Genomic DNA, 57671 nt, shown 5'->3' on the forward strand with positions numbered 1-57671 from the left:
GGCGCCGACTCGACCGGAGCCGTCAGCGTTTCCGCGCCGGCCGCGCTGTAGATCTCAAGGCGCGTCCCGTCCGGGTCGTGGAAGAAGATGCCGCCGGACGCCGCGCCCTCGCCGTGCGGCACGACACCGTCGTACGCGAACTCCACGCCGTACGCCCGCAGCGCGCTCTCGTACTCCTTGACCCGCTCGATCGAGTCGACCTCGATCGCGAGGTGGTGCAGCCCCGCGTTCCCCTCGGAGTACGCGGCGTCGGCCTGCTGCCAGAGCGTGAGCACGGGGCGGCCGCCCTCCCCGAGGAAGGCGAAGCGGCGGCCCTCCTCCTTGCTCTCCTCCTTGCCCTCGCCGATCACGCCGTACCCGATGACGTCCCGATAGAAGGCGAGTGAGCGCTCCAGGTCGGTGACGTTCAGGCCGATGTGGCCGGTGCGCGGAGCGGTGGTGGTGGTCATGGCTCTCCCCTGGGTCTGCTGGTGGGCCGAGTCTGCCGACCCATCTTTGACTAACCGTTGAAAGTGATGTTAGGGGTTAGAGATTGATGCCGTCAACCAGTCACGTAACCTTGAGTGGTTAGCCTCGAAGGGAGCCCGCCATGCCGCACGACCCCCGCCCCCTCACCGGCGAACCGCTCTCCCTCGACCTGCTCAACACCCGCTGGATGCACGACGGCGTACGCCAGGACCTGCTGACCGGCACCGAAGGGCTCGCGGTCTGGCTCGCGGCGAACGGGCTCGACGGGCGCTTCGCCGCCGACGCGCCGACCCTGGACCACGTGCTGCGCGCCCGCGACGCGCTCGCCGCCGTCGTGGACACCCCCGGCGACCCGGTCGGCATCGCCCGCGTCGACAAGGTCCTGCGGCACGGCCGCATCCGCGCGACACTGACCGCCGAAGGGCCCGGCGAGGAAGCCGAGTTCAAGGACCCCGCCCGGGGCCCCGCCTGGCTCGCGGCCCGCGACTACCTGCACCTCCTGGCCGGCGCGCCCGACCGCATCCGCGGCTGCGCCCACGAGGCGTGCATCCTGCACTTCTTCGACACCTCGCGGAACGGCACGCGCCGCTGGTGCTCCATGGCGGCCTGCGGCAACCGCGCGAAGGCGTCCCGGCACTACGCCCGCTCGCGCGAGACCTGACAGGGCAGGGCCGGAAAAGTTCCCGGGGCACGCCTCGACAAGTCCCTCTATACGCCGCCTTGTCCGCCATGGCGCATGGCGGAATTGCGTCACGCCCTCATCACGGCTCGGACAACTCTCCCCAAACAGCTGTCACTTGCGTAAGGCTGAGCGGTCATCCGGCCCCGCATTCCGGAACTGTCCGAAAACACGGGGCCGGATCGACCCTCCTTCCCGACCTTCACGCACAGGGATGCCGATGCCCAGATCCAGTTCCAGCGCGAGACCCAAGGCCTCAAGAGACTCGGTGCGCCTCGCGATAGCCGTCGGTCTCACCGCCGCGCTCTGCGCGACCGGGGCCGCGCCCCTCGCCTTCGCGGCGGACGAGACCCCCGTCCCCGCCCCCAAGTCCGCGGGCGGCAAGCTCGGTCCGGCCGACGCCGACCTGCTCGCCGACGCCAAGGCGGAGGGCGAGAAGACCGTCACGATGATGGTGGCCACCGCGCCCGGCGCCACCGAGCAGGTCGCCGACCAGCTCGACGCCGTCAAGGGCGGCTCGGTCGGCCGCACCTACGACAAGCTCGGCTACGTCCGCGCGACCGTGCCGACCGGCAAGGCCGACGCGGCGATCAAGTCGGCCGCGAAGCTGTCGTCGGTGCACGCCATCGACCTGCGCCACGAGATCGAGCTGGACGACCCGACCCCCGCCGCGGACCGCGCCAAGGGCGCGAAGACCGCCGCCCGGGGCACGTACCCGGGCCCGGACAAGAACACCCCGGCGAAGAACCCGTACAACCCGTCCGCCGAGACGGGCGCCGTCGACTTCGTGAAGAAGCACCCGAAGGCCGACGGCCGCGGCACCACCATCGGCATCCTCGACTCCGGCGTCGACCTCGGCCACCCGGCGCTGAAGAAGACCACGACCGGCGAGCGCAAGATCACCGACTGGGTGACCGCGACCGACCCGATCGTGGACGCGGACGGCACCTGGCGCCGCATGACCAACCCGGTCAACGGCCCCGTCTTCACCTGGGACAGCGAGACGTGGAAGGCCCCGGCGGGCTCCTTCCAGGTCAACCGCTTCCGCGAGTCGGCCACCACCGGCGGCGACGCCAAGGGCGACATCAACCGCGACGGCGACACCACCGACAGCTGGGGCATGCTCTACGACCCGGCGGCCGGCACGGTCCGCGTCGACCTGAACAACAACAAGGACTTCACCGACGACGAGGTGATGAAGCCGTACAAGGACGGCCACCAGGTCGCCTACTTCGGCAAGGACGACCCGGCGACCGACGTCGTCGAGCGCGTCCCGTTCGTCGTCGAGATCCGCAAGGACGTGCCGACCGACCCGTACGGCGGCGACTGGGTCGGCAAGAAGGCCGACTTCGTCAACATCGGCGTCATCGAGTCCGAGCACGGCACGCACGTCGCGGGCATCACCGCGGCCAACGGCCTGTTCGGCGGCAAGATGAACGGCGCGGCGCCCGGCGCCAAGCTGGTCTCCTCGCGCGCCTGCACCTGGACCGGCGGCTGCACCAACGTCGCGCTGACCGAGGGCATGATCGACCTCGTCACGAAGCGCGGTGTCGACATCGTCAACATGTCGATCGGCGGGCTCCCGGCCCTCAATGACGGCAACAACGCGCGCGCCGAGCTCTACACGCGCCTCATCGACACCTACGGCGTGCAGCTGGTGATCTCCGCGGGCAACTCGGGCCCCGGCGCCAACACCATCGGCGACCCCAGCCTGGCCGACAAGGTCATCTCCGTCGGCGCCGCCATCTCCAAGGAGACCTGGGCCGCCAACTACGGCTCCCAGGTGGAGCGTCCGTACGCCATGATGCCGTTCTCCTCGCGCGGCCCGCGTGAGGACGGCGGCTTCGCGCCGATCATCTCGGCGCCCGGCTCGGCCATCAACACCACCCAGACCTGGCTGCCCGGCTCCCCGGTCGCCGAGGCGGGCTACAAGCTCCCCGCCGGCTACTCGATGCTGCAGGGCACCTCGATGGCGTCCCCGCAGGCCGCGGGCGCCTCGGCGCTGCTCCTCTCCGCCGCGAAGCGGGAGAAGGTCGACCTCACCCCGGCGAAACTGCGCACCGCGCTCACCTCGACCGCGGACCGCATCCGCGGTGAGCAGGCGTACGCCCAGGGCACCGGCCTGATCAACGTCGTCGACGCCTGGAACGCCGTCGAGGACGAGGCGAAGGCCCACACGTACACGGTGAAGGCCCCCGTCGACACCGCCCTGGAGCAGGAGCTGAAGAAGCCCGGCACCGGCATCTACGACCGCGAGGGCGGCCTGAGGACCGGCCAGAAGCGGACGTACGACGTCACGATCACCCGCACCTCGGGCCCGGACCGCGGCATCCGCCACGAACTGGACCTGGTCAACAACCACGAGCGCACCTTCAAGCTGCTCGGCGACGGTGACGTGACGCTGCCGCTGAACAAGCCGGTCACCGTCAAGGTCCAGGCGAAGGCCAAGTCGGCCGGTCTGCACAGCGCGATCCTGACCGTCGACGACGAGCGCTCCGAGGGCATCGACCAGCAGATCATGTCGACGGTCGTCGTCTCGGCGCCGCTCGCCAAGCCGTCGTTCACCTTCTCCGCTGAGGGCTCGGTGCAGCGCAGCGCCCCGAAGTCCTACTTCGTGACGGTCCCCAAGGGCGCCAAGTCCCTGGAGGTCTCCCTCAGCGGCCTCAAGGACAAGAGCCAGACCCGCTTCATAGCGATCCACCCGTACGGCGTCCCGGTCGACTCCACGTCGTCGATCGTCTGCTACCCGAACTACGAGAACCCGGCCAACACCTGCCGCCCGGACCTGCGTTCGTACGCGGAGCCGCAGGCCGGTGTCTGGGAGATCGAGGTCGAGTCGCGCCGTACGTCGCCGCTGCTCGACAACGCGTACAAGGTGAACGTCGCCGCGCTCGGTGTCGACTTCGACCCGGCCGTGCAGACGCTGCCGGAGGCGAAGGTCGGCACGCCCGCGCCCGTCTCCTGGAAGGCGACGAACAACTTCGCGGCCGTCGACGGCAAGCTGAAGGGCGGCTCGCTCGGCTCGTCCAAGTCGGCGCGGCCCGCCATCAAGCAGGGCGAGACGCAGACCACCGAGGTCGTCGTGCCCGCGGGCGCCGAGCGTCTCGACGTCGCCATCGGCTCCCCCGCGGACATCGCCGCCGACCTCGACCTCGCCGTGAAGAAGGACGGCCAGGTCGTCGGTTCGTCGGCGGAGGGCGACTCGGAGGAGACCGTGAGCCTGAAGAAGCCGGCCGCCGGTACGTACACGATCGAGGTGACGGGCTACTCGGTGCCGTCCGGCTCGACCGCGTACGACTACCGGGACGTGTTCTTCTCGGACGCGCTCGGCCAGGTGACCGTCGACGAGTCGAAGACGGTCGAGCTCGCCAACGGCGCCTCGGCGCAGGTCGACGCGAAGGTCGAGGCCAAGGCCCCGGCCGCCGCGGGCCGTGAGCTGTTCGGCGAGGTGTCCCTGCTGAACGCGGGCGGCACGGTCGCGGGCAGCGGCAGCGTGAAGGTCGAGAAGGTCACGCCGTAACGGTGTGCGCTTGAAGTGCTGCCGGTCGGGCTCATGCCGAGCCCGACCGGCTCTTTTCATTCCCCACACCGGGTCTTCGCCGCACCCGGCAGGGCCTTGAGGACCGTACGGCGCAGGCTGTCGCGGTCCTTGCCCACGGCCCAGCTGTCGGGCTGGGCCCCGCCCCGGGGGATGGCGATCAGGACGCGGTCGCCGGCCTTCAGGCGCGGGTTGGCGTCGTCGTCCATGGGGAAGGTGACCGTCCCGTCCCCGGACTTCGGCTTGTAGTAGCGGGTCACGTCGAGCGTGACGCGGTCCCGGGCGGCGCCGGGCACCGCGTCGACCGTCGTGACCGTGCCCTCCACGATGAGCCGCGTGCACGCCACGAAGCCCTCCGGGGTGAGCTTTCCCTCCGCCCCCTCGCCTCCGTCCTGCCGGCTCTTCCCATCCGGCGCCGCCTCCTGGGCGCTGCCCGCTCCCGCGTCGTAGTCGGCGGCGCCGGGACCGGCGTCCACCGCGAGCCACGCGAGCCCGCCGACCATGACGGCGGCCACCGTGGCGGCCACCGCGCCGAGCGTGACGGTGACACGGCGGCGGCCCGCGCGCGGCCTCAGCGGAACGACTGGCTCCGCGGGCTCGGCGGAAGCCGCGAGCGCCTCGCCCACGTTCCCCAGCCGCTCCCTCAGCAAGGCGATGTCCGCGACGGCCGCCGCGTGCTCGGCGGCGAAGGCGGGGTCGCGCAGCGCCTCCTCGGACACGGGCTCGCCCGTGATCGCCGACATCAGCGCGTCGAATTCCTTCTCCGGCACCGTCACACCACCTCCCCTTCGTGCAGCCGCGCCCGCAGGAGCCGTACCGCCGTGTGCAGTCTGCTCTTGACCGTGCCCTCCGGGATGCCGAGCTCGTGGGCGATAGCCCGGACCGGGAGATCCGCGTAGAAGCGCAGGACGAGGACCTGCCGCTGGGCGTCCGGCAGCTCGCCGAGGCCCTGCGCGACGGCCAGTGAGGTGGCCCGCGCCTCCGCGCCGTCCTCGTCGGTGGCCTCCCGCCACAGAACGGCGAGCCGCTCCCCGAGCCGCTCCTGTCTGCGCCGGGCCCGGTGCCAGTCCATCGCCAGGTTGGAGGCGACGACGGCCGCCCACGCCGACACGTCACGCGGTGCCTCGCGCCCGTCCGCCGCCCGCTCCAGGAGCTTCAGCCGGACCTGCTGCACCCCGTCCGGCAGATCGGCGTGCGGCACCCCGCCGAGCGCGAGCACGGCCCGGACCCGGTCCTCCTGGGCCGCGTCCAGCGGGTCAGCTCCCCCGGTCCCCGTCCGCGCGCGGCGCGTCTTCCTGCGCAGCAATGTGCCCCTCCCCTCCCCGCGTTTCCCCTACGACGCCGTGGGCGCCGGAAACGTTCACGGCGAATGTGGCGTCCCGCACCTCGGACAATGGATTGGACAAGGCCGCCCTGGACAGACGCATCATGGAGCCACCCCCCACAGACCGGCCGAGGTCACGAGGCCGCACGCACATACGGAGGAAGTCCCTGTGAAGGTCGGAATCGTCGGAGCCACCGGTCAGGTCGGCAAGGTCATGCGCAAGATCCTCGTCGAGCGGAAGTTCCCCGTCGACGAGCTGCGCCTGTTCGCCTCGGCCCGCAGCGCCGGGACGGTCATCGACGGCGTGACCGTCGAGGACGCCTCCACGGCCGACTTCACGGGCCTGGACATCGTGCTGTTCTCGGCCGGCGGCGCCACCTCCAAGGCCCTCGCCGAGAAGGTCGCCTCGCAGGGCGCCGTCGTGATCGACAACTCCTCGGCCTGGCGCCGGCACCCCGAGGTCCCCCTCGTCGTGTCCGAGGTGAACCCGCACGCGATCAAGGACCGCCCCAAGGGCATCATCGCCAACCCGAACTGCACGACGATGGCCGCCATGCCGGTCCTCAAGCCGCTGCACGCCGAGGCGGGCCTCGAAGCGCTGGTCGTCGCCACCTACCAGGCGGTGTCCGGCTCCGGTCTCGCCGGCGTGGACGAGCTCTTCGAGCAGGTCAAGAAGGTCGGCGAGGACGCCCCGAAGCTGACCCACGGCGACCCCTCGGTCGAGTTCCCCGAGCCGGACAAGTACGTCGCGCCGATCGCGTACAACGTCCTGCCGATGGCGGGCTCGGTCGTCGACGACGGCCTGAACGAGACGGACGAGGAGCAGAAGCTCCGCCACGAGTCCCGCAAGATCCTGGAGATCCCTGAGCTGAAGGTGTCGGGCACGTGCGTGCGCGTCCCCGTCTTCACCGGTCACTCCCTCCAGGTCAACGCCCGCTTCGCGCGTCCGCTGAGCCCCGCGCGCGCCACCGAGATCCTGGAGCAGGCCGAGGGCGTCGTCGTCACCGAGGTGCCGACGCCGCTGGTCGCCGCGGGCAAGGACGACTCGTTCGTGGGCCGCATCCGGAACGACGAGACCGTCGAGAACGGCCTCGCGTTCTTCATCTCCGACGACAACCTCCGCAAGGGCGCGGCGCTGAACGCCGTCCAGATCGCGGAGCTGGTCGCCGCGGAGCTCAAGGGCTGAATCGCGGAGCTCAAGGGCTGACCCCTTCGCTCCGTACGTCGACAGGGGCGGCCACCTTTCGCCGGTGGCCGCCCCTCGCGCATGCCACGGCCGCCAGCGCGAGCCCGGCGAGCCCGCCGCCCAGCCACAGCACGGCACCGGACCCGTGGGTGTCCGCGACCCGTCCGCCGGCGAAGGCGCCCAGCGCGATCGCCACGTTGAAGATCCCCGCGAAGAGCGCCGACGCCGCCTCGCGGGCGTCCGGGGCCGCGGCCATCACCCAGTTCTGGGCGGAGACGGAAGCACCGCCGTACGCCAGGCCCCACGCCACGAGCAGCGCCACCGACGCGGCGAGCGAGCCGCCCGCGGGCACCATGAGCAGCACGACGGTGCCGAGCCCGGCACTGATCGTGAGCAGCGCCCTGCGCGGGTCGCGGGCCGCGACGGCGCCGCCCACGAAGTTGCCGACGATGCCCGCCGTCCCGTAGGCGAGGAGCAACCCGCTGACCAGGCCCGCGCCGATGCCGGGCACCCGCTCAAGGACGGGGCGGATGTAGGTGTACGCGGCGAAGTGGCCGGTGACGAGGAGGGTGACGGCGAGGAGTCCGGCGCGCAGCCGGCCGTTGCGCAGGAGGCCGGGGAACGCGCCGAGTCTGATCCCCTCCTGGGCGGGGAGCCGGGGCAGCACCGAGGCGAGCAGCCCGGCGACGCCGAGGGCGAGCACGGCGAGGGCCGCGAAGCCCGTGCGCCAGCCCGCCAGTTCGCCCAGGAGGGTGCCCGCGGGCACGCCGAGCACGGACGCCACGGCGATCCCGCTGAAGATCACCGCGGTGGCCCGGCCCGCACCCTCCTCGCGGACCAGCCGCACGCCGAGCCCGGCCGCGATCGCCCAGACGCCGCCGATGCAGACGCCCACCAGGACGCGGGCGGCGAGCAGGACGCCGAAGGCGGGCGCGAGCGCGGAGCCCACGTTGGCGGCGGCGAGCAGCGCCATCAGCACGGCGAGGACCGTGCGCCGGTCCGCGCGGCGCACCGCGACGGGCAGCAGCACGGCGGCGAGCGCGGCGACAAGGCCGGGCAGGGTGACGGCGAGGCCCGCGGTGCCGTCCGTGACGTGCAGACCTGAGCCGATGGCGGTGAGGAGCCCGACGGGGAGCATCTCCGTGGTGACGACGGAGAAGGTGGCGGCGGCTACGGCGAGGACGGCCGTCCTGCCCTCCGCTGGCGGCAACGTGACGTGTGGTGCGGTGCGTTGGGTGCTCTGTGACATGGCATCCACCCTGTGGGGACGCCCGCCGGGGAACAACGCGGAAGATCTCATCCCTGTATGAGCCGGGTTCATCGATCAGGGATGATCGACATTCGGGACGATCAAGGAAGAGGGGCCGCGCGTCATGGGCGGGAACGGGCTGGAGATCCGGGAACTGGAGTGTTTCCTGGTGCTTGCGGAAGAGCTGCACTTCGGACGGGCCGGTGAGCGGCTGTACGTCTCGCAGAGCCGCGTCAGCCAACTGCTCGCCGCCCTGGAGCGGCGGATCGGCGCGCGACTGGTGGAGCGTACGAGCCGCCGGGTCGCCCTGACCACACTAGGGGAACGTTTCTTGGCCGAACTCCGGCCGTCGTACGACGAGTTGGCATCGGTCGTCGGGCGGGCCAGGGCGGCGGCGCGGGGCGTCGAGGCCACGCTGCGGATCGGCTTCCAGGGGACGGCGGACGACCGTCTGATGCGGGCCATCGCGGCCTTCCAGGAGCGGCACCCCGCCTGTGCCACGGAGATCGTGGAGATTCCCTTCTCGGACCCGTTCGGGGCGGTGCGGCAGGGGGCCGTGGACGCGGCGATCGTGCTGCTGCCGGTCTCCGAGGCCGATCTGGTCCTCGGTCCCGTCTTCTCCAGCGAACGGCAGACCGTCGCCTTGTCGGTGCGGCACGCCCTCGCGGGCCGGGGCTCCCTCGCGGCGGCGGAGCTCGCCGGGATACCGCTGATCGCGGCGGCCGAGCCGGCGCCCGCGTACTGGCGTGCGGCACACGCCCCGTCGGGCGCCCCGGCCCCGGCGGTCCGCACGCTCCAGGAGGGGCTGACGCTGGTCGCGGCGGACCGCGGGGCGATGCTGCTGTGCGGGCCGACGGCGGAGTACCACGGGCGCAAGGACGTGGTGTTCGTGCCGGTCGACGGGCTGCCGGACTCGGCGCTCGGGATGGTGTGGCACCGGGACGGGGAGACGGAGCGGGTACGGGAGTTCGCGCGGGCGGTGGGCGGGGACGGTGACGGTGACGGTGACGGGGCCTGAGCGTCAGGCCGCGTCCCTGCCCGGGCGGCGCACCTCGTAGAGGAAGCAGCCGTACTCCACGGCGCGGACGTGCACGAGGGCGACCCGCGGGTCGGCGAAGGCCTCGGCGAACGCGGCGTCGAAGCCCCGCTCGGCGGCCTCGGGGTTCTCGGGGATCTCCATGAGGCGGCCCCCGAGGATGCGTCCCTCGGCGCTGTAGCGGCGAACGGTCCGCAGCGCCCCGGCCCGCGAGAACGGATACCCGGCACGCTCCCGCGCCGGCCCCTCACAGGGGTCGGCGTGGATGAAGACGGGCCCCTGCTCGTCGTAGGCGCCGGGGTTGGCGCCGGTCTCGGCGGCCCAGCGGCGCAGCGGCGCGTACGAGACGAGGGCGATGCGCTCGCCGGGGGCGACGGGCCGCAGACAGCAACGGAGCGGACTACCACCCTCCGCTGCGACGTACGGGACGCACGGCCGCCCGGCGTCATCGGTGTCGCGCAGCCGAGCGAGGGCCTCGGGGGCGATGGGCAGCGGGGTGGGGGCGGTGGGCGCCGGGGAGGCCGGGCCGGTGGGGGTGGAGCCAGCCTGCGCGGGGCCGGTCTGCGCGGGGCCGGTCTGCGCGGGGCCGGTCTGTGCGGAGCCAGCCTGCGCGGGGCCAGTGGGTGTGGGGCCGGTGGGTGTGGTGGTCATGGGGGGAGCCTCGCGCGTGGGGGCGGGTGGGGGCTGGCGGATTTCGGACGTTGCGCTGCGGGCCCTGGCCCGTCACCCCGCGCCCCACTCCACGCCCCAGGACCCGCGCCCGTTCAGCTCCGCCACGTCCACGCCCGTCGTCCTGCGGTACGCCGCGTCCAGCTCGCCCAGCTCCTCCCGTGTCAGGACGTCCTCGACGCGGTCGAAGCCTTCCGGGGCGCGCTCGGCGACGGTGTGGAGGACGCGGTCGGCCGGCATGTCGCGGTTGGCGAGGACGATCGCGTTGACGTGCTCCCGCCGCACCTCCTCGTACGCCCGCAGCCCCGCCTCCCGGTCCGGCGCGGTGTGGGCGAGGCAGCGCGCGAGGACACGTGCGTCGAGGATCGCCTGGGAGCCGCCGTTCGAGCCCACCGGATACATCGGGTGCGCCGCGTCGCCGAGCAGGGTGACCGGGCCGCGGCCCCACTGGGCGAGCGGGTCGCGGTCGACCATCGGGTACTCCAGGATGTGCCGGGTGGCGGCGAGCAGCGCGGGCACGTCCAGGTCGCCGATGCGCCATCCCGCGTAGTGCGGCAGGACGTCGGAGAGCCGCCCCGAGCGGTTCCAGTCGGCGGGCCCCGCCATCCCGTGGTGGTGCGTGGGCGGAAACCGCACCTCCGCCACCCAGTTGAGCAGCGTCCTGCCCCGCTCCAGGGCCCGCCGCGAGATCGGGTAGACGACGAGTTTCGCGGTGGCGTTGCTGCCCGCCACCGCGACGGTCCGCCCGCCGAGCACGGGGTGCCACTCGGCGATGCCGCGCCACATGCGGATGCCGTTCCACAGCGGCGGCCCCTCGCCGGGATGCAGCACGGCCCGTACCGCCGAGTGCAGCCCGTCGGCCCCGATCAGGGCCCGGACCCGTACCGCGTACTCCCTGGCGCGCGCCATGTCCCGCAGGATCACGCGGAGCGCGCCGCGCTCGTGCTCGGCGAGGCGCACGAAGGCGGTGCCGGTGTGGACCGCGTGGTCGCCGATGCGGTCGCGGACCGCGTCGAGGAGGAGCAGCTGGAGGGTGCCGCGGTGGACGGAGTACTGCGGCCAGCGGTAGCCGAGGGCGAGGCCGCGCGGCTCGGCCCAGATGCGGTTGCCGTGCCGGTCGAAGTGGACCATCACGTCCGGTGCGACGGCGGTCTCGGCGAGCTGGTCGCCGAGTCCCAGCTCGGTCAACTCCCGTACCGCGTGCGGCAGGAGGTTGATCCCCACGCCGACGGGCCGCAGCTGGTCGGTGGCGTCCACCACGCGGACGTCGATGCCCGCCGCGTGCAGGCTGAGCGCGGTGGTGAGCCCGCCGATGCCCGCGCCCGCCACGAGTACGTCGATCATGGCCGTCGTGCGGCCTGGCCGGTGGCGGCCGGCCTCTCGGTCCCCAGCATCTCCGGTGTCCCCCTGTGGTTCCTGACCGCCCGCGAGGCCGTGGTCTGCGGCCTGCCCGGAGCGGTGCGAACGCGCGGAGCGTAACCGCACGGCAGCGGGAGAACAATGGTCCGGGCGGCCATCCGGAGGGGCATGGAAGGATGGCCGGAAACACCACAAGTCGCACCTGAGGAGATGACCGCGTGCCCGGCACCAATCTGACCCGCGAAGAGGCGCAGCAGCGGGCGAAGCTGCTCACCATTGACTCGTACGAAGTCGAACTCGACCTCTCCGGCGCGCAGGAGGGCGGCACCTACCGTTCCGTGACCACGGTGCGTTTCGACTCCGCGGAGGCGGGCGCCGAGACCTTCATCGACCTGGTGGCCCCCGCGGTCCACGAGGTCGTCCTGAACGGTCACGCCCTCGAGGTCGCCGCCGTGTTCCGCGACTCGCGCATCGCGCTGCGGCATCTGCACGCCGGCCCCAACGAGCTGCGGGTCGTCGCCGACTGCGACTACACCAACACCGGTGAGGGCCTGCACCGGTTCGTCGATCCGGTCGACCAGCAGGCGTATCTGTACACGCAGTTCGAGGTGCCGGACGCGCGCCGCGTCTTCGCGTCCTTCGAGCAGCCGGACCTGAAGGCCACGTTCCAGTTCACGGTGAAGGCGCCGAGCGGCTGGACGGTGATCTCCAACTCGCCGACGCCGGAGCCGAAGGACGACATCTGGCACTTCGAGCCGACGCCGCGCATGTCGACGTACGTGACGGCGCTGATCGTCGGCCCGTACCACTCGGTGCACTCGTCGTACGAGGGTCCCGGCGGCCAGTCGGTGCCGCTCGGCATCTACTGCCGTCCCTCGCTCGCCGAGTTCCTCGACTCGGACGCGATCTTCGAAGTGACACGGCAGGGCTTCGACTGGTTCCAGGAGAAGTTCGACTACGCGTACCCCTTCGCGAAGTACGACCAGCTCTTCGTGCCGGAGTTCAACGCGGGCGCGATGGAGAACGCGGGCGCGGTGACCATCCGTGACCAGTACGTGTTCCGTTCGAAGGTGACGGACGCCGCGTACGAGGTGCGGGCCGCCACGATCCTGCACGAGCTCGCCCACATGTGGTTCGGCGACCTGGTCACCATGGAGTGGTGGAACGACCTGTGGCTGAACGAGTCGTTCGCCACGTACGCCGAGGCCGCCTGCCAGGCGTACGCGCCGGGCTCGAAGTGGCCGCACTCCTGGACCACGTTCGCCAACTCCATGAAGACGTGGGCGTACCGCCAGGACCAGCTGCCCTCCACGCACCCGATCATGGCGGACATCCGTGACCTGGACGACGTCCTGGTCAACTTCGACGGCATCACGTACGCGAAGGGGGCGAGCGTCCTGAAGCAGCTCGTCGCGTACGTCGGCGAGGACGAGTTCTTCCGTGGCGTGCAGGCGTACTTCAAGCGGCACGCGTTCGGCAACACGCGCCTGTCCGACCTGCTCGGCGCGCTGGAGGAGACCAGCGGCCGCGACCTGAAGACCTGGTCGAAGAAGTGGCTGGAGACGGCGGGCATCAACGTCCTGCGCCCGGTGGTCGACGTCGACACTTCCGGGGTCATCACCTCCTTCGCCGTCAAGCAGGAGGCCCCGGCGCTCCCCGAGGGCGCGAAGGGCGAGCCCACCCTGCGCCCGCACCGCATCGCGATCGGCCTCTACGACTTGGACGACGCGTCCGGCAAACTGGTCCGCACGGACCGCGTGGAACTGGACGTCGACGGTGAACTGACGGCGGTGGACGCCCTGGTGGGCAAGGCCCGCCCCGCGGTCATCCTCCTGAACGACGACGACCTCTCCTACGCGAAGGTCCGCCTGGACAGCGAGTCCCTCGCCTTCGTCACCGACCACATCGGCGACTTCGAGGCGTCCCTGCCGCGGGCGCTGTGCTGGGCGTCGGCGTGGGACACGACGCGGGACGCGGAGCTCCCGACCCGCGAGTACCTCGCCCTGGTCCTCTCCGGCATCGGCAAGGAGTCCGACATCGGCGTCGTGCAGTCGCTGCACCGCCAGGTGAAGCTGGCCCTCGACCTGTACGCGGCCCCCGCGGGCCGGGACGCGGCGCTGGCCCGCTGGACCGCGGCCACGCTGGAGCACCTGCGGGCGGCCGAGCCGGGCAGCGACCACCAGCTGGCGTGGGCCCGCGCCTTCGCCGCGACGGCCCGCACGGACGCGGACCTGTCGCTCCTGGAGCGCCTGCTCGACGGCTCGGAGTCGGTGGACGGCCTCGCCGTCGACACGGAGCTCCGGTGGGCGTTCGTGGCGCGGCTCGCGGCGACCGGGCGGCTCGACGAGGCGGGCATCGCGGCGGAGCTGGAGCGGGACAGGACGGCGGCGGGTGAGCGGCACGCGGCGTACGCGCGGGCGGCGCTGCCGACCGCCGAGGCGAAGGCGGCGGCGTGGGCCTCCGTCGTCGAGTCCGACTCCCTCCCCAACGCCATCCAGGAGGCGGTGATCGGCGGCTTCGTCCAGACCGACCAGCGTGAACTCCTCGCTCCCTACGCGGAGAAGTTCTTCGCGGCGGTCAAGGGGGCGTGGGACTCGCGCTCCCACGAGATGGCCCAGCAGATCGCGACGGGGCTGTACCCGTCGCTGCAGATCTCCCAGGAGACGCTGGACGCGACGGACGCGTGGCTCGCTTCGGCGGAGCCGGGGGCGGCGTTGCGGCGGCTGGTGACGGAGTCGCGGGCGGGTGTCGAGCGTGCCCTGCGGGCGCGGTCTGCGGACGTCTAGCCTCCCGGGGCCGTGCGGGGGCTTGCGCCCCCTGCACGGCCCCGCTCGGCCCTTGCCCTGACCGGGCGGGCCCCTCCCCTCTGCGGACCGCGTCTCCCCGCAGGCCGCAGGGGGCTGACCGCGCAGTTCCCCGCGCCCCTGACTGCCTACCGGCAGCAGGGGACGCACTCCAGAAGACGGCAGGGGCGTGTTTCAGGGGCGCGGGGAACGGCGCGACCAGCCACACACAACCCGCACCACAGGACGGCAGGGGACGCACTCCCCAGGGGCGCGAGGAACTGCGCGACCAGCCACACACAACCCGCAGCCACAGGACGCCAGGGAACGCACTCCCCAGGGGCGCGAGGAACTGCGCGAGCAACCACACACGACCCGCAGCCACAGGACGGCAGGGGCGTGTTTCAGGGGCGCGGGGAACTGCGCGAGCAACCACACACAACCCGCAGCCAGAAGACGTCAGGGAACGCACTCCAGGGGCGCGGGGAACTGCGCGGGCAGCCACGCGCGGTCGGCAGGCGGAGGGTGGTGGGGGCCGGGTCACGGCTGCCGTGTGGGGACCGCCTCCCGTAGGGAGGTGAGTACGCGGGAGAGCGCCGTGCCGGTCACCGCGCCCCGACGTACCGCGGCGACGACATGACGCGTCGGATGATCCTCGGAGAGCTCCCGCATGACGACCCCGTCACGCCGCACCGCCGCCATACGGGGAACCAGCGCCACCCCCATCCCCGCCTCCACCATCGCGAGGATCGCCGTCCAGCCGGAGGCCGAGTGGGCCTGTTCCGGAGTGAAGCCTGCCCCCTCGCACGCCGCCCGGGTGATCTCGGACCAGGGACCGCTGCCGCCGAAGATCCAGGGTTCGGCGGCCAGGTCGGCCAGGCGCAGCCCCTCCGCCGATGCCAGCCGGTGATCCCCGGGCAGCGCCACGTCCAGTGGGTCGGCGAGCAGCGACTCCCTGGTGAACCGCGTGTCCGCGTCGGTCTCGGCGGGCGCCTGGACGGCCAGGGACAGGGCGATGTCGACCTCGCCGGCCGCGAGGAGTTCGTACGCCTGGGCCGCCTCGGTCTCCCGTACCCGTACGGAGATGCCGGGCGCCGCCTCCCGCAGCGCCCGCACGGCCGGCACGACGAGCGCGGGCACCGCGGTCGAGAAGGCCCCGACCCGCACCTCCCCCGCCTCCCCCTGCGCGTAAGCCGTCAACTCCGCGTCCGCCTTCTCCAGTTGGGCGAAGACCGCCTCCGCGTGCCTCAGCACCAGATGCGCGGCGTCGGTGAGCCGGACCCGCCGCCCGTGCGCCTCCAGGAGCGGTACGCCCAGCTGCTTGGCGAGGTTGGACAGCTGCTGCGAGACGGCCGACGGCGTCATCCGCAGCGCCTGCGCCGCCGCCGTGACGGTGCCCCGTTCGCTCAACGTGCGCAGGATCTGCAGCTTCTTGATGTCCCACTCGCTCATGAGCCCAACGTACCGACTGGTCAGAAGCATTACTTCGTGCGGGCCGCGCCGAGCACGACCCCGCCCAGGATCAGGCCCATGCACAGCACCTGCAGCCATCCCATCGCCTCGCCGAGGACCGCGAAGGAGAGCAGGGCGACGCAGACCGGCTGGAGGTAGTAGACGACCCCGGCGCGGGCGGCGCCGATGACCGAGATCGCCTTGTTCCAGGCGAAGAAGGCGACCGCGGACGACACCACGCCGACGTAGAGGAGCGGGGAGACCGTGCCGGCCGTGGGCTCGAAACCGCCCTGGACGGCGTAGCTGGCCACGAACACCGGGAGCAGCATCAGCGCGCCGAGCACGAACGTCGAGAAGAGGAACGGAAGTCCGCCGATCTCCGCGGGCTTGCGCTTGAGCAGCGCGCTGTACGAGCCGAAGGAGAGCGCGGCCGCGATGATCCAGAGATCGCCGACCGCGAAGTCCATGGCGAGCGATCCCTCGCTGACCAGGAGCAGGACTCCGGCGCAGGCGACGAGCATGCCGGTGACACGGCGCGCGCCGAGCCGGGTGCCGCCGAGGCGTTCGTAGACGGCCATCAGGACGGGCGACGCGGCCATGATCATGCCCATGTTGCCCGCGGTGGTCGTCATGCCCGCCTGGTTCACCAGGGTGTTGTAGACGGTGACGCCCAGCAGGGAGGCGAGGAGCAGGAACTTGAGGTGCTCGCGGAGCAGTTTCCGCTGCCGCCACGTCTGGCGTGCCGCGAACGGCGCGACCGCGGCGATGGCGATGATCCAGCGCCAGAACGCGTGCTGGATGGGCGGCACGGTGTCGTGCAGGGCGCGGGAGGTGACGAAGCTGCCCGACCAGACGACCGTGGCGAGGGCCGCGAGGGCGAGGCCGATACCGATGGGGCGGGCGGCCGCTTTCGTGGCCGCCGCTGCGTGGGTGGGGGTCCGGTCGAGGACTGCCACGGTGTATCCCTTGCCTCCCTCCCCGCCTCGGCGGGGATGTCTCGGTGCGTTGTGGGACCACCGTGACACCCCCAGACTCATCAGGTCCATCGAATCTTTTAGCCAGTTCTTTGAAGCAGGAGTGAACAATTCATCCTTCAGGCGAGGCCCTGCCCCTTCAGCGCCGCGGTCACCGCCCCCGCGTCCGCGTCCTCGGCAGCCCACGCCACGTACCCGTCGGGTCTGACCAGGAGCGTCGTGCGGCGGGCGCTACGCCACTGGGCCGGGACCGCGCGACCCGCCGCGTGCCCCGCGCCCTCCGGGGAGACGAGCACGAACTCACCCGCGCGCAGGGCTTCGTAGAGCCGCCCCTCCTTGAGTGCGAGGTCGGGAACCCGGCGCCCGACGAGACGGTGGGCACCTCTCGGGGCCGGGTACGCGAGGCCGACGCCGGTGACCTGGCCGACGAGCTTGGCACGCATGGGGCGCACGTGCTTGACGGCGGCGGCGAACGCGGCACGGGCGGCGAGCGTCCAGAGGCGCTTGGCCATCGCGAGCCTGATGACCCTGCCGCTGCTGCGCATGGCCGCCCTGCCGACCGGGTGCCGCTCGGTCTGATAGGAGTCCAACAGGCCTTGTGGAGCACGGCCGTTGATGGCGGCGGCCAGCTTCCAGCTCAGGTTCGCGGCGTCCTGCAGGCCGGTGTTCATGCCCTGGCCGCCGGCCGGGGAGTGGACGTGTGCGGCATCCCCGGCGAGGAAGACCCGGCCCACGCGATAGTCGGGCACCTGCCGCTCGTCGCTGTGGAAGCGGGACACCCAGCGGGCGCCGTGCATCCCGAAGTCGCGGCCGAACACCTGCCGGACGATGTCCTTGAGCTCGCCGAGGTCGATCGGCGTGCTGTCGGGAACGTCGCGGGAACGGTTCCATCCCGCGACGCGGTACCAGCCGCCGGAGAAGGGCACGATGACGGCGAAGGCATCGCCGGAGGACTTGAGGGCGAGCAGACCCTCGGGCTCCTCGGTGAATCTGACGTCGGCGAGGACGAGTGAGCGAATGACGGACTTGCCCGGGAAGGGCATCCCGACCGCCTTGCGCACGCCGCTGCGCAGACCGTCGGCACCGACCGCGTAGGCGGCCCGGACCGCGCTCAACTCGCCGCTGGAACCGCGGACTTCGAGGGTCACACCGTGCGCATCCTGGGTGAGACCCACCACCTCGGCCCCGTACACGAAACGCACCCCGGCCGCCACAGCGCGCCGCTCCAGGGCCCGCTCCACCTCGTACTGCGGCAGGGACAGGGCGTAGTTGAAGCGGGAGCGCAGGTCCGCCATGTCGAGTGAGACGCTGTCGAACAGGCGCAGCCTGCCGAACGGCCCTCCCATGGCGTCCAGCTCGTCGGCGAGGCCCCGCGCATCGAGCAGCTCCAAGGTGCGGGCGTGCACGATGATCGCGCGGGAGAGGTTGCTGATGGCGCGCGGCCGCTTCTCCACGAGGGTGACGGGCACGCCCGCGGCGGCGAGGTCCCCGGCGAGGAGAAGCCCGGTGGGGCCCGCACCCACGACCGCGACGACACAGTGCGCGGAGCCCGCACCCTCAGCCGTGACCGCACTCCCGGCGGCGTGAGTGTCTTCGGTGGTGTGCGTGTTCTCGGTGGTGTGCGTGTTCTCGGTGGTGCCTATGTATCCGGTCGTGCCGTTCATGGCTGCCTCCTGATGCCAACACCTGTTGGTCAACGCTTGTTGGCCAACGTAGAACCGCGACTATGGACTGTCAACAGTTGTTGGCCTACGTTTGTTGGCATGACCGAGAGACTTGCCGGCGCCCCCGACGCCGACCCGCCGCCCCGGCGCTCCGACGCCACCCGCGCCGGCATCCTCGCGGCGGCCCGCGAGCGCTTCGCCGCGGACGGGTACGAGCGCGCGACGATCCGCGCCATCGCCAAGGACGCCCGTATCGACCCCTCGATGGTGATGCGCTACTACGGCAACAAGGAGCGGCTCTTCGCCGCCGCCACCTCGGTGGACCTGCGCCTCCCGGACTTCACCCGGGTACCGAGGGAGGAGGTGGGCAGGGTGCTCGTGACGCACTTCCTCAGCATGTGGGAAGGCGACGAGGTGCTCATCGCGCTGCTCCGGGTGGGCATCACCAATGAGGCGGGGGCGGAGCGCATGCGGGCCGTCTTCGGCGAACAGCTGCTGCCGGTGGCGCGCGAGACCTGCCCCGACCCGGCCGAGGCGCCGACGCGGGCGGCGCTCTGTGCCGCGCAGGTCCTGGGTCTCGCCCTGACGCGGTACGTACTGCGGTTCCCGCCGTCGGCGGCGCTGACGCGGGAGGAGATCACGGACTGGCTGGCGCCGACGCTCCAGCGCTATCTGACGGCCGAACGGCCCTGAGGCCCTGATCAGGAAGCACGGCATCAGGAAGCACGGCATCAAGAAGCACGGCATCAGGAAGCACGTCGAGGGCGCCCTCAGTGAGAGGCGCCCTCGACGTGCATACCGAAGCTTCGGTCAGCCCTGCTTCTGCTGCTTGCGGGACTTGTCGCCGACCATCACGAGGCCCGCGATCACCAGGAACAGCACGATGGGCGCGACCACGTAGAGGCCGAGCGTGTCGATGACGCTCAGGCCGGGGCCCGGGTCGTCACCGTCGTCACGCACGACCGCGAGGGCGGGGGACGACATGAGCAGCATCATCAGCGTCGTGCCGGAGGCCAGGGCGCCGGCGCGCAGTGCGTTCTTCTTGTCCACGGTGCCAACGTAGCGAACTCCTCAACCCGGTGCGCGCCCGGGGGTGCCGTACGGGGGCTTTCGCCCCGTCCGCTCCTTTCACACCCCGTCTCACACCCCCTCGCGCTCCCCTTTGCCTTCCCCTTGGCCCTCCCCTTTGCCCTCCGCGTCGCGGAACACCGCCATGAGTGCGTGCAGCCGCGGGGACGCGGCGAGTTCCTCCAGGGTGACGGGCTGTCCGGTGGCGTCGGCGACGGGCAGACGCCAGTTGGGGTACTGGTCCCAGGTGCCGGGGAGGTTCTGCGGGCGGCGGTCCCCGACCGCGTCCGGGAGCCAGACGCCGATCATGCGGGCCGGGGTGGCCAGCAGGAAGCGGTGCACGGCGCGGATCTCGTCCTCCTCGCAGCCGGCGCCGCCGGGCAGCATGCCGAGCCGGGAGAGCAGCCCGAGCCACTCACGCACGTCCGCCGCGGCCTCGGCCCGCTCCAGGGCCAGCGGCCGGGTCAACAGGCCCAGGTCGTGGCGGAGTCGGACGTGCCCGCCGGAGAGACGGGCGGCGGTCGGAGGCAGATCGTGCGTGGTGGCGGTGGCCACGCAGTCGGCCCGCCAGGCGTCGGCGGGCAGCGGGCGGCCGGTGTCCTCCCAGTCCCGCTCGAACCAGAGCACGGAGGTGCCGAGCACACCGTGCTCCCGCAGGGACTCGCGGACGCCGGGCTCGACCGTGCCGAGGTCCTCGCCGATGACGAGGGCGTCCGCGCGGTCCGCCTCCAGGACGAGGACGGCGAGCATCGCCTCCGCGTCGTAGTGGACGTACGTCCCCCCGGTGGGCTCGCGGCCCTCGGGGACCCACCACAGGCGGAACAGACCCATGACGTGGTCGATCCGGAGCGCACCGGCGTTCCGGAGGAGGCCGCGCAGGAGGGCGCGGTACGGGGCGTAGCCGGACTCGGCGAGGCGGTCGGGGCGCCAGGGCGGCAGGCCCCAGTCCTGGCCGCGCGCGTTGAAGGCGTCCGGCGGGGCGCCGACGGACATGCGCGGGGCGAAGTGCCGCTGCTGCGCCCACGCGTCGGCGCCACCGGGGTGCACGCCGACGGCGAGGTCGTGCACGAGGCCGATATCCATGCCCGCCTCGCGCGCGGCGCGCTGGGCGGCGGCCAGCTGGGCGTCGGTGAGCCAGGCGAGGCGGCAGTGGAAGTCGACGCGGTCCATCGCCTCGCGGCGGGCGCGGGCCGTACCGGGCGAGTCCGGGTCGCGCAGTCCGGCCGGCCAGGAGTGCCAGTCGGGGCCGTGGGTCTCGGCGAGGGCCGACCAGGTGGCGTGGTCCTCCAGGGCGGGGCCCTGCTCGGCGAGGAAGGCGTTGTAGGCGGCGCGGCGGCCGGGGCCGAGGGGGACGTCGTGGAGCAGTTCGAGGGCTTCCCGCTTGAGGGTCCACACCGCGTCGCGGTCGATCAACTCGTCCTGGTCGAGGACGCCTTCGCGCAGCCGGGCGGCCCGGCGGCACAGCTCTTCGGCCCGCTCGCGCGCCTCGCCCCGCAGGTACGCGAACTCCGGGACCGCCTCGACGCGCAGGTGCACCGGGTCGGGGAAGCGGCGGGAGGAGGGGCGGTACGGGGAGGGGTCGCCGCCCGGGCCCTGCGGAGGGCTGGGCACGGCGGCGTGGAGCGGATTGACCTGGACGAATCCTGTGCCGAGGGTCCGGCCGGACCAGGCGGCCAGCTCGGCGAGGTCGCCGAGGTCGCCCATGCCCCAGGAGTGACGGGACAGGAGGGAGTAGAGCTGGACCAGCAGGCCGTGCGTGCGGCGCCCCGGGGTCCTGACGCGGCGGGGGGCGCTGATGAGGTGCGCCTGCGCCTCGGCCCCGTCGGGGGTCCGTACGTGGAGCCGGTGCACTCCGGGCGGCAGGGGCTCGGGGAGCCGCGCCTCACCTACGGGGCCGTCACTTCGGGGGCCGTCACTTCGGGGGCCGCCGTCCGGTCCGGCCGCGGCGGACGCGGCCACGGCGAATCCGGCGACGGCGGAACCTGCGACCGCGGACGAGGCGAGGGGGGACCCGGCGGCGGCTGCTCCGGCGGCAGCTGCGGCTGCGGCTCCAGCTGATGCTCCGGCTCCGGTTCCGGCTCCGGCTCCGGCGGGACCGGTGAGGGCGGGCACGTCCCACTCGGCCGTGCCGCCGCCCTCCTCCAGTTCCACCCGTACCCGTGACCCCGGCGGCAGTCCCGCGAGGGACGGAGGCAGCGGGCCGTCCGCCCACACCACCACCGTCGGCGGCAGCAGGCGTGCGGACAGCTCCGCCTCGCGCGCGGCCAGTGCGGCCCCGGCCGCTTCCGGAGTGCTCGCGTCCACACCCAGGGCGGCCAGGGCGGCGATCACCGCGGCGTCCTCGGCGGGGACGGTTCGCCCCGGGGACGGGGAGTAGGAGGTGGCCACGCCGTACGAGGCGGCCAACCGGAAAAGGGCCATCAGACCCCCGCGGAGTCCAGGCCCGAAGCCGTACCGGTGGCGGTGGGTTCGCTGGTCAGTGGGGCCGCGTCGGCGAGGGGCGGCTCGCTGGTGAGCGGCGCGGCGTCGGCGAGCGGGGGTTCGCTGGTGAGGGGCGGCTCGATGCAGCCGCAGGAGAACGAGCCGTCGAGGCCCGAGTCGGGGTGGGAGACCTGTTTGGAGAGCGCGGACAGCAGAAGATTGGCGGAAGCGGCCACGTGGGAGCTCCTTCTCAGGGGGCAGGTCTCGGCAGCCCTACCCAGTGCGCGGACTCGCAGACGTATACGGTGCCACAACGTGACCCTGGTCACACCCACTTCGCACACGGAAGTTGTCCCTCCGGGGCCCGGGAGCTCCCGGAAGAACCTCCTCCGGCCCGCCTGCTGCCGGGAAGATTGCCGGGAGAACCACCGCGAGGATGTCCGCCGCCGCGCGCCGCCTCACCGGGACCGCCCCGGGTCGCGCCGAGACCCTTTTAACCTCCCGGCCCGGTGATTGGCGCAGGTTCCGCGAAGAATCCCCCGCCCGGTACCCGTCCCCGTTGACACCTCCGCCGCCTCAGTGGTGGGCTCACTGCCACATGTGGCACAGGGGACCTCGGGGGCCCCAGGAACGAGGACAGGGGCGAGGGCCGTGCAGTTGCGGCGCAGGAAGGGCGCGGCCGCCGTCGCGGTCGCCGTGATCGCGGGCACGCTCGGCGGCGCCCCCGGCGTCCTCGCGGCCCCGGGAGCGCCCGGCCGGCCCGGCGTTCCCGCGACGACGCCCGACGGCGGCAAGGGCGACCGCGAGGGCGACTCCGGCCCGCCGTCCGTCTGGCCGCGCCCCCAGTCGATGAAGGCGGCGGGCAGCGCCGTCACCGTCGGCGACGACGTCGTGCTCGTCACGGCCGACGGCGGGACGCGCGGAACCCACGGAGACCACGGAACCCACGGAGACCACGGAAACACGCAGAGCCGGGCGGACGGCGCCGATTCCGACCCGTACGCCCTGGAAGCCCTCCGCGCCCTCCTCCGCGACGCCGGCGCCCGGCGGATCACCGAGGTGCGCGACGGTGACCCGCTGCCCGCGGACGGCACCCTCGTCGTCCGCGCCGGTGGGGCCGGTGCCGACCGGGCGCTGCGGGCCCTCGGCGCCCGTGAGCGCGGTGACCTGCCGTCCGGCGGGTACCGCCTCGCGGTCGGCCGTGTCGGCGGACGGGACACCGTCGCCCTCGCGGGAGCCGGCGAGGACGGTCTCTTCCACGGCGTGCAGACCCTGCGGCAGATCACCGGCGGCGCGCGCGGCACCCGCCTCGTCCCCGGCGTCGAGATCAGGGACTGGCCGGGCACCGCCGTGCGCGGCCTGACCGAGGGGTTCTACGGCACGCCCTGGACGCGCGAGCAGCGCCTCGCCCAGCTCGACTTCATGGGGCGCACCAAGCAGAACCGGTACCTCTACGCCCCCGGCGACGACCTCTACCGCCAGGCGCGCTGGCGCGAGCCCTACCCCGCGGACCAGCGCGCCGACTTCCGCGCCCTGGCACGGCGCGCCAGGGCCAACCACGTCACGCTCGCCTGGGCGGTCTCGCCCGGTCAGGCCATGTGCCTGTCGTCCGAACGGGACGTCAGGGATCTCACGCGCAAGATCGACGCCATGTGGGCGCTCGGGGTGCGCGCCTTCCAGTTGCAGTTCCAGAACGTCAGCTACAGCGAGTGGCACTGCGAGCAGGACGCCGAGACCTTCGGTTCCGGGCCGGATGCCGCCGCGAAGGCGCAGGCCCGCGTCGCCAACGCGGTCGCCGCGCACCTGGCCGCGCGCCACCGGGGCGCGAAACCGCTCTCCCTGATGCCGACGGAGTACTTCCAGGACGGCACGACCGAGTACCGCGCGGCCCTCTCGCGCGCGCTGGACCAGCGTGTCGAGGTGGCCTGGACGGGCGTCGGCGTGGTCCCCCGGACCATCACCGGGCGCGAGCTCGCGGGCGCACGCGAGGCGTTCGGCCCGCACCCGCTGGTCACGATGGACAACTACCCGGTCAACGACTTCGCGCAGGACCGTATCTTCCTCGGCCCCTACACCGGCCGCGAGCCCGCCGTCGCCACCGGCTCGGCCGCTCTTCTCGGCAACGCCATGGAGCAGCCGTCCGCCTCCCGCATCCCCCTCTTCACGGCCGCCGACTACGCCTGGAACCCGCGCGCCTACCGCCCCCACGAGTCCTGGCTCGCCGCCATCGACGACCTCGCGGGCGGCGACGCGAAGGCGCGGGGCGCGCTGCGGGCCCTCGCGGGCAACGACGCCTCGTCCGTGCTCGGCGCCGACGAGTCGGCGTACCTGCGGCCGCTCATGAGCGACTTCTGGCGCGCCCGTACGACGACGGACCGGGCGCGGAACGACCGTGCCGCGAAGAGCCTGCGTGCCGCCTTCACCGTGATGCGGGAGGCGCCCGAGCGTCTCGCCGACAGCGAGCTCGACGACGAAGTACGCCCCTGGATCGAGCAGTTGGCGCGCTACGGCGAGGCGGGCGAGACCGCGGTCGACCTGCTGACCGCCCAGTCCGCCGGCGACGGCGCGGCCGCCTGGCGCGGCTCGCGCGCCCTGACGAAGCTCCGCAAGGACCTGAAGAGGAGCGGCGTCACCGTCGGCGAAGGCGTGCTCGACCCGTTCCTGGCGCGCGCGCAGAAGGCGTACGAGATGTGGGCGGGGACCAGGGGGAAGCGGGCCTCGGACGGTGCGACGGCCCGGTTCGGGCGCGACCGGACGCTCGCCGCGGTGACGGCGCTGACCGACCCCGGTACGAAGGGCACCGTCGAGGCGCACGTCCCGGGGAGGGGCTGGCAGCGGCTCGGCGCCCTCTCCGGCACCGGCTTCACCGAACTCGACCTCACGAAGAACAACGCCTCGAAGGGCAGGGGCGGCGGACCCGGCGCGGGCGTGCGCGCCGACGCGGTGCGGGCCGTCTCGGCCGACGGCACCGTCCGCCACCTCGTGCCCTGGTTCGCCGACACCCCCGCCGCCCGCCTGTCGCTGTCCCGCGCCGAGGCGGACGCGGAGATCGGCGGCGGCCCGCTGCGGGTCTCCGCGAAGCTGCTCTCGCTGCGCCCCGGCGACGTCAGGGGGCGGCTGCGGGTGAAGGCTCCGAAGGGCGTCGAGGTGCGGGTTCCCGAGGGGTCCACGCTGCCGCGCGGCACGGAGGTCGGCGTACCGGTCGACATCACGGTCCCCGCGGGCTCGCGCGCGGGGACGTACGAGATCGCGCTGGCTTTCGGTGACGAGACCCGTACGGTCTCGGTCCGTGCCTTCCCCCGTACCGCCGGGCCCGACCTGGCGCGCGGCGCCAAGGCGACGTCGTCGGGCGATGAGACGAAGGACTTCCCCGCGTCGGGAGCCGTCGACGGCGACCCGAAGACCCGCTGGTCGTCCCCGGCCGAGGACGGCGCGTGGTGGCAGGCGGAGCTCGCGGAGCCGGTCAGGCTCGGCCAGGTGGTGCTGCGCTGGCAGGACGCGTACGCGGCGGGCTATCGCGTACAGACCTCCGCCGACGGCCGGACCTGGCGCACGGCGGCGACCGTGCGGGACGGCAGGGGCGGCCGCGAGGCGGTCCGCATGGACGCGCCGGGCACTCGCTACATCCGCGTGCAGGGCGACGAGCGGGGCACGCGTTTCGGCTACTCGCTCTGGTCCGTGGAGGCGTACGCGGTGGCCGGGGATCACCGACAACCGCGTACGCCCTGAGCACGCTCAGACTTTTCTACGCAGGTACAACAAAGGCCCGGATCGATTGCTAGGCAGAAATGCCGTCGATCCGAGCCATCGCGTCGTCCGCGCCGAACGGCTGCAAGTACGGCAGCCAGCGCGGATCCCTATGTCCGGTCCCGATGATGCGCCACGCGAGGCCCGAGGGCGGCGCGGGCTTGTGCCTCAGCCGCCAGCCGAGCTCCATGAGGTGCCGGTCGGCCTTGACGTGGTTGCAGCGGCGGCAGGAAGCCACCACGTTGTCCCAGGCGTGCCGGCCGCCCCGGCTCTTGGGAATGACGTGGTCGACGCTGGTTGCGACGCCACCGCAGTACATGCACCGACCGCCGTCGCGGGCGAACAGCGCCCGCCTGGTCAGAGGAACGGGCCCCCTGTAAGGGACCCGGACGAACCGCTTGAGGCGGACCACGCTGGGTGCGGGGACGGTGCGAGTTGCGCTGTGCATGAAGGCGCCGGATTCCTCGAGGCAGAGAGCCTTGTTCTCCAGGACGAGGACGAGCGCGCGGCGGAGCGGTACGACGCCGAGGGGCTCGTACGACGCGTTGAGGACCAAGACATGCGGCACGGATGCCTCCCTGTACGCCGGCGGCGCGTGGCTCGCGCCGGGACGATCTGACGCCAGTCTCCCCTCATGCCTGGTCGTAACGCCAGCATGTCCCCGTAACGGCCTTGAAGTGTTTTCGACCACAGTGGGCATGACAGGGACAGCACCGGATTGCCTTTCTCCTTCTCCCCTGGGTTCTTCCCGAGTGAGCACTGTCTCTCCCTCGAACATGACAACGATCCACACACGATGCCCCGTTAGTGTGGTGTGTCTGCCCGGTTCCCCCGGTTCCGCTTCGATGGCGGTTCTTCGTTCGCCGGGCAGGCCGCGATACCTGGAGGTACCCGCCGTGTTCTTGTCCGTCCTGTCGGCAGCCGGAACGGACCCGGACGACACGCCAACGACCAAGCCGCCCACGCTCGAGGACGCCCAGGAGAGCGCCACGAACGCGGCCAGCTGGGTCGAGCAGAACTGGTCCACGTGGCTCGGTATCGGCCTGCGCATCGTGCTCATCGTCACGATCGCCGTCGTCCTGCGCGTCCTGGTGCGCCGCGCCATCACCAAGCTGATAGACCGCATGAACCGCACGGCGCAGGCCGTGGACGGCACGGCGCTCGGCGGGCTCCTGGTGAACGTGGAGCGCCGCCGCCAGCGCTCGCAGGCGATCGGCTCGGTCCTGCGCTCGGTCGCCTCGTTCCTGATCCTCGGCACGGCCGGACTGATGGTCCTCAGCGCGTTCGAGATCAACCTGGCCCCGCTGCTCGCGTCGGCGGGTGTGGCGGGTGTCGCGATCGGTTTCGGCGCGCGCAACCTCGTCACGGACTTCCTCTCCGGCGTCTTCATGATCCTCGAGGACCAGTACGGCGTGGGTGACTCGATCGACGCGGGTGTGGCCTCCGGCGAGGTCATAGAGGTCGGCCTGCGCGTCACGAAGCTGCGCGGCGACAACGGCGAGATCTGGTACGTCCGCAACGGCGAGGTCAAGCGCATCGGCAACCTCTCCCAGGGCTGGTCCACGGCCGGCGTCGACGTGACGGTCCGTCCTGACGAGGACCTGGACAAGGTGAAGGCGACGCTGGCCGAGGTCGGCGAGACCATGGCGAAGGACGAGCCGTGGAACGAGAAGCTGTGGGGCCCGGTGGAGGTCCTCGGCCTGGACAGCGTCCTCCTCGACTCGATGGTCGTCCGCGTCTCGGCGAAGACGATGCCGGGGCAGTCCCTGGGGGTCGAACGGGAGCTGCGCTGGCGCATCAAGCAGGCGTTCGACGAGGCGGGCATCCGCATCGTGGGCGGCCTGCCGCTGGCGGCCCAGGAGGACGCCCCCGACCCGTCCGCCGCCGTCGCGGCGCCCTCCGCGTACGCCTCCGCCACGTCTCCCCAGTCCCTGGCGGCTTCCCCCATACCTCCGCCGCCGCCCGCGCCGAACCTGTCTAAGTAGCGTGACGTCGGGGGGCCTGCGTCTTTGCTGGTGCCCCCCTTTACTGCTGGCTCAGAGGCGCCACAATCCGCTGAAAACCGGGCGGCCCCGGTAACCATCGAAGACGCGGGCCCACCAAAGCCGACCGCGCCCACTATTGACGCCCTGTTCACGCCACCCGTACCGTCCTCACCAACTGGAAAGTTTCCTAACAGTTACGGCGGCCGTTACCGTACGGGCAGCCGAGAGGCAGGTGTCGTGATGGCAGCAGGCAGCTCCCCGGTGACTCCGGGTACCCCGGGCACGCCGCGCGTCCTGCGCGCCATGAACGACCGCGCCGTGCTGGACCTCCTGGTCGCGCACGGCCCCCTCACCCGCACCCGCATCGGCGAGCTGACCGGGCTGTCGAAGCCCACCACCTCCCAGCTCCTGGGCCGGCTCGAAGCCGCCGGCCTCGTGCACACCACGGGCAGCCTCAGCGGCCGCCCCGGCCCCAACGCCCTGCTGTACGAGGTCGACCCGCGCGCCGGTCACGTCGCCGCGCTGTCCGCCGACCCGACCGGCATCACCGCGCTCGTCGCCGACATCACCGGCACCGTGCTCGGCCAGGCCCGCGTGGAGGCCGACGCCGTCGCCGAAGACGTGCGCCACCGCACCGCACAGCTGGTCGCCGAGGCCGTCGACGGCGCCCTGGGCCAGGCGGGGCTCGGCCACGCGGACCTGCGGGCCGCCGTCATCGGCACCCCCGGCGCCATCGACCCGCACACCGGCCAGCTGCGCTACGCCCCGCACCTGCCGGGCTGGCACTCGCGGACACTGCGCGACGACCTCGCCGCCGTCCTCGGCACGCCCGTCGACATCGAGAACGACGTGAATCTGGCGGCGGTCGCCGAGCAGTACGAGGGCGCCGCCCAGGACTACGACAACTACGTGCTGACCTGGCTCGACGAGGGCGTCGGCGCCGCCATCGTGCTCAGCGGCACCCTGCTGCGCGGCGCGACCGGCGGCGCGGGCGAGATCGGCTACATGCCGCTGCCGGGCGCCCCGCTGGCACGCGGCGGCTCCGAGTACGGCGGGGGCGCCGGCGGCTTCGAAAGCCTCGTATCCGCGTACGTCGTGCGTGAACTGACGGGCGAGAAGGCGACGTTGGCGGAGGTCATGGCCGACGACGTCGCGCTCCGCGAAGTGGCGCGGCGCATCGCCACCGGCATCGCCGCGGTCGTCGCCGTCGTCGACCCCGAACTCGTCGTGCTCTCCGGCTCGGTGGCCCAGGCGGGCGGCGACAAGCTGCGCCTCGGGGTGGAGGAGGAGCTCACCGGTCTCGCGCTGCCCCGCCCGCTCATCCGCGTCAGCGAACTCGACGGCGACCCGATTCTCACCGGCGCCCTGCGCTCGGCCCTCACCCAGGCCCGCGATCAGGTCTTCGACACCGCCTGAGCCACCCCCCTTCCCCGTAACTCCGCCAACTCCCCTCCTCGTAAAGGAAGCCCGCCATGCCGCGATGGCGCATGCCCACCTGCGCGTCCGCGGCGCTCGCCGCAGCCGGTCTGTTGCTCTCCGGCTGCGCCAACCCGAGCGTCGGCAGCGCGAACGACGACCCCACGAAGCCGGTCACCCTGAAGTTCTGGCACGGCTGGGCGACGCCCGGCGAGGTCAAGGCCGTCAACGACAGCATCGACCGTTTCGAGAAGCTGCACCCGAACATCGAGGTCAAGGCCACCGGGAACGTCTCCGACGAGACCATCAACCAGGCCCTGCGGGCGGGCGGCGAAAAGGCCCCGGACGTGGTGTCGTCGTTCACCACCAACAACGTGGGCCAGTACTGCGACTCCGGGATGTGGGTGAACCTCGACCCGTTCATGAAGAAGACGGGGCTGGACAAGCGCAAGACCTTCCCCAAGACACTTCTGGACTACACGAGTTACCAGGGCAACCAGTGCGCCCTGCCGCTGCTCGCGGACGCCTTCGGGATGTACTACAACAAGGACGCCTTCGACGAGGCGGGCATCAAGCGCGCGCCCCGCACGATGTCCGAGTTCGAGCGGGCCGCCGAGAAGCTGACCGCGCGCAACGGCAAGAGCTCGTACAAGCGGGTCGGGTACATGCCCAGCTTCCGCTTCTACCAGAACAGCCCGGACCGGCTCTTCGCTCAGTGGGGGCCGAAGTACTTCGACGCCAAGGGTGGTTCGCGACTCGCCGAGGACCCCTCGACGTACGACTTCTTCAAGACCACGCGCCGGCTCGCGGCCGCCCAGGGCGGGTTCGGTGACCTGGAGAAGTTCCGGCTGACCTTCGGGGACGAGATGTCCAGCCAGAACGCCTTCCTGACCGGGAAGGTCGCCATGCTCCTGGACGGCGAGTGGCGCGGGCTGATGCTGAACGAGGCGAAGGCGAAGTTCAACTGGGACGTGGCGCCGCTGCCCGTTCCCGACGACCAGGCCGACACGTACGGGCGGGGCTTCATCACCGGCACCGTCGCTGGCATCGCGCACAGCAGCAAGCACCAGAACGCCGCGTGGGAGCTGGTGCGGTTCCTGACCGCGGACACGAAGCAGGTCGTGAGCTTCGCGAACGCCATCCACAACGTGCCCTCCACGTTCGCGGCGCTCGACTCCCCCGATCTGGACGCCGATCCGACCTTCCGGACGTTCTTCGACATCCTGGCGAACAAGCACAGCAAGGCGCTGCCGCCCTCCGTCAACGGCGGCGCCTACGTCGTCTCGCTGCAGGACTTCTCGTACTCCGTCGAGTCCGGGCGCGTGGGTGATCTGCGAGGGCGTCTGAAGAAGCTCGACGAGCAGATCGACGCCGACACCCTCCAGTCGAAGAGCTGAGGACCCCGACCCATGGCACTGACTCTCTCCAACCCCGCGCGCCGCAGACTGCGCACACTCGGTTTCCTCTCCCCCTGGCTGGTCGGCTTCAGCGTCTTCTTCGCGTATCCGCTGATCGCCACCGTCTACTTCTCGTTCATGCACTACAACCAGATCAAGGAGCCCACCTTCGTGGGCCTCAGGAACTGGAAGTACGTGTTCGACCAGATGCCCCTGTTCGGCCCGGCCCTGTGGAACACGCTCTGGCTGGTCGTGATCATGGTGGCGCTGCGGGTGGTCTTCGGGCTCTCGCTCGGGCTGCTCATCACGAAGATCAAGACGGGGGTCGGGTTCTTCCGTACCGCCTTCTACATCCCGTACCTCGCCCCGCCGGTGGCCGCCACGGTGGCCTTCGTCTTCCTGCTGAACCCGGGCACGGGGCCGGTGAACGAGGTACTCGGCGCGGTCGGGATCTCGGGGCCCAACTGGTTCAACGATCCCGACACCGCCAAGCCCTCGCTGGTGCTGCTCTCCCTGTGGGGCATCGGCGACCTGATGGTGATCTTCATGGCCGCCCTGCTGGACGTGCCCAAGGAGCAGTACGAGGCGGCCGACCTGGACGGCGCCGGGGCGTTCGCCAAGTTCCGCTACGTCACCTGGCCCGCGATCACGCCGATCGTGATGTTCGCGGTGGTCACGGGCGTCGTGCAGACCATGCAGTACTACACGCAGGCCCTGGTCGCGGGGAAGGTCGCCTCCGGCGTCAACATCGGGCCCGGCTCCGTCATCCAGCCCGGCTACCCGGACCACTCGACCCTCACGGTCCCCCAGCTCGTCTACCAGATGGGCTTCCAGAACTTCAACACCGGTGCGGCGTGCGTGCTCTCGCTCGTGCTCTTCGCCATCGCCATGGCCGTGACGATGCTCCTGATGCGCAAGCGCTCCGGGCTGCTCGCGGCGGAGGACTGAGGATTCCGATGACTTCCACGACTCTGAGCGCGCCCGCCACAGCGCCCGAACACACTGCCCCGGCGTCCAGAGGGCCCGCCGCCGCCCGCGCCCGCCGCAAGCGGATCCTGCACTGGATCGCCGTGCACAGCGTCGCCATAGCCGTCGCCCTGCTGTTCGTCCTGCCGTTCGTCTTCGTCTTCCTGACGTCGGTGATGAGCGACTCGCAGGCGATGAGCGGCGAGCTGTGGCCCGACTCCTGGCAGTGGTCGAACTACAAGGCCGTGTTCGAGACGCCGGGCTTCCTCGACTGGTGGCGCAACTCGCTCCTGTACGCGGGGCTCGGCACCCTCTTCACCGTCTGCTCGGCGATCCCCGTGGCGTACGCGCTCGCCAAGTTCCGCTTCCGCGGCCGGCGTACGGCGATGCTGCTGGTCATCTCGACGATGATGCTGCCGCCGCAGGTCATCGTGATCCCGATGTACCTGGTGTGGGCGCAGCAGTTCCACCTGTCGGGCACGCTGTGGCCGCTGATCATCCCGATGGCGTTCGGTGACGCGTACTCGATCTTCCTGCTGCGGCAGTTCCTCCTCACCATCCCCAAGGAGTACATCGAGTCGGCGAAGGTCGACGGGTGCGGCGAGTTCCGCACCATGGTGAAGATCGTCGTACCGATGGCGAAGCCCGGCATCGCCGCCATCGCGCTCTTCCAGTTCTTCTACTGCTGGAACGACTACTTCGGACCGCAGATCTACGCGGCCCAGAACCCCGGCGCCTGGACGCTCAGCTACGGCCTGGAGTCGTTCAAGAGCGCCCACAGCGTCAACTGGAACATGACCATGGCGGCGACCCTGCTCGTCATGGCCCCCGTCATCATCGTCTTCTTCTTCGCACAAAAGGCCTTCGTCGAAGGCGTCACCCTCACCGGAGTAAAGGGCTGAGAACCGATATGAAGCTCGCAGTGGTCGGCGGAGGGTCGACCTACACACCCGAACTCATCGACGGATTCGCACGGTTGAGGGACACCCTGCCGATCGAGGAGCTCGTCCTCGTGGACCCGGCGGCCGACCGTCTGGAGCTGGTGGGCGGCCTCGCGCGGCGCATCTTCGCCAAGCAGGGCCACCCGGGCCGCATCGTCACCACGTCCGACGTGGACGCGGGCGTCGCGGACGCCGACGCGGTGCTGTTGCAGCTGCGTGTCGGCGGGCAGGCGGCACGTCAGCAGGACGAGACCTGGCCGCTGGAGTGCGGCTGCGTCGGCCAGGAGACGACCGGCGCGGGCGGCCTCGCGAAGGCCCTGCGCACCGTGCCCGTCGTCCTCGACATCGCCGAGCGCGTGCGCCGGACCAATCCGAACGCGTGGATCATCGACTTCACCAACCCCGTGGGCATCGTCACGCGGGCGCTGCTCCAGGCCGGACACAAGGCCGTCGGCCTGTGCAACGTGGCGATCGGCTTCCAGCGGAAGTTCGCGAAGCTGCTCGACGTCGCGCCGGGTGAGGTGCACCTCGATCACGTGGGCCTCAACCACCTGACGTGGGAGACGGGCGTACGCCTCGGGGGCCCCGGCGGCGAGGACATCCTGCCCAAGCTGCTCGCCGAGCACGGGGACGCGGTCGCCGAGGATCTGCGCATGCCTCGTGCGATCGTCGACCGCCTCGGCGTCGTCCCCTCGTACTACCTGCGCTACTACTACCAGCACGACGCCGTGGTCGACGAACTGCGGACCAAGCCCTCGCGCGCCGCCGAAGTCGCCGCGATGGAGAGCCAGTTGCTGGAGATGTACGGCGACCCGGCGCTCGACGAGAAGCCCGAGCTGCTCGCCAAGCGCGGCGGCGCCTTCTACTCGGAGGCCGCCGTGGACCTGGCGGCCTCGCTGCTCGACAACGGCGGCAGCCCCCACCAGGTGGTCAACACCGTCAACAACGGCACGCTGCCGTTCCTGCCCGACGACGCGGTCATCGAGGTGCAGGCCGCGGTGGACGGGTCGGGCGCCAGGCCGCTCGCCGTGCCGGAGCTCGACCCGCTGTACGCGGGGCTCATCGCGAACGTCACCGCGTACGAGGACCTCGCCCTGCGGGCCGCGCTGCACGGCGGCCGCGACCGCGTCTTCAAGGCGCTGCTCGCCCACCCCCTCGTCGGCCAGTACGCGTACGCCGAGCAGCTCACCGACAGCCTGATCGCGCACAACCGGGAGCACCTGGCGTGGGCGTAGGCACGAGCGTGCTCGCGATCGACGCGGGCAACAGCAAGACCGACGTCGCGGTGGTCGCGGCCGACGGGCAGGTCGTCGGCGCGGCCCGCGGCGGCGGGTTCCAGCCGCCGAAGGTGGGCGTCGAGACCGCCGTGGACGTGCTCGCGGAGGCGGTGACGCGGGCGTTCGCCGAGGCCGGTGTCGACTCCGTGGGCCATGTGTCCGCGTGCCTCGCCAACGCCGATCTGCCCGTCGAGGAGCGGGAGTTGGCGGACGCGCTGCGGCGGCGCGCGTGGGGCGCCTCGGTCGACGTGCGCAACGACACCTTCGCCGTCCTGCGCGCCGGGCTCCTGGAGGACACCGAGCCGCGCGGTGTCGCCGTGGTGTGCGGCGCGGGCATCAACTGCGTCGGCATGCTCCCCGACGGGCGCACCGCCCGCTTCCCCGCCATCGGCCGCATCTCCGGAGACTGGGGCGGGGGCGGGGGCCTCGCCGAGGAGGCGCTGTGGCACGCGGCGCGCGCCGAGGACGGCCGGGGCGGGCCGACCGCGCTGCGCGAGACGCTGCCCGCGCACTTCGGCCTGGTCTCCATGTACGCGCTGATCGAGGCGCTGCACCTGGGCCGTGTCCCGGCGGTCCGGCGGCACGAGCTGACGCCGGTGCTCTTCGCCACCGCGGCGGCGGGCGACCCGGTGGCGCGGTCGCTGGTGGACCGGATGGCCGAGGAGGTCGTGGCCATGGCGGCCGTGGCCCTGGAGCGGCTCGGACTGCTCGACGAGGAGGCCCCGGTACTGCTCGGCGGCAGCGTCCTCGCCGCGCGCCACCCGCAACTGGACGACGGGGTGCGGATGTTGCTCGCCGAGCGGGCGCCCAAGGCGGTGCCGCGGGTGGTCACCGCGCGTCCCGTGCTCGGAGCGGCGCTCCTCGGACTCGACCAGGTGGGGGCGCCGGCCGAGGTGCACGCGCGCGTGCGGACGCATTACGAGGGGGGCGTGAGCGGCCACTGACCGCTTCCCTTCCGAGCCGTGCGCGCGGGCGGGAACCGAACACCTCTCAATCTCGTGTTCCAGAACAGGGAGTTCGAGGCAGGGATCCGTACAAGATCGAGTCAAGGCCTGTGCGGATGTCAGTCCCTGCGGCAATACTTGCGGCCGTGCACTTCTTCCCGCTCCGCGCGTGCCGGGCGGAGACAACCGTCCGATGACCGAGGGGGAGGTCGAGGCAAGGTGACACATCCGCCGAACGGCGGCGCGGTGCCGCCGGGCCCGCCCGGGCAGGCACCGGCTGTTCCCGCGCAGGTGCCGGCCGTACCCGCGCAGGCGCCGGGACAGCCCGTGCCGACGATGCCGACCGTGCCGCCGCAGGCACCGGGCGCGTCGCAGGCACCGGGCACGCCGCAGGCATCCGGTATGCCGCCCGCCCCGCCCGCCACAGCCACCACCGCCCCAGTCCCCGCACGCCGCCGCACCGCCTGGTCCGAGGGCGTCGACCGGCTGCGCGCCGCCGCGACCACGGAGCCGGGCAAGCTGCGCATCATCGGTGCCGTGCTTGCCCTGCTCGTCGTGGCGTTCGGGGCGGTCACCACCTGGCAGATGACGGAGCGCTCGGCCGCCGCGGACGACGTGCTGCACCGCAGCCAGCCGCTGAGCGCCGACGCCGCCGCCATCTACCGCTCGCTGGCGGACGCCAACACGGCGGCCTCCAGTGGCTTCCTCGCGGGCGGCCAGGAGCCCGCCGCGGTCCGCGCCCGGTACGAGAGGGACATCGAGCGGGCCTCCGAGAAGCTGGCGAAGGCCGCGTCGAACGCGGGCTCGGGCTCGTCGTCCGCCACCTCCGTGGGCAAGCTGAACAAGCTCCTCCCCGAGTACACGGGCCTGATCGAGCGCGCCCGCGCCAACAACCGCCAGGGCCTCCCGCTGGGCGGCGCCTATCTGCGGTACGCGAACGACAAGATGCAGACGCAGATGCTCCCGGCCGCCGAGAAGCTCTACAAGGCGGAGAACGAACGGCTGAGCTCCGACTACGGAAACGCCAAGCCGTACCCCTGGTTCGCCATCGCCCTCGGCGTCCTCGCCCTCGCCGCGCTCGGCTGGGCCCAGCGCCGCAACTACCGTCGTACGAACCGGGTGTTCAACCACGGACTGCTCGCCGCGACCGCGGCCGCCACCGTCGTGCTGCTCTGGCTCGTCGTCGGCCACACCGTCGCGCGCTCGGGCCTCAACGAGTCGTACGACGACGGCGTGCGCTCCCTGAACGTCCTCAACGACGCCCGCATCAGCTCCCTGAAGGCCCGGGGCAACGAGAACCTCACCCTGGTCAGCCGCGGCGCAGAGACCACCGAGGTGCGCGGCGAGTCGGAGGACAAGTTCGACGTGGCGTACCGCGCGCAGATGAAGCAGTTGGGCGGCGCCGACAGCGGACTGCTCGGCAGGGCGGCGGAGCTCGCCGACGACGACGCCGGGGAGAACCCTGTCGCCGAGGCCGCGAAGAACGTGGGCGTCTGGAAGGACCGCCACAAGGTGGCCCGCTCCAGCGACGACTCCGGTGACTACCAGGGAGCGCTCGACAAGGTCATCGGCGCCAAGGGCGACGAGCCGACCGGCGAGTGCTTCGACAACGTGGACGCGGCCCTGGACCGGGCCCTGGCGCACGAACAGCGCGAGTTCAAGCAGGCGGCGAAGGACGGCAGGGGCGCCATGGACGGACTGGCGATCGGTGCCGCCGTCCTCGCCGTCCTGGCCGCGGCGGCCGCCGTGCTCGGCATCGGCCGCAGGCTTTCGGAGTACCGGTGACGGGGCCAGAGGTGAGAGGGGGCGCGCAGACGATGCGGACGCGACGCGGCACGGCCAGGCTGCGCGGCTGGGGCGGTGTGGGCGCGATGGGTCTCGCCTGCGCCCTGACGGGATCGCTCGTGCTGGCCCTGCCGGACAGAGGCGGCGAAGGGGACGGCGGCGCGGACCGCGGCGGCCCGGTCGCCACGGTGGCCGCGCCCGCGCGGGCCGAGGCCGACGACTGCAACGACCGCAGCCTGAGCCCCTCCCCCAAGGACGGTCCGACGATCGACCGGATCAAGAACCGCGAGATCAAGAAGCTCGTCGTCGGCGTCGACCAGAACAGCTACCGCTGGGGCTACCGCGACCCGAACAAGGCGGGCGGCGAGCTCGAGGGCTTCGACATCGACCTCGCACGGGAGATCGCCGAGGAGATCTTCGGCGACCGCGACGCCATCGTCTTCCGCGCCATACCGACCAACCAGCGCATCGAGGCGATCCAGAGCGGCCAGGTCGACATGGTCGTCCGCACGATGACCGTCAACTGCGAGCGCCTGGACGACGTCGACTTCTCCACCGGGTACTTCGAGACGGGCCAGCAGGTCCTCGCCCCGAAGAAGCGGAAGGACATCACCGGCTACAACTCCTCGCTCGCCGGCAAGAAGATCTGCACCGCCTCCGGTTCCATCGCCGAGGACGAGCTCAAGAAGAAGAACTTCGGCGCCGACATCTCCACCACGGTGCCCAACCAGCTCGACTGCCTGGTCCGGCTCCAGCTCGGCGAGGTGGACGCCGTGGTGACCGACAGCGCGCTCGCCGCGGGCCAGGCCGCACAGGACCCGACGGTCGAGCTCAAGGGCGAGGAGCCGTTCACCACCGAGCACTACGGCGTGGCGATGAAGAAGGGCTCGGACGACTTGGTCCGCCGGGTCAACAAGGTCCTCGACGACTACCGCAAGGACACGAAGAACGGCTGGGAGAAGTCCTACGACAAGTGGCTCGAGGGCGGCCTCGGCAAGTCGCCGGGCCCGCCGGACCCCGAGTACCGGGACTGACCCGGAGCGGACGACCGACCTGGTACGACTGAAGCGTCCACGGCCGGAGAGTCCCCGGCCGAAGAGTCACGGCAACGCAGAGCGGAGAGGTGATCGATGAGCGTCACGGGACCCCCCGGTCCGGTGATGGACCGGGACGAGGTGGACCGTGCGCTGGCGCGGCTCGACGCCGAGCACGAGGCGATCGAGACCTCGCTCCTCGCCCTCCAGGACCACGCGGGCCGCCGCCTACTCGAAGGTGCCGGGCTCACCGGCGTCACCGAGGAGCGCTGGACGGCCACGGAATCCCGGATCACCCTGCTCTGGGCCTACTTCGACGCCTACGCAGGCGCCCTGCGCGCGGCACACGAGGTGCGCGAGCGCAGACGCTGGCCCAGCCGGGACGACCTCTTCGAGCTGACCGAGCTGCTGCGCGGCGAGTCAGTGACCGTCGCGGGCGGCACCTCGTCGGGCGCGTCCTCCTCGATCACCGGCCCCGCCAGGCTCACCGAGCGCTTCACCCTCGAAGAGCTCGTGGCCCGGATGAACGACCTGTACGCGCACTCCCTCGACATGGTCGTCGCCGCCGACGCGGTGTGGTCCGCGCTGCCCGCCCGTATCGACCTGCTCGCCGCCGAGCTGGCCCGCACCCGCCAGCTCGCGCACTCCGTCGGCGTACGACCGGGGGAGCATCCCTCGGGCGACGACTTGGAGCGCATCACCCGCACCCTGACCGCGCTGCGCGAGCAGGTGGTCTCCGACCCGCTCGCCTTCTGGCGGCCCGCACAGGGCAGTTCGGCCCCCGGTGGCGGCCGCCCCGCGACCGACCGCTACGACCGCGAGGCACGCGCACTGGAAGAGGTGCGCCGCGAGATCGAGGCGGTGCTCACCGTCCGCCAGGACGCGGAGGCCCGCCTCGGCAAGCTGCGCGACATCCTGTCCCGCGCGGACCGCACCCTCGCCGAGGCACGCTCCGCGCGCGGAGAGGTCCTCGCGAAGATCGCCGCCTCCGAGGTGCCCGCCGTCAGCGGCCCGCCGACGGCGCTGCAGGAACAGCTGGCGACCGCCGCCGAGTACCGCAGACACGGCCAGTGGCACCGCCTCTCGCCGCTCCTGGAGTCCCTGGAGCAAAAGGCCGAGGACGAACTGCTGCGTGCCCGCGAATCGCTGGGCGCCGTCACCGCGCCGCTCGCGGTCCGTGCCGAGCTGCGCGGCCGGCTGGACGCGTACAAGGCGAAGGTGGCCCGGCACGGCCACGCCGAGGACCCGCTCCTCATCGAGCGGTACGACGCGGCGCGCCGGATGCTGTGGAGCGCGCCCTGCGACCTCCGCGTGGCGGAGCAGGCGGTCCTCCGCTATCAGCAGGCCGCGGCCGAAGTGCTCGTGCCGAGGGTCCCGCAGCAGGGCGGGCCCACCGACCGGACGGGGGAATCGTGAGCCAGCGCCAGTGTCAACGGCCCACATGCACCGGCAGCTACGACGACTTCGGCGGCGGTGAGCTGTACTGCGACACCTGCGGGCTCGCCCCGGTCGTCGCGCCGGACGGAATGGTCGGCTCGACGCCGACGGGCATCACGGCCGGCGGCAAGGGCTCGCGGGGCTCCGGCAGTTCCAGCGCGCGTTCCTCGTCCCGCTCGTCCTCCCGCTCGTCCCGCTCCTCCCGTTCGTCGCGTTCGCAGTCGTCGCGCAGGTCGGTGTCCGGGCGGTTCTCGCGTTCCCTGTCCGGCGGTTCGACGTCCCGTTCGGTGTCGGTGCGCAGCTCCGGTTCGGCGGCCTCGTCCTCGGCCCGCGGGCGGCTCGGTGTCGGCCTGGTCACCGTGCCGGACGTGCCGCGGCCCGACCCGCGCGGGGCGGTGCAGGAGAACCCGGAGGTGCCCGAGCGGAAGCGGTTCTGCTCGCGCTCCGACTGCGGGGCGCCGGTGGGCCGCGCGCGCGGCGACCGGCCCGGCCGCACCGAGGGGTTCTGCACCAAGTGCGGCCACCCCTACTCCTTCGTACCGAAGCTGAACGCCGGCGACATCGTGCACGGCCAGTACGAGGTGGTGGGCTGTCTGGCGCACGGCGGGCTCGGCTGGGTCTACCTGGCCATCGACCGCGCGGTGTCCGACCGCTGGGTGGTCCTCAAGGGCCTCCTCGACACGGGTGACCAGGACGCCATGGCCGCCGCGATCTCCGAGCGCCGCTTCCTCGCCGAGATCGAGCACTCCAACATCGTCCGCATCTACAACTTCGTCGAGCACCTCGACCAGCGCACCGGCTCCATGGACGGCTACATCGTCATGGAGTACGTGGGCGGCAAGTCCCTCAAGGAGATCGCCAACGGCCGCCGCACCCCGGACGGCAGGCGCGATCCGCTGCCGGTCGAGCAGGCCTGCGCGTACGGGATCGAGGCGCTGGAGGCCCTCGGCCACCTGCACAGCCGCAATCTTCTGTACTGCGACTTCAAGGTCGACAACGCCATCCAGACCGAGGGCCAGCTCAAGGTCATCGACATGGGCGCGGTCCGCAGGATGGACGACGACGAGTCCGCGATCTACGGCACGGTCGGGTACCAGGCCCCCGAAGTCGCCGAAGTGGGGCCCTCCGTGGCCTCCGACCTCTACACGGTGGCGCGCACCCTCGCGGTCCTGACCTTCGACTTCCAGGGCTACACGAACGTGTTCGTGGACTCCCTGCCGGACCCGGACAACATCGAGGTCTTCCGTAAGTACGAGTCCTTCTACCGTCTCCTGGTCCGCGCCACCGACCCGGACCCGGCCCGCCGCTTCGCCTCCGCGCAGGAGATGGCCGAGCAGCTGACGGGTGTCCTGCGGGAGGTCATGGCGCTGCAGACGGGGCGGCCGCGGCCCGCGCTGTCCACGCTGTTCGGGCCCGAGGTGAAGGTGCCGGACACGCAGCTGTTCGCGGAGCTGACCGGGGAGGTGTCCCGCCTGGGCGCCCGGACCGGACCCACCGGCCCTGACCACGGCAGGGCCCTGCCGGAGGGCGCGGGGCCGGAGGGCGCGGGCGCCACGGGGATCGTCCGGGCCATCGACGCCACCGCGACGGCCCTCGCGCTGCCCGTGCCCCTCGTGGACCCGAACGACCCGAACGCCGGGTTCCTCGCCGGGCTCATCGCGTCCGCTCCCGCCGAGCTCATCTCCGCGCTCGGCGCGGCGCCCGCGGACTCCGTGGAGCTGCGGCTGCGCGGGCTGCGCGCCCGGCTCGCCATGGGGGAACTGGCGCCCGCCGCCCAGGCCATCGCCGACCTGGAGCTGGAGCACCCGGACGACTGGCGGGTCGTCTGGTACCGGGGCGTCGCGGCCCTGGCGACCGGCGACTTCGAGAGCGCGGCGCTCTCCTTCGACGCGGTCTACGACGCGTTCCCCGGCGAGCCCGCGCCGAAGCTGGCGCTCGGCGTCTGCGCGGAGGTCCTCGGCCAGCTGGACAACGCCGCGGAGTACTACCGCCTGGTGTGGACGACCGACCCGAGCTATGTGAGCGCCGCGTTCGGCCTGGCCCGCGTGCGGCTCGCCGCCGCCGACAGGGCCGGTGCCGTGCGCACCCTGGAGTCCGTGCCGGAGTCGTCCATCCACTACACCGCGGCCCGGGTCGCGGCGGTGCGGGCGCGGCTGCGGCAGCGTATGGCGTCGGGCACGGCGCTCTCCTCGGACGCCGCCCTCCTGGACGACCTGACGGCCGCCGCGGGGCAGATCGAGGCACTTGCCGGGTTCGGGCTCGACGCGGTGCGCAGGGAGCGTCTGTCGACCGAGGTTCTGGGGACGGCGCTCGACTGGGTACTCTCCGGTAGGCACTCTGGTCACGTCTCCGCGCCACCGGCCACCACCGGGACGCGGACCGTACTGCTCGGCAGCGACCTGGACGAGCGTGGTCTCCGGTTCGGTCTGGAGCGTTCGTACCGGACACTGGCCCGGCTCGCACAGGGTGGCGAGGAGAGGATCGAACTGGTGGAACGGGCCAACCGTTTCCGCCCCCGGACGTGGGTGTGAGTATGTCGCAGATGCCCCAGCTGTCTGCCTGCCCCAGCTGTGAGGAGCCGCTGGAGTCGGGTGACCTGTTTTGCGGTGCGTGCGGGTTCGACCTGTCGGCGGTGCCGCCGCGGCCGGACGTGTCCCCGAACGGGTCCTCCGGGGCCGCGGGGACCGCCGCCCCGGACGGGGAGCCGTCGGAGTGGCCCGTCGCGCCGGAGGTCGACAGCTCCGACACGCCGGTGCCGGCCCACCTGCCGACGGACCTGCCCGGCACGGACTCGGCGGGCGGCGAACTGCCCGCCGACGCCCACGCGGTGGCTCCGGAGGCCGGTGAGGACCCCGGGGAGCCGGACGAGTACGCGCTGCCCGCGCCTGCGCCCGCCGCGCCCGCCCCCGTACCCGCGCCTGAGCCCGCGCCTGAGCCCGCGTCGGCCCCGGCCGCCGCCGACCCGCGTACGACCGCGCCCGACGCCACGCCCCCCACCGGCACCAAGCTCTGCGTGGCCTGCCGCTCGGGGCGGGTCGACCCGGACGGGTACTGCGAGAACTGCGGGCACGCCCAGCCGCGCGAGCGCGACCACATGGAGCAGGAGCTCGACACCGTCGCCGCGGTCAGCGACCGCGGCCTGCGCCACCACCGCAACGAGGACGCCTTCGCGATCTCCACGGCCGCACTGGCCGACGGCTCCCCCGCCGTCGTCGCGATCGTCTGCGACGGGGTCTCGTCGGCGACCCGCCCCGACGCGGCCTCGCTCGCCGCGTCCCGCGCCGCCAACGAGTCGCTGCTGACGGCGCTGCCGCGCGGCACCCACCCGCAGCAGGCGATGCACGAGGCGATCCTCGCCGCGGCCGAGGCCGTCAACGCGCTCGCCGCCGAGCCCGCCACCGCCCGCGAGCACAGCCCGCACCAGAACGCCCCCGCCTGCACGCTGGTGGGCGCGGTCGTCGCCGGGGGCCTGCTCGTCGTCGGCTGGGTCGGCGACAGCCGCGCCTACTGGGTGCCCGACGACCGCGGCGGCCCCACCGTCCGCCTGACCGAGGACGACTCGTGGGCCGCGCAGATGGTCGCCGCCGGTCTGATGAGCGAGGCCGAGGCGTACGCGGACGACCGCGCGCACGCCATCACGGGCTGGCTCGGCGCGGACGCGTACGAACTGGAGCCGCACACCGCTTCCTTCAAACCCGACCGTGCGGGTGTAGTGGTGGTGTGCACGGACGGGCTGTGGAACTACGCGGAAGCCGTCGAGGAGATGGCCGACGCGGTGCCCGCCGACGCCGCGGCCCGGCCGCTGCACAGCGCCCAGGTCCTGGTCGGCCACGCACTGGACGGCGGCGGCCACGACAACGTAACAGTGGCCGTCGTCCCGTTCCCGTTCGTGCCGCAAGGGGCAGGATCGGCCTAGACAGAAGACAGGAACGGCCCGGAGCCGGGTGGGGGGCCGCACCGGCTCGTGAAGTCGTGAAGTCGTGAAGTCGTGAGGTCGTGAAGTTTTTCAGGATCTGAGGGGGAGCAGTTCCATGGCCAATTTCTCGAAGTCGAACGTGCCGCAGTTCTCTGTGGACGTCTATCAGAACGAGTACCTCCCGGAGGGCGGCCGGGAGGTCAACGCCATCGCCACGGTCACCTCGACCGGCGGTGGAACGGTCGGGTCCGCGGTGCGCGCACCGCATCTGTACGCGGCGGGCCTGAGCCCGGACGCCGCCGTCGCGATCATGGTCGACTGTTCCGGGTCGATGGACTACCCGCCGACGAAGATGCGGGGCGCAAGGGACGCCACGGCCGCCGCGATCGACGCCCTCCGCGACGGTGTGCACTTCGCGGTGATCGGCGGGACGCACGTCGCCAAGGAGGTCTACCCGGGCGGCGGCCGCCTCGCGGTGGCCGGCGCGCAGACCCGCGAGCAGGCCAAGCAGGCGCTGCGCAGGCTGAGCGCGGGCGGCGGCACGGCGATCGGCACCTGGCTGCGCCTGGCCGACCGCCTCCTGGCCTCCGCCGACATCCCCGCGTCCTCGGTGCGGCACGGCATCCTGCTCACCGACGGCCGCAACGAACACGAGTCGCCGGACGACCTCAAGGCCGCGCTCGACTCCTGCGCGGGCCGCTTCACCTGCGACGCCCGCGGCGTCGGCACGGACTGGGAGGTGAAGGAGGTCACAGGCATAGCCTCCGCGCTGCTCGGCACCGCCGACATCGTCGCCGACCCGGCCGGGCTCGCCGCCGACTTCACACAGATGATGGAGACGGCGATGGGCAAGGAGGTCGCCGACGTCAGCCTGCGGCTCTGGACGCCCATGGGCGTGGAGATCAAGTTCGTCAAGCAAGTGGCGCCCACCGTCGAGGAGTTGACGTCGCGTCGCACGGAGGCGGGGCCGCGCGCCGGGGACTACCCGACGGGGTCCTGGGGCGACGAGTCCCGCGACTACCACATCTGTGTCCAGGTGCCGGGCGCCGAGCTCGGCCAGGAGATGCTCGCCGCCCGCGTCTCGCTCGTGGTGCCACAGGGGGACGGCAGCGTACAGACGCTGTCGCAGGGCCTGGTGCGGGCGGTGTGGACGGACGACATGGCGGCCTCCACCTCCATGAACCCGCAGGTCGCGCACTACACGGGCCAGGCGGAACTCGCGCAGGTCATCCAGCAGGGCCTGGACGCCCGCAAATCGGGAGATGTCGACGGAGCGACGGCCAAACTGGGCCGGGCCGTCCAGCTCGCGAGCGCCTCGGGCAACGCCGATACGGCGAAGCTGCTTTCGAAGGTGGTGGACGTCGTGGACGCCGCGGCAGGTACTGTTCGATTGAAGGCGAAGGTCGCCGAGGCCGACGAGATGACACTCGAGACACGGTCGACGAAGACCGTTCGCGTGAAGAAGCAGTAGCGCGGCGCACGGGCGCCGCGGACGGTACAGACGCAGTACGTACGGCCCTCGGGCCGGAGAAGGAGAGGGGGAAGCGCCGACATGCCGACCTGCCCGAACGGACACCAGTCGGGTTCCGATGACTGGTGCGAGGTCTGCGGTCACCGCATGGCCGGTGCCGTACCACCGCCTCCCCCGCCGCCGCCCCCGGCCGGGTACGGCTATCCCCCGCCGCAGCCCGGCCAGGACCCCGGCTTCCCGCAGCCCGCGCCGGGGCGCCCGCATCTGGCCGCCGTGCCGGAGCCGGCTCCCGAGGCGCAGCTCTGCCCGCAGTGCCGCACGCCCCGCGAGGCGAACGCGCCGTTCTGCGAAGAGTGCCGCTGGAACTTCCTGACCAACACGGCGACCTCGTACACGCCCGCGGCGCCGAACCCGCCGCTGCCGGGCACGCACGGTGGTCCCGGCCCCGGCCCCGTTCCCGGCCGGGGGCCCGGCGGCCCCGGCATGCCGCAGGGCCCGAACCCGGCACAGCAGTTCTCGCAGCCCCCGCCGGGATACGAGTACCAGGGCTCGCGCCCCTCGCAGATGAACCGGCCCGCGGAGCCGATCCCGCCGTTCGGCAACGGTGGCGGTGGCGGTGGCGGCCAGCAGGGTCCCGGTCCGCAAGGGCCCGGTCCGCAAGGTTCCCGTCCTCCGGGTGCCGGGCCGCAGGGTCCTGGGCCGCAGGGTCCAGGTCAGCCGTTCCCGGGACAGCCCGGACCCGGCGCTCAGGGGCCTGGCCAGCCGTTCCCGGGGCAGTCCGGCCCTCAGGGTCAGGGTTCTCAGGGCCCCGGCCCTCAGGGTCCCGGTCCGCAGGGTTCCGGTCCGCAGGGTCCCGGCCCCGGTCAGGCGCCGCCCGGCGCCCCCCAGGCGTTCCAGCAGCCGGGTCCGCCCGCACCCCCCGCGTTCCCGCAGGAGACGGGCGCCCCGCAGGGCCCGCCTCCTCCGCCGCCCGGCCCCAGTGGTCCCGGCGGCCCCGGTGGTCCCGGTTCCGGCGGCCCCTCCTTCGGTGGCGGAACCGACGACTGGGTGATCTCGCCCCCGTCGTCCCCCGCCCAGCAGGAGCCCGTCCAGCAGGAGCCCTTCCAGCCGCAGGAGTCCTTCCAGCAGGAGTCCTTCCAGCCGCAGCAGCCCGAGCGGTCGCAGGGTCCCGGGACGTGGACGGTGACGATCGGTCCCGACCGTGAGTACTTCATGGCGATGATGCAGCGCAGCGGCCCCGAGGCCTCGGGGCTGAACCTCCCCGCGTACTCGCCCGAGCAGCAGCGCCCGCTGTCCGGCAACCAGATCAGCATCGGCCGTCGCAGGCACTCCACGGGAGACACCCCGGACATCGACCTGTCGGTGCCGCCGGAGGACCCGGGCGTCTCGCACCAGCACGCGGTCCTGGTCCACCAGCCGGACGGCAGCTGGGCGGTCGTCGACCAGAACTCGACGAACGGCACCACGGTCAACGGCGGCGAGGAGCCCATCCAGCCGTTCGTCCCCGTCCCGCTCCAGGACGGCGACCAGGTGCACGTGGGTGCCTGGACGACGCTCACCATCCGCCGCGACTGACGGGAGCGGGCCGGTTCAGAGAGGCCAGACGTACGGCCCTTCGGGGTCGTCGAGCCAGGCCCATTCGTACGGTCCGCTCACCGTGATCCCGAAGCGCTCGCGCACCGGCCGCCCTTCACGCTGCCACAGCGCGAGCGCTTCGTGCGGATCGAGGCTGCCCGCGGTCAGCTCCAGAAGGAAACGGAAGAGCTCGTTCTGCAGCGCCCGGCGCGGCAGCCCGCCGATGTGCTGCTCCTGCGGGGTTCCCGCGCCGCCGCCGCGCAGCGGCACGAAGTAGGCGGGGGTGTGCAGGAAGCGTCCCTCGGCGTGCTCCGCGCCGCGCACCGTCAGCGCGACCAGGCCGGTGGCCAGCGGCGTGAGGACGCGGGCACCGGGACTGCACTGGGCGAGCCAGGCCCTCGGCACCGAGTTCAGGGTGCAGGTGGCGATGATCCGGTCGTAGGGCGCCCGCTCGGGGCAGCCGGCCGCGCCGTCGCCGGTCACCACGGCCGGGCGGTACCCGGCGGCCGCCAGATGCCGCCGCGCGGACTCCGTGATCTCCGGGTCGAGGTCCATGGTCGTGACGTGGTCGTCGCCGAGCCGGTGGGCGAGCAGCGCCGCGTTGTAGCCGGTGCCGGCGCCGATCTCCAGGACCCTGTGCCCCGGGCGTACCTCCAGTTCGGCGAGCATCTTCGCCATCAGGGACGGCTGGCTGCTGGACGAGACGAGGTCCCCGTCGCGCACCCGGGTGGCGAGCGGGGAGTCGGTGTAGGCGCCGCGCAGCCAGCGGGTGCGTCGCCGGTCGTCGGAGTCCTCGCCCCACAGCCGCTCGTACCCGCCGCCCGCGCCCACGTAGTAGTAGGGCACGAACAGGTGCCGCGGCACGGCCTCGAACGCCTCCCGCCAGACCGGGTCGTCCTGCCAGGCCCCGCTCGCCTCTATCTCGCGCACGAGAGCGGTCCGGGCCTCGGCGAGCAGCACAGGATCGAGTTCCATGTGTCCACTGTGCTGCGCCGTCGCCGCCGATGCGAGTGGCGGAGCCGGGGCGGTGGCGCGGTGGTGCGGTGGTGCGGTGGTCCTAAGCCTTCCGTCCTCGGTCGCGACGTCTGAGACCATGGAACGTGTGAAAGAGATCCCGCGCGGCACGCTTCAGGAGCAGACCTACTACGAACAGGTCGGCGGCGAGGAGACCTTCCGACGCCTGGTGCACCTCTTCTACCAGGGGGTCGCGGAGGACCCGCTGCTGCGGCCGATGTACCCGGAGGAGGACTTGGGCCCGGCCGAGGAGCGCCTCGCGCTCTTCCTGATGCAGTACTGGGGAGGCCCCCGCACCTACAGCGACAATCGCGGCCATCCCCGGCTGCGGATGCGGCACGCGCCGTTCACGGTCGACAGGGCCGCGCACGACGCCTGGTTGAAGCACATGCGTGCGGCGGTCGACCAGCTCGGCCTCTCCGAGGAGCACGAGCGGACGCTGTGGAACTATCTGACGTACGCGGCGGCTTCCATGGTCAACTCCGAGGGCTGACCGCCGTCAGCACTGCTAGGCGGGTGTGACGGAGAGTCCCGAAGCACCCGCCCGGCGCACCGCGACGGATCCATAGGCCGTACGCAGCCGCAGCCACGCCCCCGCCGACAGCAGGGTCAGCGCGTCCCCGCGCAGGAATCCCAGGGTCTGCGCCGCGTGCGCGGCCCGCACGGGCAGCTCCGTGTCACCGACGGGCCGGGACCAGATCTCACGCCCCACCCGGTCGAGTTCAGCCCGCACCCGCCGCTCGGCGGGCAACTCCTCGACCCGGGACCGGAATTCGGCCACGGACTGCTTGATCAGCGAGCGCACCGCGTCCGGAGCCGGCAGGCCGGGCTCCGGCCGCCAGCCGCCGCGCGGCGGCAGCACGCCCGCCCACGGCGGCCCGGTGACGGCCTCCGGGACGTCCACGCCCCGAGCCGTTTCCACGAGCTCCGCCGACTCGCCGACCTGCTCCAGGAACTCACCGGCCGAGACGGTGACGTCGAGCGCGGTGTCGAGCCCGTACTCGTACGGCTCGGTGAGCCGCGCCGTCCGGATGGCGAGCACCTCGAATGACGGCGGCCGCCCGAACACGGCGAGCGTGTCCCCGGCGGCCTGCAGCCGCACCGCGGCCGCCTTGTCGTAGTGGATCAGCCGGGCCAGGAAGGCGGCGAGGTCCGCCGCCTCCCCGGCATCGGCGAAGTGGAGCCGCGAGGTCATGCGGCAAGCGCCCCCGAGCCACCGTCGGCGCTGTCGTCGACATACTCCTGGAGGAACTCCCGCTCCTCGGCGGAGATCCGCCGCGGCCGCTGCGCCTCCAGGTCGAAGGGCACGACCACGGTGGAGGCCCGCACATACACCTGGTCCGCGTCCTTGATCTCGTACGCGATGGTCAGCGACGCCGCACCGATCTTCGTCACCCGCGACTCCACGGTGACCGGCTCGTGCCGGTGCACCAACGGCCGTACGTAGTCGATCTCGTGCCGGGCCACGACCGACCCGCCGGAGAACGACGGCGACCCGTCACCGGGCGCCAGCCGGAACATGAAGTCGATGCGCGCCTCCTCCAAGTACCGCAGGAAGACGACGTTGTTGACGTGCCCGAAGGCATCCATGTCCGACCAGCGCAGCGGGCACTGGTATATGTGTCGAGCCACAGTCGCCTCAGCCTCGCGTCAGCTTCTTGTAGGTGGCACGGTGCGGACGGGCCGCGTCGGCGCCCAGGCGCTCGATCTTGTTCTTCTCGTACGACTCGAAGTTGCCCTCGAACCAGTACCACTTGGAGTCACCCTCGTAGGCGAGGATGTGGGTCGCGACCCGGTCGAGGAACCACCGGTCGTGGGAGATCACGACAGCGGCACCCGGGAACTCCAGGAGCGCGTTCTCCAGCGAGGAGAGGGTCTCGACGTCCAGGTCGTTCGTCGGCTCGTCGAGGAGGAGCAGGTTGCCGCCCTCCTTGAGGGTCAGCGCCAGGTTGAGGCGGTTGCGCTCACCGCCGGAGAGCACCCCGGCCGGCTTCTGCTGGTCCGGGCCCTTGAACCCGAAGGCGGAGACGTACGCCCGCGAGGGCATCTCGACCTGGCCCACGTTGATGTAGTCGAGCTCGTCGCTCACCACGGCCCAGAGGGTCTTCTTCGGGTCGATGTTGGCGCGGCCCTGGTCGACGTAGCTGACCTTGACCGTGTCACCGATCTTGATCTTGCCGGAGTCCGGCTCCTCCAGGCCCTGGATCATCTTGAACAGCGTGGTCTTGCCCGCGCCGTTCGGACCGATGATGCCGACGATGCCGTTGCGCGGCAGCGAGAAGCTGAGATCGTCGACGAGGACCTTGTCACCGAATGCCTTCGACAGGTGCTCGACCTCGACGACGATCGAACCCAGTCGCGGGCCCGGCGGGATCTGGATCTCCTCGAAGTCCAGCTTCCGCATCTTGTCCGCCTCGGCGGCCATCTCCTCGTAGCGCGCCAGACGCGCCTTGGACTTGGCCTGCCGCCCCTTGGCGTTCGACCGCACCCACTCGAGCTCTTCCTTGAGCCGCTTGGCGCGCTTCTCGTCCTTGCGGCCCTCGACCTTGAGTCGGGTCTGCTTCTTCTCCAGGTACGTGGAGTAGTTGCCCTCGTACGGGTGGGCGCGGCCGCGGTCGAGCTCCAGGATCCACTCGGCGACGTTGTCCAGGAAGTACCGGTCGTGGGTGACCGCGACGACTGCGCCGGCGTACTGGGACAGGTGCTGCTCCAGCCAGTTCACCGACTCGGCGTCGAGGTGGTTGGTGGGCTCGTCGAGGAGGAGCAGGTCGGGCGCCTCGATGAGGAGCTTGCAGAGTGCGACGCGGCGCTTCTCACCGCCGGAGAGGGTGGTGACGGGCCAGTCGCCGGGCGGGCAGCCGAGCGCGTCCATGGCCTGCTCGAGCTGGGCATCCAGGTCCCACGCGTTGGCGTGGTCCAGGTCCTCCTGGAGCTTGCCCATCTCCTCCATGAGCTCGTCCGAGTAGTCGGTCGCCATGAGCTCCGCGACCTCGTTGAAGCGCTTGAGCTTGCCCATGATCTCGGCGGCGCCGTCCTGGACGTTCTCCAGAACGGTCTTCGACTCGTCGAGCTGCGGCTCCTGCATGAGGATGCCGACGGTGAACCCCGGCGACAGGAACGCGTCACCGTTCGACGGCTGCTCGATCCCCGCCATGATCTTCAGCACCGTGGACTTACCGGCGCCGTTGGGGCCCACGACACCGATCTTCGCGCCAGGAAGGAAGCTCAAGGTGACATCGTCGAGGATCACCTTGTCGCCGTGCGCCTTGCGCGTCTTGCGCATGGTGTAGATGTACTCAGCCAAGAGAAACCGTCCGGCAATCAGTGAGTGGGCAGATACACCCCATCTTGCCTGACGGCCACCCCCCGGCGGAAACCGGATGATTGTCCGCCGGGGCCGTACCTCGCGTGTGGTAGCCGCGTGACTACCGCGCGCTGCGGGTCAGGGGTTGTGTCACTCCTCGGAGGAGGAGTCCGCCGGCTGCGTCGGGGTGTCCTTCTTACGCACGAAGAAGACGGCCGCGCCGCCGAGTACGACGAAGGCCACCGCGATGCCGATGATCAGCGGGGTGTTGCTGGAGCTGCCGGTCTCGGCGAGGTCGCCGCCGCCGGAGGTGCCGCCCGCCGACGCGGGGCTCGGCTCGGAGACGGGCTGCGCCTTGTTGCCTATCGTGTCGCCCGCGGTCCGACAGTCGAGCACGCCCTTGAAGCGCTTCTCGAAGCCGTTCGGCCCCTTGATCGTGAAGTCGTAGGGCTGGTCCTCCTGCAGCGGGATCGTCACGGTCTGCGAGGCGCCCGCCTTGATGGTGTGCTTGAAGCCCATCAGGCGGAAGGTGAAGGGCTTGTCACCCTTGTTCACCGCGGTGATGTCGACGCCGCTCTCGGCGCAGTTCTTCTCCGCCGAGAGCGCGGGCAGCGCTCCCTCCGCGGCCCAGCCCGCGGTCGCGGTCGCCGACACGGTGGACTCACTGGAGCCCGCGAGTATCTGTGTCTGGCTCCTGGTCTCGGACACGAAGGCCCGGCCGACCGGCACGGTGGTCGACGCCTGCACGGAGAGCGCGGCCGAGCCGTCCGGGGCGTCCTTCGGTACGTCGAAGTAGAGACGGCTGCCGTCGCGCGCGGACTTCACGGGCTTGCCGTTCTCCGCGACGACCTTCACACCGCTGGTCGCGGAGTCGGCGGGCGGCGTCACCGTCACCGATTCGGCGTCGGTCCGCACGGTGACCGGGCCGAGCCGCTTGCCCGCGCGGCCCGACACGGCGGGCGACTCGAGCATCAGCGACGCCTTGGGCTCCACGCTGTCGCGCGCGCTCTTGTACAGGTGGTCGGCGAGCTTCTCGGCCTTCGGGTCGACGGCGTCGACCTCCGCGGCGTCGGAGTACCGCCAGATCGCCACCTGCGTGCCGGCCGCGGCGGTCTGCTCGGTGAGGGAGCTCACGCCCGCCTTGCGGCCGAGCGCCGCGAGGTCGTTCACCTGCGGGTAGGAGTGCTGAAGGATCCAGCGGATCTTGCCCGCGTTCCGGTTGTTGTTCAGCGAGGTGCCGCTCCAGGGGGTCTCCTGGTACTTGGCGTCCTTCTGCGTGGGGTTGAGGATGTCGATGCAGTACGTCTGCAGGGTGCCGCCGCCCTCCACAGACATCTCGAAGAGCCCCGCGGGCACCTGCTGAGAGCTGCCGTTGTCACGGATGACGGCCTGGTCGTACGTCTGCAGCCCGCCCAGCGTCGCGATCGCGCCGCCCCGGTGCTGCGGCGCCTCTTCCGCCGCGGCCGCGCCCGCGACGGTCATGCCGCCCGCCAGGGCCAGACCCGCCGCCACGGTCACTGCGGCGAGGCGGGCGGCGCCTCGGCTACGTATGGACAACGCAGAAAACACTGAATTCCCCTCCGGGCGGGACCCGTTCACAACGTTGGGGGGTGGTCCCGCCAGCAGACTGAAAGGGGCAGGAACACCTGCCACCTGCATGGCATCTTCTGCCAACTGCCCCGTGAGCTACGTCCGGCATCCTAAGGAAACGGCGCATCACGAGCCCCACGCATCTCATAGGACTGCGGATCCGACTCGGAATCGTTATCCCCAACCCCCGCTCCGAGCTGGGCTTATCGACAAATCAACGGCATTGATTCGCCGATATGCCGCACTTCGGTCGCCTCCTCGGCAGTCACCCTGACACTCCGTCATCCCACGGGCGCCGGCTCCTTCTCCCTCATTCCGGCCCCGCTTCCGTCCCGCTCCGCCGCCGACTCGGTCAGCGCCGGATTGGCCCTGCCCACCCGCCGGAACGCCGCCGTGCCGCGCGACAGATCGTGTCCGACGGCCACCGCCTCGATGTCCGCCGACGTCCAGTGCTGCCCGCCCCGCTCCTCGTCACGCACCTTCAACCGGCCCTGGACGATGACCGGTTCACCCACGGACACCGACCCCTGCACGTTCGTACCGAGCGCCCGCCAGGCCCAGACCGTGAAGAAGTTGGTGTGGCCGTCGCTCCACGTGTTCTTCGCGGCGTCGTAGTACCGCGACGTCACCGCGAGCCGGAACCGCGCCACCGGTCCCGACGGCAGCTCCCGGTACACCGGCGTCGTCGCCACGTTTCCCACTACCGTCACCAAGGTCTCGTTCATGATCGAACCCCTCCCCCGCTTCGTCCGTCTCCGCCGCCGCGCTGTCCACGGCCGCGAATCCAGACTGCACCGGTCGCGCCGATCCCGCTGAGCCCTGTGGGCAACCACCACGTTGTGGAAAACTCCGTCACCCCATCGAGGCACGCGTCCCCGTCACTCGCACGTACTGCTCCCTGACCTCCCGGTACCTGAGCAGCTCCGCCGCCACCGGATCGAGGACCTGCGCCCGGCCGCACCCGGCCGCCGCCTCCCGCAGTCGCCGCTCCGCTTCGTATCCGTACCGGCGCGCGGGCCCCCGCGCCGCCATCCGGCTCGACCACTCCACGCACGGGCCGCCCACGATCCCCGCCAGCATCAGCAGCACCGGCACGCCCAGGTTCGGCGTGGCGATGCCGATGATCTGCCCCACGAGCCAGAGACCGCCCACGACCTGAAGCAGCGACATCGCCGCCTGGGCGAGGACCGCGACGGGCCACCACCCCGGCCGTGGCGGCCGCCCGGTCGGCACACCCGCCGTCACCGCAAGCTCGTCGAGCGCCTCGGGCAGCCCATCGGAGCCGCGCACGGCGGCTTCCCGTACCGCCTGTCCCCAGGGCGCTGGCAGACCCGCCGCCGCCCGGTCGGCGACCGTTCGCACAGCCTGCTCCACGCGTTGGCGCGCGGTCGCCTCCTCGTCCATGGGGACGTGGGCGGTCGACGTCGGGACGCCCTGCGGGGAGCGCCGGGCCTCATACAGGCGCCACATCCTGAGCCACGGGTCGCCGCACGCCTTGCCCGCGTGCCTGCGCCAGGCGCGCTCCGCCGCGTCCCCCGCGGCGGTCGCGCCGACCGCCTCCGCGAGCCGGTCGGCGAACTCCTCGCGCGCCTCCTCGCTGAGCCCGATCCGCCCGCGGTCGCGGCCGGAGCGCGCCCCGGCGACGTACACCGGACGCAGCCGTGCCGCGGCGGCGTCCAGGTCCGCGGAGATGCGGCGGGCCGCGGCGCCCCGCTCCTGGGTGAACTGGCCGAGGACCTCGCGAAGTTCACCCATTCCCTCTCCGGTCAGCGCGGAGATCGCGAGCACCGTGGCGCCCGGTTCACCGTGCTCACCAAGTGCGACGCCGTCCTCGTCGAGGAGTCGCCGCAGGTCGTCGAGGACCTGGTCGGCGGCGTCTCCGGGGAGCCGGTCGATCTGGTTGAGCACTACGAAGGAGACCTCCGCGTGGCCGGCCATGGGCCGCAGATAGCGTTCGTGGAGCATCGCGTCGGCGTACTTCTCCGGGTCGACGACCCAGATGACGGCGTCGACGAGGGCAAGAATGCGGTCGACGTGCTCGCGGTGCTCGCCGACCGCCGAGTCGTGGTCGGGCAGATCGATCAGGACGAGCCCTTGAAGCTCTTCGGCGCCCGGCCCCTGGAGCGGTCGGCGGCGCAGCCGTCCCGGGATGCCGAGCCGGTCGAGGAGCCCCGCCGCGCCGTCCGTCCAGCTGCACCCGATGGGGGCGGCCGTGGTCGGCCTGCGCACGCCGGTGTCCGAGATCATCACGCCGGCGAGGGAGTTGAAGAGCGTCGACTTTCCGCTGCCGGTGGCGCCCGCGATGGCGACGACGGTGTGCCGTTCGGAGAGCCTGCGCCGGGCGGCGGCCTCGTCCAGGATCCGCCCGGCCTCGGCGAGCGTGCCGCTGTCGAGGCGGGTGCGGGAGAGCCCGACGAGTTCGCGCAGGGCGTCGAGTCGGGCGCGCAGGGGTGCTTCGTGGGACGTGGGGGTGGTGGAGGGGGCCCCTTCGTAGGACGTGGGCGTCCCTTCATAAGAAGAGGGCGCTTCTGTGGATGCGTACGAGTGGACTCGGGTGTCGATCCCGGTGCCGGGACCGGTGCCGGTGTCGGTGTTCGTGCTAGAGCCCTTACGTCCGCCCGTGACCCGGCGCGCGATGAGCCCGTCGTCCCAGGCCCTTTCGGAGCCGCTGCCGGGGCGCTCATCGGGCTTGCCCCGCTTGTCCTGGGCGTTCCGTTCGCTGCGGTCGTTCCGGTCGCTGTGGTTGGGGCGATCACTGTGGTTGGGGCGGTCGGCGTGATCAGTGACGGCGGTCACCGCGGTCACCTCTCCTTCTGCAGTACGGACAGGGCGGCGATGAGCTCGGCCTGGGGTTCGGGATGCACCTCGAGGGCGTCCAGGGGCGCGAGCCTCCGTTCCCGCTCGGTGGCGAGCACCTTCTCCAGGTAGTCGGTCAGCAGGCACCCGCCCCGGTCGAGGAGCCGGAACGCACCCTGGGCACCGATCCGCTCGGCGAGTACCTCCCCGGCCGAACGCGCCCGGCGCCCGCCGAGCAGGGCGGCGGCGAGCAGCGCGGCGACGACTTCGGGGTCGGGGAGGGCGTTCTTGTCGACCCTTTCCAGGCCGCGCACCTCGTCCTCGGCGTACTCCTCCAGGACGCGCCGCCATCTGCGGACGGCCATCCCGATGCGGTGCTCGGCGCTCTCCACCTCCGGGTCGCGGTCGGCGAGGCCCGGGGCGCCCGCGGCCGGTTCGCGCCGCCATGCCTCGTCGATGCGTTCGTCGGCGGCGGTGACGGCGCACAGCAGCAGCGCTTCCAGGCTTTCGGCGATGGCGTCGAGCAGCTCGTCGGCTCCGCAGTCGAGCGGGTAGCTGCGCCACCGCTTCAGGGCGCCCCCGGCGAGTACGCCTCCCGCCTGCAGACGTCTGCTCACGCGCTCCTGCTCGTGCTCGTACGCGTCGTCGACGGCCGAGGTGAGCCGCAGCGCGGCGGCATGCTGGGCGGCGACGGCGCCCGCCAGTTCCGGCATCCGGGAGTCGAGGGACCTGAGGACGCCCTGCGCGGTGCGGGCGATGGCCTGGGCGCGTACGGAGGGGTCCTGGACGCGGTGGGTGAGCCAGGCGCGCAGGGGGGCGACGGCGGTGGCAGGGAGCAGCCCGCCGCCGCCCGCGGACTCGGGCAGCTCGGGCACGGTGAAGCGCGGTACGTCGCCGAGGCCCGCCTTGGCGAGCAGGGCCCCGTACTGCCGTGACACCTCGGTCACCACCTGGTGGGGCACGCGGTCCAGGACGGTGACGAGGGTGGCGTCGTGCTCCTTGGCGGTACGCAGCAGATGCCAGGGCACGGCGTCGGCGTACCGGGAGGCGGTGGTGACCATGACCCATACGTCGGCGGCGGAGATCAGTTCGGCGGCCAGTACGCGGTTGTCGGCGAGGAGGGAGTCGATGTCGGGGGCGTCGAGGAGGGCGAGGCCGCTCGGCAGGCTGTGCGCGGTCTCGATCCGCAGGGCCCGTTCGTCCTCCCCGACGAGCGCCGGTACGTCCTCTTCGCCGTCCCCCGCGCCGTCCTCCTCCCCACCCTCGCCGGGGTCCTGCCGGGGCACCCACACGCGCGTGAGGTCGGGCAGGATCCGCATCCCCGAGAACCAGTGATGGTCGTCGGGATGGCAGACGAGCACCGGCGTCCGTGTAGTGGGACGCAGCACACCCGCCTCGCTGACCTGCCGACCGACGAGGGAGTTCACGAGGGTGGACTTGCCGGCGCCGGTGGATCCGCCGATGACGGCGAGGAGCGGCGCTTCGGGCGCCCTGAGCCGGGGCACCAGATAGTCATCGAGCTGTGCCAGCAACTCGTCCCGGTTGGCACGCGCGCGTGGCGCCCCTGGCAGGGGGAGCGGAAAGCGTGCGGCGGCGACACGCTCGCGCAGGGCGGAGAGTGCGTCAAGCAATTGAGGCCGTACGTCCAAGGTCACCACATGCGAAGAATGCCCAATTTTGGCGGCTTTCTGAAGCATATGACTGCCCCTGCGCGCCGATCGGACACAGGGGATGGAAGGGGCGACTGGGGCGCAGGCATAACGAGTGCACAACACCCGGGGCGTGAGACGCCAAAAGCGATGCGAGATTCGCACCTGCCTGCGATTATCAGGATCGCTTCACCGAACCTCCACATCGCGGCGCGGAGGCGAAGCACCAGGGACAGGGCCCCGGGAGCCCTATCCTTGTCCCCGGCAAGGTCACGGATCACCCCCACATCCAAGCCCTCCGCCACCCGGCCACACCCGGCCCCCGTAGCTCAGTGGATAGAGCAGGCGCCTTCTAAGCGCTTGGCCGCAGGTTCGAGTCCTGCCGGGGGCGCACATAGCCTCTCACCTGCGGAAACGCGTGAGGGGCTCTTTCATGTCCGGATGCACATCGCTGTGAGGCCAAGCGCCTTGACTGTCCACGATCGTGGATACATACCCTGACATCGGGGTTGCAGTTCGCGCCGACGGGCGCCTGGCTACCGCTCCTCGTCCAGTACCTGGGCAGCCGCGCGTGGGTCCATGAGGTTGGACCACGCCTGTTCGGCCGGGAGCAGGTCCCGCTATGGCAGGGCGTACTCCGGATACCAGCCCTCAGCCTCGCAGCCGGGGACGTTGCGCAGGATCAGCACGGTCAGGTTCGGCGGCACGGAACCGGTGATCCGGATGGCGAGGTAGGTCTCGTGGCCGTCGTCCGCACGCACCTGGCTTGCCGTCCTCGTCCGCGAACTGCTCGGACGCCTTGGCCAGCACCGGGTGGTCGATCTCGTCCAGCGACACCGTGACCGGCGGCACCGCGAGGCACAAATCCTCGCGTAAGCAGCGCAGCGTAGGGCGGGCCGGGCGCAGCGGGCCGGGTCCGCTCATTCCTCGATTCCCCCGACCGCGTCGATCTCCTCCGCGGTCAGCCCGGTCAGCAGCATCACATCCGATTTCAGCGAGCCATCGAGCACACTGAGCGCCTCCACCATGCCGGACCGCAGATCCTCACGGCGCTGCTCCAGATACGCCCGGACCGCCTCGGCCACCAGGTCCTTCTTTGTCAGCCCCAGGAAATGAGCGCCCTGGCTGATCAGTTTGTCCGTCGCCGGGTCCACCTTCAGCGGGGACTGGCGTACCGACTTCGCCGCTGTCGTCATCGTCAACACCTCCGCCGCCGCAGTACCTAAATACCTCATGGTGAGGTTGTTTCCGCTGTCACCGCTGTCGCCCCGCCGGAGCCCGATAGGACCGCGTCGGCGGACAAACCGCTGGCCGGGCGGCGGTGCTCGTCCTGGGCGGCACGCACGCCGACGCGGTCGCCGCCCGCACCCGCGTCGTCGATCTCGGTGGCTCCGCCGCCGTCAACCTCTCGTGCAGCGTCACCGACGTCCTCGTCCTGGCCGGAGGCGAATACGACCGCCGCAGGCGCCGGATCGCGGACCTGGGGCTTCCCCTGCATGACGAGCACTGGCTCATCGCGCCAACGGCCGCCGCAGACAGGGCGGGTGGGGTCGAGGA

The 57671-nt window shown here is 72.0% G+C and carries 46 protein-coding genes and 1 tRNA gene (2 of these 47 cut by a window edge); 24 read left to right on the forward strand and 23 right to left on the reverse strand.

The window, feature by feature from the left end:
• Positions 1-449 carry the 5' portion of a VOC family protein gene (locus AB0N81_RS33055; protein WP_365364892.1) on the reverse strand. It extends 19 nt beyond the left edge of the window, so the window shows 449 of its 468 coding nt (coding positions 1-449); it begins with the start codon at positions 447-449; the stop codon falls past the left edge of the window.
• A gap of 140 nt (positions 450-589) precedes the next feature.
• On the opposite strand from AB0N81_RS33055, the gene AB0N81_RS33060 reads away from it, so the two are divergent.
• The gene (locus AB0N81_RS33060) at positions 590-1129 is read left to right on the forward strand and encodes a CGNR zinc finger domain-containing protein (protein WP_365364894.1); all 540 of its coding nucleotides are present in this window, start codon (positions 590-592) and stop codon (positions 1127-1129) included.
• A 238-nt stretch (positions 1130-1367) separates the two neighbouring features.
• Positions 1368-4667, forward strand: a complete 3300-nt coding sequence (locus AB0N81_RS33065; RefSeq protein ID WP_365364896.1) for a S8 family serine peptidase — start codon at positions 1368-1370, stop codon at positions 4665-4667.
• A gap of 56 nt (positions 4668-4723) precedes the next feature.
• On the opposite strand, the gene AB0N81_RS33070 is transcribed toward AB0N81_RS33065, so the two are convergent.
• Complete coding sequence (locus tag AB0N81_RS33070) at positions 4724-5455, reverse strand: hypothetical protein (RefSeq protein ID WP_365364898.1); 732 nt, start codon at positions 5453-5455, stop codon at positions 4724-4726.
• 2 nt (positions 5456-5457) lie between these two features.
• A complete protein-coding gene (locus AB0N81_RS33075; RefSeq protein ID WP_365364900.1) occupies positions 5458-5991 on the reverse strand; it encodes a sigma-70 family RNA polymerase sigma factor in 534 nt (177 codons plus the stop codon).
• Between the two features lie 187 nt (positions 5992-6178).
• On the opposite strand from AB0N81_RS33075, the gene AB0N81_RS33080 reads away from it, so the two are divergent.
• The gene (locus tag AB0N81_RS33080) at positions 6179-7195 is read left to right on the forward strand and encodes an aspartate-semialdehyde dehydrogenase (RefSeq protein WP_365364902.1); all 1017 of its coding nucleotides are present in this window, start codon (positions 6179-6181) and stop codon (positions 7193-7195) included.
• Positions 7196-7205: 10 nt separating this feature from the next.
• On the opposite strand, the gene AB0N81_RS33085 is transcribed toward AB0N81_RS33080, so the two are convergent.
• Positions 7206-8444 carry an MFS transporter gene (locus tag AB0N81_RS33085; protein ID WP_365364904.1) on the reverse strand — a complete coding sequence of 413 codons (1239 nt, stop codon included), beginning with the start codon at positions 8442-8444 and terminating at the stop codon, positions 7206-7208.
• Between the two features lie 124 nt (positions 8445-8568).
• Here AB0N81_RS33085 and AB0N81_RS33090 point away from each other — a divergent pair, with 124 nt between their 5' ends.
• Positions 8569-9462, forward strand: a complete 894-nt coding sequence (locus AB0N81_RS33090) for a LysR substrate-binding domain-containing protein (RefSeq protein WP_365364906.1) — start codon at positions 8569-8571, stop codon at positions 9460-9462.
• A gap of 3 nt (positions 9463-9465) precedes the next feature.
• Here the strand turns inward: AB0N81_RS33090 and AB0N81_RS33095 are convergent, their stop codons facing one another.
• Together AB0N81_RS33095 and AB0N81_RS33100 are read right to left on the reverse strand one after the other, a co-directional pair.
• Positions 9466-9972: a DUF1203 domain-containing protein gene (locus AB0N81_RS33095; protein ID WP_365364992.1), complete on the reverse strand. Its 507-nt coding sequence runs from the start codon at positions 9970-9972 to the stop codon at positions 9466-9468.
• A gap of 231 nt (positions 9973-10203) precedes the next feature.
• Positions 10204-11493, reverse strand: a complete 1290-nt coding sequence (locus tag AB0N81_RS33100) for a flavin-dependent oxidoreductase (RefSeq protein ID WP_365364908.1) — start codon at positions 11491-11493, stop codon at positions 10204-10206.
• 233 nt (positions 11494-11726) lie between these two features.
• Here AB0N81_RS33100 and pepN point away from each other — a divergent pair, with 233 nt between their 5' ends.
• Positions 11727-14294: an aminopeptidase N gene (pepN, locus tag AB0N81_RS33105; RefSeq protein ID WP_365364910.1), complete on the forward strand. Its 2568-nt coding sequence runs from the start codon at positions 11727-11729 to the stop codon at positions 14292-14294.
• 537 nt (positions 14295-14831) lie between these two features.
• On the opposite strand, the gene AB0N81_RS33110 is transcribed toward pepN, so the two are convergent.
• The 3 genes from AB0N81_RS33110 to AB0N81_RS33120 all read right to left on the reverse strand — a co-directional run bounded on the left by AB0N81_RS33110 (position 14832) and on the right by AB0N81_RS33120 (position 18381).
• On the reverse strand, positions 14832-15743 hold the full coding sequence (locus AB0N81_RS33110) for a LysR family transcriptional regulator (protein WP_365364912.1): 912 nt from the start codon (positions 15741-15743) through the stop codon (positions 14832-14834).
• 29 nt (positions 15744-15772) lie between these two features.
• A complete protein-coding gene (locus AB0N81_RS33115; RefSeq protein WP_365364994.1) occupies positions 15773-16636 on the reverse strand; it encodes a DMT family transporter in 864 nt (287 codons plus the stop codon).
• A 200-nt stretch (positions 16637-16836) separates the two neighbouring features.
• Positions 16837-18381 (reverse strand): FAD-dependent monooxygenase, encoded by a 1545-nt coding sequence (locus tag AB0N81_RS33120; RefSeq protein ID WP_365364914.1) that lies wholly within the window; start codon positions 18379-18381, stop codon positions 16837-16839.
• 99 nt (positions 18382-18480) lie between these two features.
• Between AB0N81_RS33120 and AB0N81_RS33125 the strand changes: the two genes are divergently transcribed.
• Positions 18481-19074, forward strand: coding sequence for a TetR family transcriptional regulator (locus AB0N81_RS33125; protein ID WP_365364916.1), 594 nt, complete (start codon positions 18481-18483; stop codon positions 19072-19074).
• A 117-nt stretch (positions 19075-19191) separates the two neighbouring features.
• On the opposite strand, the gene AB0N81_RS33130 is transcribed toward AB0N81_RS33125, so the two are convergent.
• The 3 genes from AB0N81_RS33130 to AB0N81_RS33140 form a co-directional block, all read right to left on the reverse strand.
• The gene (locus AB0N81_RS33130; protein WP_365364918.1) at positions 19192-19431 is read right to left on the reverse strand and encodes a hypothetical protein; all 240 of its coding nucleotides are present in this window, start codon (positions 19429-19431) and stop codon (positions 19192-19194) included.
• 90 nt (positions 19432-19521) lie between these two features.
• Entirely contained in the window at positions 19522-21870 is a 2349-nt protein-coding gene (gene malQ, locus AB0N81_RS33135) for a 4-alpha-glucanotransferase (protein WP_365364920.1), read from the reverse strand.
• Positions 21870-22106 (reverse strand): hypothetical protein, encoded by a 237-nt coding sequence (locus tag AB0N81_RS33140; RefSeq protein WP_365364922.1) that lies wholly within the window; start codon positions 22104-22106, stop codon positions 21870-21872. The genes malQ and AB0N81_RS33140 overlap by 1 nt, the downstream gene beginning before the upstream one ends.
• A gap of 415 nt (positions 22107-22521) precedes the next feature.
• Between AB0N81_RS33140 and AB0N81_RS33145 the strand changes: the two genes are divergently transcribed.
• Complete coding sequence (locus AB0N81_RS33145; RefSeq protein ID WP_365364924.1) at positions 22522-25599, forward strand: beta-N-acetylglucosaminidase domain-containing protein; 3078 nt, start codon at positions 22522-22524, stop codon at positions 25597-25599.
• Positions 25600-25648: 49 nt separating this feature from the next.
• Here AB0N81_RS33145 and AB0N81_RS33150 read toward each other — a convergent pair whose 3' ends face one another.
• Positions 25649-26185 carry an HNH endonuclease gene (locus tag AB0N81_RS33150; protein ID WP_062773975.1) on the reverse strand — a complete coding sequence of 179 codons (537 nt, stop codon included), beginning with the start codon at positions 26183-26185 and terminating at the stop codon, positions 25649-25651.
• 277 nt (positions 26186-26462) lie between these two features.
• On the opposite strand from AB0N81_RS33150, the gene AB0N81_RS33155 reads away from it, so the two are divergent.
• The 14 genes from AB0N81_RS33155 to AB0N81_RS33220 all read left to right on the forward strand — a co-directional run bounded on the left by AB0N81_RS33155 (position 26463) and on the right by AB0N81_RS33220 (position 45761).
• Complete coding sequence (locus tag AB0N81_RS33155) at positions 26463-27602, forward strand: mechanosensitive ion channel family protein (protein ID WP_365364926.1); 1140 nt, start codon at positions 26463-26465, stop codon at positions 27600-27602.
• Positions 27603-27842: 240 nt separating this feature from the next.
• A complete protein-coding gene (locus tag AB0N81_RS33160; RefSeq protein WP_365364928.1) occupies positions 27843-29018 on the forward strand; it encodes an ROK family transcriptional regulator in 1176 nt (391 codons plus the stop codon).
• 56 nt (positions 29019-29074) lie between these two features.
• Entirely contained in the window at positions 29075-30415 is a 1341-nt protein-coding gene (locus tag AB0N81_RS33165) for an ABC transporter substrate-binding protein (protein WP_365364930.1), read from the forward strand.
• Positions 30416-30427: 12 nt separating this feature from the next.
• Complete coding sequence (locus AB0N81_RS33170; protein WP_365364932.1) at positions 30428-31363, forward strand: sugar ABC transporter permease; 936 nt, start codon at positions 30428-30430, stop codon at positions 31361-31363.
• Positions 31364-31371: 8 nt separating this feature from the next.
• Positions 31372-32283, forward strand: coding sequence for a carbohydrate ABC transporter permease (locus AB0N81_RS33175; protein WP_365364934.1), 912 nt, complete (start codon positions 31372-31374; stop codon positions 32281-32283).
• A gap of 8 nt (positions 32284-32291) precedes the next feature.
• The gene (locus AB0N81_RS33180; protein ID WP_365364936.1) at positions 32292-33557 is read left to right on the forward strand and encodes a 6-phospho-beta-glucosidase; all 1266 of its coding nucleotides are present in this window, start codon (positions 32292-32294) and stop codon (positions 33555-33557) included.
• A complete protein-coding gene (locus AB0N81_RS33185) occupies positions 33548-34543 on the forward strand; it encodes a BadF/BadG/BcrA/BcrD ATPase family protein (RefSeq protein WP_365364938.1) in 996 nt (331 codons plus the stop codon). The genes AB0N81_RS33180 and AB0N81_RS33185 overlap by 10 nt, the downstream gene beginning before the upstream one ends.
• Positions 34544-34945: 402 nt before the next feature.
• Positions 34946-36328 (forward strand): hypothetical protein, encoded by a 1383-nt coding sequence (locus AB0N81_RS33190; protein WP_365364996.1) that lies wholly within the window; start codon positions 34946-34948, stop codon positions 36326-36328.
• Between the two features lie 32 nt (positions 36329-36360).
• Positions 36361-37362, forward strand: a complete 1002-nt coding sequence (locus tag AB0N81_RS33195; RefSeq protein WP_365364940.1) for a glutamate ABC transporter substrate-binding protein — start codon at positions 36361-36363, stop codon at positions 37360-37362.
• A gap of 96 nt (positions 37363-37458) precedes the next feature.
• The gene (locus AB0N81_RS33200) at positions 37459-38778 is read left to right on the forward strand and encodes a hypothetical protein (protein WP_365364942.1); all 1320 of its coding nucleotides are present in this window, start codon (positions 37459-37461) and stop codon (positions 38776-38778) included.
• Complete coding sequence (locus AB0N81_RS33205; protein WP_365364944.1) at positions 38775-41330, forward strand: tetratricopeptide repeat protein; 2556 nt, start codon at positions 38775-38777, stop codon at positions 41328-41330. Before AB0N81_RS33200 ends, AB0N81_RS33205 begins: the two co-directional genes overlap by 4 nt.
• A 2-nt stretch (positions 41331-41332) precedes the next feature.
• Entirely contained in the window at positions 41333-42715 is a 1383-nt protein-coding gene (locus tag AB0N81_RS33210; protein ID WP_365364946.1) for a PP2C family serine/threonine-protein phosphatase, read from the forward strand.
• A gap of 115 nt (positions 42716-42830) precedes the next feature.
• Positions 42831-44186 carry a VWA domain-containing protein gene (locus tag AB0N81_RS33215; RefSeq protein ID WP_365364949.1) on the forward strand — a complete coding sequence of 452 codons (1356 nt, stop codon included), beginning with the start codon at positions 42831-42833 and terminating at the stop codon, positions 44184-44186.
• A gap of 81 nt (positions 44187-44267) precedes the next feature.
• Positions 44268-45761, forward strand: a complete 1494-nt coding sequence (locus AB0N81_RS33220; protein ID WP_365364951.1) for an FHA domain-containing protein — start codon at positions 44268-44270, stop codon at positions 45759-45761.
• A 15-nt stretch (positions 45762-45776) separates the two neighbouring features.
• Here the strand turns inward: AB0N81_RS33220 and AB0N81_RS33225 are convergent, their stop codons facing one another.
• Positions 45777-46736 carry a methyltransferase domain-containing protein gene (locus AB0N81_RS33225; protein WP_365364953.1) on the reverse strand — a complete coding sequence of 320 codons (960 nt, stop codon included), beginning with the start codon at positions 46734-46736 and terminating at the stop codon, positions 45777-45779.
• 118 nt (positions 46737-46854) lie between these two features.
• Here AB0N81_RS33225 and AB0N81_RS33230 point away from each other — a divergent pair, with 118 nt between their 5' ends.
• Positions 46855-47268 carry a globin gene (locus tag AB0N81_RS33230; RefSeq protein ID WP_365364955.1) on the forward strand — a complete coding sequence of 138 codons (414 nt, stop codon included), beginning with the start codon at positions 46855-46857 and terminating at the stop codon, positions 47266-47268.
• A 15-nt stretch (positions 47269-47283) separates the two neighbouring features.
• On the opposite strand, the gene AB0N81_RS33235 is transcribed toward AB0N81_RS33230, so the two are convergent.
• The 7 genes from AB0N81_RS33235 to AB0N81_RS33265 all read right to left on the reverse strand — a co-directional run bounded on the left by AB0N81_RS33235 (position 47284) and on the right by AB0N81_RS33265 (position 56162).
• Positions 47284-47970 (reverse strand): hypothetical protein, encoded by a 687-nt coding sequence (locus AB0N81_RS33235; protein ID WP_365364957.1) that lies wholly within the window; start codon positions 47968-47970, stop codon positions 47284-47286.
• On the reverse strand, positions 47967-48407 hold the full coding sequence (locus AB0N81_RS33240; RefSeq protein WP_365364959.1) for a thioesterase family protein: 441 nt from the start codon (positions 48405-48407) through the stop codon (positions 47967-47969). The genes AB0N81_RS33235 and AB0N81_RS33240 overlap by 4 nt, the downstream gene beginning before the upstream one ends.
• A gap of 7 nt (positions 48408-48414) precedes the next feature.
• Positions 48415-50079, reverse strand: coding sequence for an energy-dependent translational throttle protein EttA (gene ettA, locus AB0N81_RS33245; RefSeq protein WP_365364961.1), 1665 nt, complete (start codon positions 50077-50079; stop codon positions 48415-48417).
• Positions 50080-50229: 150 nt separating this feature from the next.
• The gene (locus AB0N81_RS33250) at positions 50230-51630 is read right to left on the reverse strand and encodes a Cys-Gln thioester bond-forming surface protein (protein ID WP_365364998.1); all 1401 of its coding nucleotides are present in this window, start codon (positions 51628-51630) and stop codon (positions 50230-50232) included.
• 320 nt (positions 51631-51950) lie between these two features.
• Positions 51951-52394: a single-stranded DNA-binding protein gene (locus AB0N81_RS33255; RefSeq protein WP_365364963.1), complete on the reverse strand. Its 444-nt coding sequence runs from the start codon at positions 52392-52394 to the stop codon at positions 51951-51953.
• A gap of 127 nt (positions 52395-52521) precedes the next feature.
• The gene (locus AB0N81_RS33260; RefSeq protein ID WP_365364965.1) at positions 52522-54465 is read right to left on the reverse strand and encodes a GTP-binding protein; all 1944 of its coding nucleotides are present in this window, start codon (positions 54463-54465) and stop codon (positions 52522-52524) included.
• Between the two features lie 5 nt (positions 54466-54470).
• Positions 54471-56162 (reverse strand): dynamin family protein, encoded by a 1692-nt coding sequence (locus tag AB0N81_RS33265; protein WP_365364968.1) that lies wholly within the window; start codon positions 56160-56162, stop codon positions 54471-54473.
• Between the two features lie 270 nt (positions 56163-56432).
• Between AB0N81_RS33265 and AB0N81_RS33270 the strand changes: the two genes are divergently transcribed.
• Positions 56433-56505, forward strand: a tRNA-Arg gene (locus AB0N81_RS33270).
• Positions 56506-56734: 229 nt separating this feature from the next.
• On the opposite strand, the gene AB0N81_RS33275 is transcribed toward AB0N81_RS33270, so the two are convergent.
• A complete protein-coding gene (locus tag AB0N81_RS33275) occupies positions 56735-56875 on the reverse strand; it encodes a hypothetical protein (protein WP_365364970.1) in 141 nt (46 codons plus the stop codon).
• A gap of 159 nt (positions 56876-57034) precedes the next feature.
• Positions 57035-57310, reverse strand: coding sequence for a hypothetical protein (locus tag AB0N81_RS33280; RefSeq protein WP_365364972.1), 276 nt, complete (start codon positions 57308-57310; stop codon positions 57035-57037).
• Positions 57311-57435: 125 nt separating this feature from the next.
• Between AB0N81_RS33280 and AB0N81_RS33285 the strand changes: the two genes are divergently transcribed.
• Positions 57436-57671 carry the 5' portion of a TerD family protein gene (locus tag AB0N81_RS33285; RefSeq protein ID WP_365364974.1) on the forward strand. 436 nt of this gene lie beyond the right edge of the window, so 236 of the gene's 672 nt are visible here — the first part of the coding sequence; it begins with the start codon at positions 57436-57438; its stop codon lies off the right edge, out of view.

Origin of the sequence: Streptomyces sp. NPDC093510, from assembly GCF_040683555.1 — a bacterium.
GTDB lineage: Bacteria > Actinomycetota > Actinomycetes > Streptomycetales > Streptomycetaceae > Streptomyces.

Coding starts and splice junctions, on each gene's coding strand:
- AB0N81_RS33060 (WP_365364894.1), top strand. CDS start 590: ATGCCGCACGACCCCCGCCCCCTCACCGGCGAACCGCTCTCCCTCGAC.
- AB0N81_RS33065 (WP_365364896.1), top strand. CDS start 1,368: ATGCCCAGATCCAGTTCCAGCGCGAGACCCAAGGCCTCAAGAGACTCG.
- AB0N81_RS33085 (WP_365364904.1), bottom strand. CDS start 8,444: ATGTCACAGAGCACCCAACGCACCGCACCACACGTCACGTTGCCGCCA.
- AB0N81_RS33090 (WP_365364906.1), top strand. CDS start 8,569: ATGGGCGGGAACGGGCTGGAGATCCGGGAACTGGAGTGTTTCCTGGTG.
- AB0N81_RS33100 (WP_365364908.1), bottom strand. CDS start 11,493: ATGATCGACGTACTCGTGGCGGGCGCGGGCATCGGCGGGCTCACCACC.
- AB0N81_RS33110 (WP_365364912.1), bottom strand. CDS start 15,743: ATGAGCGAGTGGGACATCAAGAAGCTGCAGATCCTGCGCACGTTGAGC.
- AB0N81_RS33120 (WP_365364914.1), bottom strand. CDS start 18,381: ATGAACGGCACGACCGGATACATAGGCACCACCGAGAACACGCACACC.
- AB0N81_RS33125 (WP_365364916.1), top strand. CDS start 18,481: ATGACCGAGAGACTTGCCGGCGCCCCCGACGCCGACCCGCCGCCCCGG.
- malQ (WP_365364920.1), bottom strand. CDS start 21,870: ATGGCCCTTTTCCGGTTGGCCGCCTCGTACGGCGTGGCCACCTCCTAC.
- AB0N81_RS33155 (WP_365364926.1), top strand. CDS start 26,463: ATGGCGGTTCTTCGTTCGCCGGGCAGGCCGCGATACCTGGAGGTACCC.
- AB0N81_RS33160 (WP_365364928.1), top strand. CDS start 27,843: ATGGCAGCAGGCAGCTCCCCGGTGACTCCGGGTACCCCGGGCACGCCG.
- AB0N81_RS33165 (WP_365364930.1), top strand. CDS start 29,075: ATGCCGCGATGGCGCATGCCCACCTGCGCGTCCGCGGCGCTCGCCGCA.
- AB0N81_RS33170 (WP_365364932.1), top strand. CDS start 30,428: ATGGCACTGACTCTCTCCAACCCCGCGCGCCGCAGACTGCGCACACTC.
- AB0N81_RS33175 (WP_365364934.1), top strand. CDS start 31,372: ATGACTTCCACGACTCTGAGCGCGCCCGCCACAGCGCCCGAACACACT.
- AB0N81_RS33180 (WP_365364936.1), top strand. CDS start 32,292: ATGAAGCTCGCAGTGGTCGGCGGAGGGTCGACCTACACACCCGAACTC.
- AB0N81_RS33190 (WP_365364996.1), top strand. CDS start 34,946: ATGCCGCCCGCCCCGCCCGCCACAGCCACCACCGCCCCAGTCCCCGCA.
- AB0N81_RS33195 (WP_365364940.1), top strand. CDS start 36,361: ATGCGGACGCGACGCGGCACGGCCAGGCTGCGCGGCTGGGGCGGTGTG.
- AB0N81_RS33200 (WP_365364942.1), top strand. CDS start 37,459: ATGAGCGTCACGGGACCCCCCGGTCCGGTGATGGACCGGGACGAGGTG.
- AB0N81_RS33210 (WP_365364946.1), top strand. CDS start 41,333: ATGTCGCAGATGCCCCAGCTGTCTGCCTGCCCCAGCTGTGAGGAGCCG.
- AB0N81_RS33215 (WP_365364949.1), top strand. CDS start 42,831: ATGGCCAATTTCTCGAAGTCGAACGTGCCGCAGTTCTCTGTGGACGTC.
- AB0N81_RS33220 (WP_365364951.1), top strand. CDS start 44,268: ATGCCGACCTGCCCGAACGGACACCAGTCGGGTTCCGATGACTGGTGC.
- AB0N81_RS33225 (WP_365364953.1), bottom strand. CDS start 46,736: ATGGAACTCGATCCTGTGCTGCTCGCCGAGGCCCGGACCGCTCTCGTG.
- AB0N81_RS33230 (WP_365364955.1), top strand. CDS start 46,855: ATGGAACGTGTGAAAGAGATCCCGCGCGGCACGCTTCAGGAGCAGACC.
- AB0N81_RS33235 (WP_365364957.1), bottom strand. CDS start 47,970: ATGACCTCGCGGCTCCACTTCGCCGATGCCGGGGAGGCGGCGGACCTC.
- AB0N81_RS33255 (WP_365364963.1), bottom strand. CDS start 52,394: ATGAACGAGACCTTGGTGACGGTAGTGGGAAACGTGGCGACGACGCCG.
- AB0N81_RS33265 (WP_365364968.1), bottom strand. CDS start 56,162: ATGCTTCAGAAAGCCGCCAAAATTGGGCATTCTTCGCATGTGGTGACC.
- AB0N81_RS33280 (WP_365364972.1), bottom strand. CDS start 57,310: ATGACGACAGCGGCGAAGTCGGTACGCCAGTCCCCGCTGAAGGTGGAC.